The sequence below is a fragment of the Acidobacteriota bacterium genome (assembly GCA_038040445.1).
Classification (GTDB): domain Bacteria; phylum Acidobacteriota; class Blastocatellia; order UBA7656; family UBA7656; genus Onstottus_A; species Onstottus_A frigus.
Genome location: JBBPIG010000013.1, coordinates 128,093 through 178,248, shown reverse-complemented (window position 1 = coordinate 178,248; position 50,156 = coordinate 128,093). Strand labels below are relative to the sequence as shown.

The 50,156-nt window shown below is 57.2% G+C and carries 40 protein-coding genes and 1 pseudogene; 25 read left to right on the top strand and 16 right to left on the bottom strand.

Annotated elements, in window-relative coordinates:
* Window positions 1-197 precede the first annotated feature (197 nt).
* The 4 genes from AABO57_15805 to AABO57_15790 all read left to right on the top strand — a co-directional run bounded on the left by AABO57_15805 (window position 198) and on the right by AABO57_15790 (window position 7,728).
* A complete protein-coding gene (locus tag AABO57_15805) occupies window positions 198-2,210 on the top strand; it encodes an aconitase family protein (protein MEK6287205.1) in 2,013 nt (670 codons plus the stop codon).
* A 94-nt stretch (window positions 2,211-2,304) separates the two neighbouring features.
* Window positions 2,305-4,446: a dehydrogenase E1 component subunit alpha/beta gene (locus tag AABO57_15800; protein ID MEK6287204.1), complete on the top strand. Its 2,142-nt coding sequence runs from the start codon at window positions 2,305-2,307 to the stop codon at window positions 4,444-4,446.
* A gap of 97 nt (window positions 4,447-4,543) precedes the next feature.
* Window positions 4,544-7,528, top strand: coding sequence for a hypothetical protein (locus tag AABO57_15795; protein MEK6287203.1), 2,985 nt, complete (start codon window positions 4,544-4,546; stop codon window positions 7,526-7,528).
* Window positions 7,525-7,728, top strand: coding sequence for an element excision factor XisH family protein (locus AABO57_15790; GenBank protein MEK6287202.1), 204 nt, complete (start codon window positions 7,525-7,527; stop codon window positions 7,726-7,728). The genes AABO57_15795 and AABO57_15790 overlap by 4 nt, the downstream gene beginning before the upstream one ends.
* On the opposite strand, the gene AABO57_15785 is transcribed toward AABO57_15790, so the two are convergent.
* A complete protein-coding gene (locus tag AABO57_15785; protein ID MEK6287201.1) occupies window positions 7,725-8,231 on the bottom strand; it encodes a CarD family transcriptional regulator in 507 nt (168 codons plus the stop codon). The two genes, AABO57_15790 and AABO57_15785, sit on opposite strands and share 4 nt — an antisense overlap.
* Window positions 8,232-8,488: 257 nt before the next feature.
* On the bottom strand, window positions 8,489-8,740 hold the full coding sequence (locus tag AABO57_15780; GenBank protein ID MEK6287200.1) for an RNA-binding protein: 252 nt from the start codon (window positions 8,738-8,740) through the stop codon (window positions 8,489-8,491).
* A 283-nt stretch (window positions 8,741-9,023) separates the two neighbouring features.
* Between AABO57_15780 and AABO57_15775 the strand changes: the two genes are divergently transcribed.
* From AABO57_15775 to AABO57_15765, 3 genes are all read left to right on the top strand, one after another.
* The gene (locus AABO57_15775) at window positions 9,024-9,614 is read left to right on the top strand and encodes a nucleotidyl transferase AbiEii/AbiGii toxin family protein (GenBank protein ID MEK6287199.1); all 591 of its coding nucleotides are present in this window, start codon (window positions 9,024-9,026) and stop codon (window positions 9,612-9,614) included.
* Window positions 9,615-9,680: 66 nt separating this feature from the next.
* Window positions 9,681-10,190 carry a DinB family protein gene (locus tag AABO57_15770; GenBank protein ID MEK6287198.1) on the top strand — a complete coding sequence of 170 codons (510 nt, stop codon included), beginning with the start codon at window positions 9,681-9,683 and terminating at the stop codon, window positions 10,188-10,190.
* A 101-nt stretch (window positions 10,191-10,291) separates the two neighbouring features.
* Window positions 10,292-11,302, top strand: a complete 1,011-nt coding sequence (locus tag AABO57_15765; GenBank protein ID MEK6287197.1) for a 2-oxoglutarate and iron-dependent oxygenase domain-containing protein — start codon at window positions 10,292-10,294, stop codon at window positions 11,300-11,302.
* Window positions 11,303-11,328: 26 nt separating this feature from the next.
* Here AABO57_15765 and AABO57_15760 read toward each other — a convergent pair.
* Window positions 11,329-11,641: pseudogene (locus AABO57_15760) on the bottom strand (carboxymuconolactone decarboxylase family protein).
* 307 nt (window positions 11,642-11,948) lie between these two features.
* Between AABO57_15760 and AABO57_15755 the strand changes: the two are divergent.
* Both AABO57_15755 and AABO57_15750 read left to right on the top strand, forming a co-directional pair.
* Entirely contained in the window at window positions 11,949-13,079 is a 1,131-nt protein-coding gene (locus AABO57_15755; protein ID MEK6287196.1) for a hypothetical protein, read from the top strand.
* Window positions 13,080-13,173: 94 nt separating this feature from the next.
* A complete protein-coding gene (locus AABO57_15750; GenBank protein MEK6287195.1) occupies window positions 13,174-13,548 on the top strand; it encodes a hypothetical protein in 375 nt (124 codons plus the stop codon).
* 101 nt (window positions 13,549-13,649) lie between these two features.
* Here the strand turns inward: AABO57_15750 and ald are convergent, their stop codons facing one another.
* Together ald and AABO57_15740 are read right to left on the bottom strand one after the other, a co-directional pair.
* Window positions 13,650-14,762 (bottom strand): alanine dehydrogenase, encoded by a 1,113-nt coding sequence (ald, locus tag AABO57_15745; protein MEK6287194.1) that lies wholly within the window; start codon window positions 14,760-14,762, stop codon window positions 13,650-13,652.
* A 188-nt stretch (window positions 14,763-14,950) separates the two neighbouring features.
* Window positions 14,951-16,456 carry an aldehyde dehydrogenase family protein gene (locus tag AABO57_15740; protein MEK6287193.1) on the bottom strand — a complete coding sequence of 502 codons (1,506 nt, stop codon included), beginning with the start codon at window positions 16,454-16,456 and terminating at the stop codon, window positions 14,951-14,953.
* Between the two features lie 528 nt (window positions 16,457-16,984).
* Between AABO57_15740 and AABO57_15735 the strand changes: the two genes are divergently transcribed.
* Entirely contained in the window at window positions 16,985-17,482 is a 498-nt protein-coding gene (locus tag AABO57_15735) for a nuclear transport factor 2 family protein (protein ID MEK6287192.1), read from the top strand.
* Window positions 17,483-17,559: 77 nt separating this feature from the next.
* Here AABO57_15735 and AABO57_15730 read toward each other — a convergent pair whose 3' ends face one another.
* From AABO57_15730 to gltB, 5 genes are all read right to left on the bottom strand, one after another.
* On the bottom strand, window positions 17,560-19,194 hold the full coding sequence (locus AABO57_15730; GenBank protein MEK6287191.1) for a nitrite/sulfite reductase: 1,635 nt from the start codon (window positions 19,192-19,194) through the stop codon (window positions 17,560-17,562).
* Window positions 19,195-19,248: 54 nt separating this feature from the next.
* The gene (gene cysC / locus AABO57_15725) at window positions 19,249-19,788 is read right to left on the bottom strand and encodes an adenylyl-sulfate kinase (protein ID MEK6287190.1); all 540 of its coding nucleotides are present in this window, start codon (window positions 19,786-19,788) and stop codon (window positions 19,249-19,251) included.
* A gap of 56 nt (window positions 19,789-19,844) precedes the next feature.
* Window positions 19,845-20,630, bottom strand: a complete 786-nt coding sequence (locus AABO57_15720) for a phosphoadenylyl-sulfate reductase (GenBank protein MEK6287189.1) — start codon at window positions 20,628-20,630, stop codon at window positions 19,845-19,847.
* Window positions 20,631-20,642: 12 nt separating this feature from the next.
* Window positions 20,643-21,485: a uroporphyrinogen-III C-methyltransferase gene (gene cobA, locus AABO57_15715; protein ID MEK6287188.1), complete on the bottom strand. Its 843-nt coding sequence runs from the start codon at window positions 21,483-21,485 to the stop codon at window positions 20,643-20,645.
* 354 nt (window positions 21,486-21,839) lie between these two features.
* Entirely contained in the window at window positions 21,840-26,342 is a 4,503-nt protein-coding gene (gene gltB / locus AABO57_15710; protein MEK6287187.1) for a glutamate synthase large subunit, read from the bottom strand.
* 390 nt (window positions 26,343-26,732) lie between these two features.
* On the opposite strand from gltB, the gene AABO57_15705 reads away from it, so the two are divergent.
* The 4 genes from AABO57_15705 to lysC all read left to right on the top strand — a co-directional run bounded on the left by AABO57_15705 (window position 26,733) and on the right by lysC (window position 32,138).
* Window positions 26,733-28,274 carry a sigma 54-interacting transcriptional regulator gene (locus AABO57_15705; GenBank protein MEK6287186.1) on the top strand — a complete coding sequence of 514 codons (1,542 nt, stop codon included), beginning with the start codon at window positions 26,733-26,735 and terminating at the stop codon, window positions 28,272-28,274.
* Window positions 28,275-28,482: 208 nt separating this feature from the next.
* Window positions 28,483-29,991, top strand: coding sequence for an ammonium transporter (locus tag AABO57_15700; protein ID MEK6287185.1), 1,509 nt, complete (start codon window positions 28,483-28,485; stop codon window positions 29,989-29,991).
* A gap of 27 nt (window positions 29,992-30,018) precedes the next feature.
* Window positions 30,019-30,246: a hypothetical protein gene (locus AABO57_15695; GenBank protein MEK6287184.1), complete on the top strand. Its 228-nt coding sequence runs from the start codon at window positions 30,019-30,021 to the stop codon at window positions 30,244-30,246.
* Between the two features lie 509 nt (window positions 30,247-30,755).
* On the top strand, window positions 30,756-32,138 hold the full coding sequence (gene lysC / locus AABO57_15690) for a lysine-sensitive aspartokinase 3 (GenBank protein MEK6287183.1): 1,383 nt from the start codon (window positions 30,756-30,758) through the stop codon (window positions 32,136-32,138).
* A 29-nt stretch (window positions 32,139-32,167) separates the two neighbouring features.
* On the opposite strand, the gene AABO57_15685 is transcribed toward lysC, so the two are convergent.
* The 4 genes from AABO57_15685 to AABO57_15670 all read right to left on the bottom strand — a co-directional run bounded on the left by AABO57_15685 (window position 32,168) and on the right by AABO57_15670 (window position 33,760).
* On the bottom strand, window positions 32,168-32,641 hold the full coding sequence (locus AABO57_15685) for a hypothetical protein (GenBank protein MEK6287182.1): 474 nt from the start codon (window positions 32,639-32,641) through the stop codon (window positions 32,168-32,170).
* Window positions 32,628-32,897 carry a hypothetical protein gene (locus AABO57_15680; protein ID MEK6287181.1) on the bottom strand — a complete coding sequence of 90 codons (270 nt, stop codon included), beginning with the start codon at window positions 32,895-32,897 and terminating at the stop codon, window positions 32,628-32,630. Before AABO57_15680 ends, AABO57_15685 begins: the two co-directional genes overlap by 14 nt.
* A gap of 73 nt (window positions 32,898-32,970) precedes the next feature.
* Complete coding sequence (locus tag AABO57_15675; GenBank protein MEK6287180.1) at window positions 32,971-33,387, bottom strand: transcriptional regulator; 417 nt, start codon at window positions 33,385-33,387, stop codon at window positions 32,971-32,973.
* Window positions 33,371-33,760, bottom strand: a complete 390-nt coding sequence (locus AABO57_15670; protein ID MEK6287179.1) for a type II toxin-antitoxin system HigB family toxin — start codon at window positions 33,758-33,760, stop codon at window positions 33,371-33,373. The genes AABO57_15675 and AABO57_15670 overlap by 17 nt, the downstream gene beginning before the upstream one ends.
* A 275-nt stretch (window positions 33,761-34,035) precedes the next feature.
* On the opposite strand from AABO57_15670, the gene AABO57_15665 reads away from it, so the two are divergent.
* The 5 genes from AABO57_15665 to metH all read left to right on the top strand — a co-directional run bounded on the left by AABO57_15665 (window position 34,036) and on the right by metH (window position 41,304).
* The gene (locus tag AABO57_15665) at window positions 34,036-35,865 is read left to right on the top strand and encodes a bifunctional homocysteine S-methyltransferase/methylenetetrahydrofolate reductase (GenBank protein MEK6287178.1); all 1,830 of its coding nucleotides are present in this window, start codon (window positions 34,036-34,038) and stop codon (window positions 35,863-35,865) included.
* A gap of 237 nt (window positions 35,866-36,102) precedes the next feature.
* Window positions 36,103-36,606 (top strand): YbjN domain-containing protein, encoded by a 504-nt coding sequence (locus AABO57_15660; protein ID MEK6287177.1) that lies wholly within the window; start codon window positions 36,103-36,105, stop codon window positions 36,604-36,606.
* A 93-nt stretch (window positions 36,607-36,699) separates the two neighbouring features.
* Complete coding sequence (locus AABO57_15655) at window positions 36,700-37,296, top strand: hypothetical protein (GenBank protein MEK6287176.1); 597 nt, start codon at window positions 36,700-36,702, stop codon at window positions 37,294-37,296.
* Between the two features lie 13 nt (window positions 37,297-37,309).
* Window positions 37,310-37,675, top strand: a complete 366-nt coding sequence (locus AABO57_15650) for a hypothetical protein (protein MEK6287175.1) — start codon at window positions 37,310-37,312, stop codon at window positions 37,673-37,675.
* Window positions 37,676-37,707: 32 nt separating this feature from the next.
* On the top strand, window positions 37,708-41,304 hold the full coding sequence (metH, locus tag AABO57_15645) for a methionine synthase (protein ID MEK6287174.1): 3,597 nt from the start codon (window positions 37,708-37,710) through the stop codon (window positions 41,302-41,304).
* A gap of 213 nt (window positions 41,305-41,517) precedes the next feature.
* On the opposite strand, the gene AABO57_15640 is transcribed toward metH, so the two are convergent.
* Both AABO57_15640 and AABO57_15635 read right to left on the bottom strand, forming a co-directional pair.
* A complete protein-coding gene (locus AABO57_15640) occupies window positions 41,518-42,606 on the bottom strand; it encodes a hypothetical protein (GenBank protein ID MEK6287173.1) in 1,089 nt (362 codons plus the stop codon).
* A gap of 270 nt (window positions 42,607-42,876) precedes the next feature.
* On the bottom strand, window positions 42,877-43,293 hold the full coding sequence (locus tag AABO57_15635; protein ID MEK6287172.1) for a PEGA domain-containing protein: 417 nt from the start codon (window positions 43,291-43,293) through the stop codon (window positions 42,877-42,879).
* A 197-nt stretch (window positions 43,294-43,490) separates the two neighbouring features.
* On the opposite strand from AABO57_15635, the gene AABO57_15630 reads away from it, so the two are divergent.
* The 6 genes from AABO57_15630 to AABO57_15605 form a co-directional block, all read left to right on the top strand.
* Window positions 43,491-44,198: a DUF2071 domain-containing protein gene (locus tag AABO57_15630; GenBank protein MEK6287171.1), complete on the top strand. Its 708-nt coding sequence runs from the start codon at window positions 43,491-43,493 to the stop codon at window positions 44,196-44,198.
* Window positions 44,199-44,344: 146 nt separating this feature from the next.
* Window positions 44,345-45,298: a D-alanyl-D-alanine carboxypeptidase family protein gene (locus AABO57_15625; protein ID MEK6287170.1), complete on the top strand. Its 954-nt coding sequence runs from the start codon at window positions 44,345-44,347 to the stop codon at window positions 45,296-45,298.
* A gap of 189 nt (window positions 45,299-45,487) precedes the next feature.
* Window positions 45,488-47,170 carry a tRNA lysidine(34) synthetase TilS gene (gene tilS, locus AABO57_15620; protein MEK6287169.1) on the top strand — a complete coding sequence of 561 codons (1,683 nt, stop codon included), beginning with the start codon at window positions 45,488-45,490 and terminating at the stop codon, window positions 47,168-47,170.
* 34 nt (window positions 47,171-47,204) lie between these two features.
* The gene (locus AABO57_15615; protein MEK6287168.1) at window positions 47,205-47,714 is read left to right on the top strand and encodes a phosphoribosyltransferase family protein; all 510 of its coding nucleotides are present in this window, start codon (window positions 47,205-47,207) and stop codon (window positions 47,712-47,714) included.
* Between the two features lie 193 nt (window positions 47,715-47,907).
* The gene (ftsH, locus tag AABO57_15610) at window positions 47,908-49,821 is read left to right on the top strand and encodes an ATP-dependent zinc metalloprotease FtsH (protein ID MEK6287167.1); all 1,914 of its coding nucleotides are present in this window, start codon (window positions 47,908-47,910) and stop codon (window positions 49,819-49,821) included.
* Window positions 49,822-49,935: 114 nt separating this feature from the next.
* Window positions 49,936-50,156, top strand: a 221-nt coding sequence (locus AABO57_15605; GenBank protein MEK6287166.1) for a Synaptonemal complex 1, incomplete at its 3' end; no start/stop codon positions are given.

Here is a 50,156-nt window from a genome sequence, read left to right as displayed (position 1 = left end):
CTTCCGAACGCATAGACCACGGATGACACTGATTCGACGGATTTGCACGGATTCCTTGTCGATTTGATTCCTCGCGAAATGCCCGGTACAAGTCACTAGTTGAAGGCAGGCGGGGACGCCTGCGCTCCCAGGATTGGCGGTTGGCTCACTCACGGGTTAAGATGACATTTACAATCTTGCTTAAAGGGAAATCCTGAATGATCGAAAGCCTTCTCAATCGCAATGTCGAAAAGCGCCCATCAAAAGTTCAACTCAAAGGCCGCATCCTTTTTCTAGCCGAAGATCCCGCACTCGTAAGATCGCAACTCGAAGGAGCCGACCTGGACCCGGAAAACATCCCGGCCCTGCGCAGTGACATCTCGACTGACGAGATGACCCCGGCTTACATCTGTTACTACTTCGACGAAACCCTGGGCGAGTTCATCTATCTTGGACTGAAGTGCGGCGACCAGTTCCCGGTAAAGCGTAACGACGTCAAGAACGGCGGCTTCATAGCATCCGTCTCCGGCAAGCGGCGCGGAAAAGGATCGAGCCGCGAAGCCTCGCCTTATGCGGAGATCGCCGCCGGCATCCGGTTGGTAATCGCCGAAAACCACGAGCGAATCTACCAGCAGAACTGCCAGAACCTCGGCTTGCTGACCTCGACCAACTTCGATTTGATCCGGCGAGTCGCCGCCGGCGACGAGATCCCGCTCGAAGAATTCACTGCGGGCGAAGATGAAATCACCCGGCAGATCATCGAGTACGGCGGCCTGTTCCCCTTCAACGTCGCCAGGCTTCAAGGCAAGACCTCGATTCCGCCGATCACTACCGAGCGCCGGCCGATGACGTTGGCCGAGAAGATTTTTGCGCGTCACTTCGTCGTCGATCTTTCGAAGGGCAAGGTCGGCGTCGAAGCGGTCAAACCCGGCGATGCCGGATTCGTAGGGACAGACATCCGATTCAGCCACGAGTACGTCACTCCGATGGCCGCGATCTTCTATGAAAGCCTGGTCGGCGACGAACCGATCAACGATCCGTCATCGGTTTACCTTTTCCAGGACCACCTGACCTTCCTCGACGACGTCATGCCGCCCGAGCGCAAGGCGGCGGGCTTGCTCGATCTGGCGCACGAGCTTGTCCGCAAACAGGAGGCTTTTGCAGAGAAGCAAGGCATTCGCTTGCACGGCGCGCAACTCGATCGGCAGGGCTCCGAGGGCATTTGTCACAGCGTGATACTGCAAAGCTACGCGCTGCCGGGCCAGATCATTATCGGTTCGGACTCGCATACGCCACACTCGGGAGCGGTCGGCGCGATCGCGTTCGGAGTCGGTACCACTGACATTTTCAACTCGTGGATCACCAAAGATGTTCGCGTGCGCGTGCCCGAGCAGGTACGCGTTCGCGTATCGGGACGCAAGCCTGACAACATCACCGCGAAGGACTTCATGCTTGCGATTCTTCGCACCGACTTTGTGCGAAACGGCGACGCGATCGGCCAGATAGTTGAATACACCGGCGAAGCGGTTGCCGATCTCAACATCGACGAACGAGCTACGATGACCAACATGGCCGCCGAGGTCGGAGCCTTCACGGGCATCGTCGGCGCCGATCAGAAGACCGTCGAGTTCCTCGTCGAGCGCGGCATCCCTCGCGCCGAAGCCGAACGTATGTGCGAAGGAATGACAAGCGATCCCGACGCCGAGTACTCGCTGACTATCGACATCAACGCAAACGAGCTTCGTCCGATGATCGCGACGCCCGGCGATCCCGGCAACGGAATTTTCGTCGACGAGCTCGCGGAGCCGGTTAAGATTGACATCGCTTATGGAGGCTCGTGCACTGCCGGTAAGAAGGAAGATCTGGACATGTACGTGCGGGTGTTCCGCGAAGCGCTTGCCCGCGGGCAGCGAGTTCATCCTGACGTTCAGTGCTTCATTCAGTTCGGGTCGGTTGAAGTACGACAGCATTGCGAGGAGCGCGGCTACATTGATGTGCTGCGCGAGGCCGGAGCCAACATGATCGAGCCGAGCTGTGGGGCTTGCATCAACGCGGGTCCGGGCGTGACCACCTTAAAGCAGCAGGTGGTGATCAGCGCGCAGAATCGAAACTTTCCCGGCCGCAGCGGACCGGGGCAGATGTATTTGGCTTCGCCTTACACGGTGGCCGCCTCCGCCATAGCGGGTCACATTGTTGAGTATCGCCCCGCTTCGGCAGCAACAGTGAAGTAATTTCCGATTTCCGATTGCCGATTTCGGATTCAAGAAGACTCCCGGAATCCGCATTTGGCAATTGGCAATTGGCAATCGGCAATTTGGAGGGTCCATGGCTGCACAAGCGGAAGTCGAAAAACACCACGGGCTGGATCGGGAGACGCTGCTCAAGATTTATCGGTTGATGTGCATGTCTCGGCGGATCGACGACAAAGAGCTACAGCTCAAAGCCCAGAACAGAATCTACTTTCAAATATCCGGCGCGGGCCACGAAGCTGTTTTGGTCGCCGCAGCGCTTGCGATGAAGCCGGGTTACGATTGGTTTTATCCATACTATCGTGATCGCGCGCTGTGCCTCGCGCTCGGTATGAGCGCCACCGATATGCTGCTTCAAGCAACCGGAGCGGCCAGCGACCCAAGCTCCGGCGGACGCCAGATGCCAAGCCACTGGGGCAGCAAGGCGCTCAACATCGTCTCGCAATCGTCGCCGACTGGCACTCAATTCCTGCAAGCAGTCGGTTGCGCGGAAGCGGCTTATCGAGCCGAGTTGATCGGCGATCCGGCGAAGCTGATTGACGGCTATCAACCGGACGCGATCGTCTACGTGTCGGCCGGCGAGGGGACGACAAGCGAGGGCGAGTTCTTCGAATCGCTTAACACTGCGTGCAACTTGAAGCTGCCGGTGCTCTACCTGATCGAAGACAACGGCTACGCGATCTCGGTCCCGGTTGAGGTGCAAACGGCCGGGGGCAGCATATCGAAACTCGTCACTGGATTCCCGAACCTGTTCATCGAAGAAGTGGATGGCTGCGACCCGATGGCAAGCTACGAGACGATGCAGCGAGCTGTCGCGTATTGCCGCGAGCAGAACGGGCCCGCTCTGGTTCACGCTCACGTGATCCGTCCATACTCGCACTCTCAATCGGACGACGAGAAGCAGTACCGTTGTGTCGAAGAGTTGGAAGATGAAACGCGACACGACCCGACGAAAACGTTTCCGGCGTTTCTGATCGGCGAAGGCCTGGCCAGCGAAGATGAGATCAAACGCATCGCCGAGGAAGTGGACGACGAAGTAACCCGCGCGGCCGATGAAGCCATCGCCGCTCCCAAGCCGGCGAAAGAAACCGCGTTGCTGTATGTCTATTCGCCCGATGTCGATCCGGCGTCTAAAGACTTCGACACCCCTGGGAGCGCAGGCGTCCCGCCTGCCACCGAGCAAGATACTCGCGCCCCCAAAACCATGCTCGATCTGATCAACGCCTGCCTTCACGACGAGATGGCTCGCGACGAGCGCATAATCGTTTTCGGCGAAGACATCGCAGATTGCAGCCGCGAAGAATACATCGAACAAGTGAAAGGGAAGGGCGGCGTCTTCAAAGTCACTTACAATCTCCAGCGCCGATTCGGGAGCGCGCGCGTGTTCAACACGCCGCTGGCCGAAGCCAACATCATCGGGCGGTCTGTTGGGCTTGCGACGCGCGGCTTGAAGCCGGTGCCCGAGATTCAGTTCTTCGATTACATCTGGCCGGCTTATCATCAACTCCGAAACGAAGTGCCGCTGCTACGTTGGCGCTCGAACAACGTGTTCAAATGCCCAATGGTGATTCGGGTGGCGATCGGCGGCTATCTGAAGGGCGGTGCGATTTATCATAGCCAGTGCAGCGAGGTCCTGTTCACTCACACGCCGGGCCTGCGAGTAGTGATGCCCTCGAACGCGCTCGATGCGAACGGCCTGTTGCGTACGGCGATTCGCTCGGACGATCCGGTGATGTTTTTCGAACACAAACATCTCTATCGTCAGACTCACAACAAGGGCGCTTATCCCGGCCCCGACTACATGATCCCGTTCGGAAAAGCTAACGTGGTGCGCGAGGGTTCAGACGTTTCGATCATCACCTACGGCGCGACGGTGTACCGTTCGCTGGTTGCGGCTAAGAAGGTCCAAGAAGAGCAGGGGATCAGCGCGGAGGTGATCGACCTGCGCAGCTTGAGCCCTTACGATTGGGAGACGATCAGCGAGTCGGTTCAGAAGACGAGCAAAGCGCTGGTCGTTTACGAAGACACAGAAGCGTGGGGCTACGGCGCAGAGATCGCGGCGCGGATAGCCGATGAGTTGTTCGATCATCTCGACGCGCCGGTTCGAAGGGTGGCGGCGCTTGATACATTTGTGGCTTACGCGCCGGAGCTGGAGGATGAGATTCTCCCGCAGGTTGATGATGTTGTTGACGGCATCCTAGGCCTATCACGTTACTGAAGTCGCGTTTGTTCTCTTTGTGCCTTCAGAAGAAATCTAAGGCGGGCTTAGTGCCTGGACGCCAGTTGTACTTGAATGAGTTACGCTTCGGAGGTTCATGATTAAGGAGCCGCCACTCGCCCCACTGACATCCTATCTCAAGAAGAAGGATGTAGCCTACTACGGTAAGGTCTGTGAACTCCGTGAGGTTCTGGAGAACTGGCTCAATTACATTCCGCAGACTTTTCCTAACTATACAAGGCACACGATTCAGCACAGCGATGAGATAGTGCTACAGATTTCGAGATTGTTATTTAGAGACGATGAGTTGTTGGAGCCAGAGGTAAGCCTCTCAGGAGTTGAAGCGTACATTTTGGTTGCATCAGCGTATCTCCATGACTCCGGGATGGTAACTTCGGACCAGGAAAAACTGGAGATATTGAACTCTGATAGGTGGAGGAGTTGGATCTCAAGCGAAGAATGGAGACGGGAACAGTGGACCCTCGTCCAATCAATTCGCTATAGTCGAGACATCCCCGATGACACTGCTCGCAATTTTCTCGCGGACCTCCAAACACGCTTTCTTGTCGCAGAGTTTATTCGCAGAGAACATCATATTCGCGCATCAAAGGTGATCCAGCAATTCCCGTCGCTATTGGGTCGTTTCGCCTTTGACCACCCGATGCTACAAGAAACCATTGAGCGCGTTTGCGTTGGTCATGGACTTAGCACCGACGAGCTTGAAGACCGCGAGGAATACCCTGAGCTAAGGGACATCCGGGGCGAGAAGGTCAACGTCCGATTCATGGCAATCCTTCTCAGACTTGGTGACCTGCTCGATATGTCAAGCGATAGGGCGTGCCCGCTGCTCCTAAATCCTGCGTCTCCAGTTCCGGCCGACAGCTATGCCCACTGGACTCAGTATCAGAGGATCAGTCAATTTGCGGTCACTCCAGATCAAATCGAGATACGGGCGAAATGCCAAAATCAGGAAGAGCATAGATTGTTACAGGACTGGTGCTCTTGGATAGTCAACGAGATCGAAAAGGCGGCGACTCTAATGGCTCACGCGCCTAGACACAGCAGTTGGAAACCCCCGAGGGCGAAGCTTGGAGACGATAGCGAATCGACAATCAAGATCGTCTCGGCAAACGATGCGAACTACATTTTTCGTAGATGGACTTTCGAGCTAGATCAAAAAGCGATCTTTCAGCGATTGATTTATGATCTTTACGACTTACCCGAAGCCTTTGTGCGTGAGTTAATCCAAAATGGCTTAGATGCTAACCGTAGCCAGATGTACCTTGATTTGGACAAGATTGGAGTTGAACGACCCGAATACCCCACCCAAGTTGAAGAGGGCATCAGAATCAACTATCCCGTAAGTGTTACATTGAGTCTGAAAGATGTCGTCAATCCCTCATCTGAGAAGTTGGAGAAAGTCTATTCTCTCAGCGTCGAAGACTGTGGGATAGGAATGGACCTTGAGGTGATAGAGCGGTATTTTCTGCAAGTCGGGCGTTCTTTCTATACGACTGATGAGTTCAGACGCAAATTTCGTTTTGTTCCGACCAGCCGCTTTGGACTGGGTTTTCTTTCAGTCTTCGCAGTTAGTGACCACGTTATTGTCGAAACCTATAAGCCGACATCGCGAAGCAACGACGGTCCCCTACGCCTCACTCTGAAAGGTCCGAAGAACTATTTGCTGATCGAAAAGGGCGCGCGCACGACTAACGGAACTCGAATAGAAGTACAGCTTCGGATGCCTATGGCGCTCAACCAACTCACCAGCTTGGCTTCAATGTGGTGTAGACGTGTTGAGTTTCCGATAGCCATAGACGCCTTGGGCAAAGTTACGACTCTTAGAGCGGAGGGAGCTGATGATTTCGTGCGCGAGGTGCCTGATGTCACCAAAGAGGGAGCAAGCTTCGCTATAAGGGCCTTCCCAATAAATCGAACGGGTATAGAAGGCGAAATCTACGTTTTGACGTATACAGATGAAAAGGGAGAGTCTTGGGCTGAGGCGCAGAGAGCATCTTGGGGATCGTCCAAGCATCCGCTGTCGGAACCCATACGAGTACCCAACAATTCTGTGTGCATGCACGGAATCGCCGTGACAGGCGATGCGGGCGGCCCAGCCCAAATGAGCGCGCGAGTTGACTATAGAGGAAGAATCGGACCGACTCTTTCACGGAAATCTCTGCAACAGCAACACGACACAAGTCAGCTAGCTGAGATCGTGTCTCGCCGTGAGGAGTTGCTTACAGAGCACCTCAAGACTTCCAATCTAGCAAAATCAAATGAGGGCTGGAAATACAAGAATCGACTAGCAGACGCCGTTTACTTCCTTCATAAATCAGACATCGATTCGCCCGGTTCGCTATGGAGCTCTGTAAATGAGTTGATCCCGGTCTATGTTGAAGGTCGGCGCGTCTTGTTATCATTCGAGCAGTTCAAAGCACTGCCCACGTTCAGATCGTACTTCCATCGCAATCAACTGTGGGAATTGAGCGTGCGTAATGAGGTAGAGAACATGTCGTTGGAAGCGTCAGCTTCGGCCAGTACTGGCAATGTCATCACAAGTGCCGATTTCGATTTTGTTGCGCGGAAATTTTGTGCACCTCTCTTTCATAACCGTCATATTGATGGCATGCTCTGGCTTAGCGAAGAGGTTTTCGCTCTAGACTGGTCTCGGGGCTTAGGTCGCCAGCTACCTATTGGCATTCCAGACTATCCTTACAACTTGGTGGCTTTGCAGGATACCGACGCAGTGGGCTTTGCCATTTTTCGGACAAACGTGGGCGGTCAGCATAGCTCAGCGTGGCGATTGTACCTAGTTCTGCTGAATCATTTGAATCCATTTACCAAGTGGTTTGAAGCGATGATGCACGGTGCTCAACGGGGAATCGTCACTGAGACACAGCGTAACAACCTGTTTAAGATGCTGCCATTCGGAGGCCCGATAGGAAGGATTGATGAACTCAAATCCTTTGTCGCTGAGTGGCGAAAGATTCCGGATATGCCTTCGGAACTCATTCCACCAGATATCGAGCTGAAATCTTCGATGTTCGAGATTGCCGCTCCAAACACTAAGGCCCGCTGAGTTGGCTCGATGTCTCTCAGTTTGAAAAGACCTTTAGTGGCGCTTCCAAGCTGCAGGAATTGAAAGAAGCCCTTGGCCAATACGACATCTATCTTTACTTGCTTGAGGCAACTGAGCCCGACCTAAAGCTCTATGTCGCTGTGAGTGAAAAGGCGTATAGAGAATTCTTCGCCCAGGAAATACGGCGGTCTCGCCGTTAAGCAGCGTAAGCTTTAGTTCTTGTTCGCGCGACGAGAGCCTGGTCAATCCGTAGCTCGGCCTCTTGCTTTGTCTCTCCCATCACTTCCGATACCTCGCACACCAGTAGCCGTTTCGCCCGCTCGAGCGTACCGCGCTCGCCAAATGATAACGGCTTCGTTTCAATCATCTCGGTCAGTGACTCGACAATCTCGGCCAGATCAAATGCTGATCCTGATAAGAGCAGTTTAGAGTTGTCCCGGACGCGCTGCCTGCGATCCGTGGATGCCGTGGAAGGTTTCTTTAGCTGATCCAGAAGCTGTGAAATCTCGGGCCTGTTCAACAGCGGCCGGATGCCCACAGCCTGGGCCTTGTCTACTGGAACGAGCAACGTTCCTCGAGAATCATCAAGAACGACGAGTTGATAAAATGTCATCGGGCTCTCACCAACGACCTTGTTGATGATCGAGCTGACAAGACATGGGCCGTGACACGGATAGATGACCTTGTTTCCAATAACCAGCACTGGGGATGTCCTCCTCGCATGTCAAACTCGGGTTAAGCCAGAGGCGGCGATCACTTTTCCCGAGAGATTCCCTTGATTGTCCAGCAACAGAGGCCTCGACGGACGGCGATTACGGCGACTACCCTTTGTGACTCATAGCGAGAGTTTTCAAAAGGGGGCAGAGGCGACCAAATCAGATGCTTGCGTTCGTATCCGATTGGCTGTGACTTCAAAACAAGACCTTCGTTGGATCGCCGTAGCAATGCCTAGTTCCGGACCTAGTTTCTGGGCTTGGCGTCGTTCACTTTGAGCGGCTTCCCGTGAAGGTCCTGGCCGTTCAGTTTTTCTTTGGCTGTGTTAGCGTTGTCCTGGGAATTCATCTCGATGAAAGCAAATCCCTTCGAACGTCCCGAGTCGCGGTCTGTTATCAACTGACAAGACTCCACCTCGCCCACTGTGCTGAAGAGGGTTTTAAGTTCATCACCCGTAGTGTCCGGAGAGAGATTTCCAACAAAAAGCTTAGCTGACATGTTCGTGTCCTTTTCGATGAGCTGTTAGTTCAGATAGTCTGGGTGATTCCAGAAAGGCTGAGAAGAGAGCGAGCTGGACTCAGTTCACATGAACCCTAGCAGCTTGGTGGGCGAGCTGTCAAACGAACGGCCTTTTCAAGTTTCCCGAAGTGCCCGGTTTCCCTGTGATAGAATGCTCCTGCGCAGTCGCGAGTTTTCTTATTGCGACTCCCAAAATGGTTCGCTTAGGTTGGAGGAACCGACGATGTTCGATGCGGGCACTTTGACGTTCAGGGAGTTTGCGATGAATGAACCCCTGCCGCTCGCTAATATCCAAAATGCGGTGCTGGAGTTTCTTCGTGGGCGTGATGATGGCGTTGTGTTCGGCGCTCAGGCAGTCAACGCATACGTGTCTGAACCGCGGATGACGCAGGACATCGACCTTCTTTCGACGCGCGCAAAAGAATTGGCCGGCGAGTTGCGCGAGCATCTGAGTCAACGATTTCACATTGCGGTACGCGTGAGAGAGATTGGTGAAGGCCGCGGCTATCGCCTATTTCAGATTCAAAAATCTGGCAATCGCCATCTCATCGATGTCAGGCCCGTTGAGTCTCTACCACCGGCACAGCGAGTGGCCGGAGTGCTGGTGATGGCGCCGGCTGAATTGATCGCCAGCAAAGTCGTCTCTTTTTATCGCCGCCGGGCTCAGCCGAAGTCATTTACAGACAGGCGAGACATCGCGATGTTGCTTTTGCAGTTCCCGGAACTCAAACAGTCGAGCGGGCCTGTCGCTGACGCACTCCGCGCCGCCGGAGTAGAGCCAGAGATACTGACAGCCTGGCAGCAGTTGGCCGCTCAGGATATTCAACCGCCGGATGATGACGATGAATTCTGAGGCGGGATTATCTCTAAGACCACCAATAGATCGGTGAAGTCGAATCTCTACTTTAGAGGAAACCTAATGCCATTAAATCAAGCACTGCTTCCGGAGTTCGATCACGAGATGGCGAACACTCGAAAGACCCTCGAACGCGTTCCCGAAGACAAGTTCGATTGGAAGCCTCACCAGAAGTCGTTCTCGATGGTAGGTCTGGCGACGCACCTTGCCACGCTACCGAGCTGGGCGGCCCTGACGATTAACAGGGAATCAATCGATATAGCGCCGGTAGGCGAACCCCCGCTAAGGAATGAGCCGGCTAAGTCGGTGGAGGATCTTCTCGCAAAGTTCGACAGCAATGTCGCCGCTGCGCGGGCCGCCCTTTCTGAAGCGAGCGACGAGGAATTGCTCAAGACCTGGACGCTCTTTGCAGGCGGGAAGACGATCTTCGCGCTGCCCCGAATTGCCGCGCTGCGAAGCTTCGTCATGAATCACAACATCCATCACCGCGCGCAGCTTGGCGTCTACTTGCGGCTCAACGATATTCCGGTGCCATCGATCTACGGTCCCTCGGCTGACGAGGGTAGCTTCTAGTCAACCCGCTTCACGCGGCTTTTATGCGCAAGGAATCGGTGCGCGCTCCTGGCGTCGCGGGCGTGACAAAGGCGGACTGCGGCCTGTACGTTTGAACAGCGATGGCTGGCGACTTCTCTAGACTTCCCATCATAGATATTGGCGATATTGGCGCGTCGATGAGCGGCGCCGCTGGGCGCACCAGGGTTGCCGATCAGATTGGCTGGGCTTGCCGCGAGTCTGGTTTCTTCTACATCATTGGGCACAACGTTGATGAACGCCTTCAGCAGCGGTTGGAGAATTTGAGCCGGACGTTTTTCGCTCGGAGTCCCGCCGAGAAACTCGACATCTGCATGGAGAAAGGGGGCAAAGCATGGCGGGGATATTTCCCCGTCGGCGGCGAGCTCACTTCGGGTAAGCCTGACCTGAAGGAAGGTCTGTACTTCGGCGCCGAGATGGATGAGAATAATCCTCTAGTGAAGTCAGGCATGCCGATGCACGGGCCCAATCTCTTTCCAAAGAGCATTCCGCTCCTGCGCGAAACAGTTCTCGAGTATATGGCCGCGATGACCGGGCTCGGACACACGCTCATGGAGGTCATTGCGCTGAGCCTCGGGTTGGACGAGGGTTATTTCGCCAAGCGCTACACGAGCGATCCGCTGATTCTATTCCGCATCTTCAACTACCCGCCTGACCCGGCGCCGATCTCCGAAGAGCAGAGCTGGGGAGTTGGCGCGCACACCGACTATGGGCTGCTGACGATTCTCAAGCAGGACCAAACCGGGGGCTTGCAGGTTAAGTCGAGGTCAGGTTGGGTTGATGCGAAGCCGGTCCCGGGCTCGTTCGTTTGCAATATCGGGGACATGCTCGACCGAATGACTGGAGGGGTCTACCGGTCAACGCCTCATCGCGTCCGGAGCCCGTCCCGGCACGACCGGCTGTCTTTCCCGTTTTTCTTTGATCCGAACTTCAATGCTGAGGTGAAGCCGATCGCGATTAACGTGCCGGTCGATGATGACAGCGACGAACGTTGGGACCACGCGAGCGTTCACGACTTCAGCGGGACGTATGGTGACTACTTGCTTGGCAAGGTGTCCAGGGTGTTCCCGCAACTCCGCCGCGAGTTGCTGTAGAGGCTGATGTTTGCTCGCGGCTCGTTTTAGGACTGCGCTTCTTCAAGCGCCTCATCCATTCTTTCAAATGCGCGGCGCAAGTGGGGAATCGTAATCGAGCCGCCGACCACCAGCGCAACATTAGAATGTGTCCAGAAATTCTTCCCGTTTGACCCCCTGCTCGACGTATTGAAGCACGTGATAGGTAATGCAGTCGTCGCGCCTGAGCGCCAACGACGCGACAAGCCCGAGTAGCTCCTTGGTCTTTGAGTCGAGCGCGCCTTCCTCGCAGGCTTGATGATCGAGCGCAAAGAATCGCTTGATGCCCAGATGATCGCTGCTCAGGATTCGCTCATTCATTTCCTCGCGAGACTGATTGAATTCGTCGATGCCCTTTGACACGGTACCTCCAGGTTCCTCGATTTGAGTTCGACATTGCCGCTTATTCGCTTCGACTGCCGGTGTAGCATAGCGCGAAGGAATGGGCTTTGGCGATAGCACGCGGCTTTGGTAAACTAGGCGCGGCTTTGGGGTTGAAACAACTCGGATTCTCATTCGGATGCGAGTTATTGAGCGGGATGACGCGGATCACCCACCCTGGTTGAAACCATACTGCGCGCTCGCGTTGCTGGGACTTCGCAATGCGGAAAGCAAAGGAGAGGAAGATATGGCTTCGGCGGCTGTTGCTGTTGACGAAGGCAGACGGAACCTGATCAGCCTGGGCTGGATCATCAACAAGAAGGATGATCTCATATGGTTCATTGGTAGCGTCATCACAAGCTACGCGTTTCTTGCAGCCAATCTCATCCTGGTGAAGTTCGGCCTGTCGGTTATGATCATGACCTGGATCTGGGCTCTGGGTTTTGACGGACCGCACGTCTTCGGGACTATCTCAAGAACGTATGCCGACAGCGAGGAACGCCGAAAACGGGCGAAGCTTTATTACGGAACTCTTTTGCTGTTTCTGGTAGGGCCGGCGATGGTGCTCGCCGGACAAGCCAGGGTTTTCGGCACCGAAGCGTGGGGGCCGGTGTTTTTCTTCCTCGCATCAATGTGGGCTTACTACCATCTGGTAAAGCAGCACTATGGTTTCATGATTTTATACAAGAAGAAGAACGGCGACCTCGCCGAGATCGACAATCTCATCGACCGCGCTTTCATTTTGCTGGGCATGACCTATCCCTTCGTTCGGTTCTTGACTCACAGCTATGCGGCAAAGGAGCGACTGGACGAGATGGGGCTTTCAACGCAGTCGGAATCGGTCTGGTGGTTCGAGACGCTGATCTTTTCGGCGTTCGTGGTGTCATTGATATTGTTCGTTGGACGGCAAGCTCAGCGCCTCTATTCGAAGCAGCCGGTAAACCTTCCGAAGCTTTTTCTACTGGCGGCGGCGGTGCCTATGCACTGGATAGTGCTCAGGCTGCTTGAACCGGTGCAACCGCCTTCCGCGGCGGCGCTGGCTGCGGTTGCGACCCTGACGATCTATCACAACATCCAGTACCACCGGATCATCTGGTTTCACAATCAGAACAAGTACGGCCGGGCCGGCTCGAAGAATTACGGCGCCGCATCGATCATAAGCAAGAACGTGTGGAGCTACATCGCCTTTGCACTGGTGTTTGGCGCGCTGTACCACATCCCTCATTACACGATCGTGAAGCCGGACACCTTCTGGATGGCATTCATCTGGGGCGGAGCGTTTACGCACTACTATCTCGACAGCAAGATTTGGCGAGTCCGCCGCGATGCCGAGCTGAACGAGACGTTGCGAATGGCAGGAGCCCGAGCAAACGCGTAGCAGCGTGGCGTGGACTTTAGTCTGCGCTCTGTTCTCGAGGCGGAAATCGTTAGTCTGCTGCAGAAGAACACAGACTAAAGTCTGTGCCACGCCTATGAAGTGTTTCAACCACGAAGGCGCCGATGCGGTTGCGATCTGCAAGAGTTGTAATAAGGCTCTTTGCCACGCCTGCGCGGTCGATGTGGGCAACGGGATGGCTTGCGCGGGTGCTTGCGAAGAGGAAGTCAGGGCTCTTAACGAACTCATCAGGCGCAACAGGACATCCGCTCAGAGAACAAGCTATGCTTACCGGAGAAACGCAATCGTCTGCGTGCTACTGGCGTTGATCTTTGTCTACTTGAGCGTCGATGCTTTTCAGACCAACCGGTCGCCGCTGCTGGTGGTGACCGCGGGATCGGCGGTGGTCTTCCTGCTGGCCGCGTTCTTTAACTACTCAGCGGGGCAGAAGTTCATGAAGGGTCGCAGTTGAACAGGCTGCGATAATCAACAAGGTCGTTCTTGCGACACTAATCGCCTGCGCCGGAGAATGATCCGGACGCGCTTGATCATCGAGATCTCAGCCGGTGCGCATTACAACAATTTATCAATCGGTGTGTACTCAAGCCCCTGATCCAGGGCCACGGCTTTATAGGTGACTTTTCCTTTGTAGGTGTTCACCCCATTCTTCAAGTGCGCGTCTCTCTTGATTGCTTCGACCACTCCATACCTGGCGAGCTTCAACGCTAAAGGCAACGTCGCATTCGTCAGGGCAAATGTAGAAGTGCGCGGCACGGCGCCCGGCATGTTCGTCACCCCATAATGAAGAACGTTCTCCACGTAATAAGTCGGCTGGCTGTGCGTAGTCGGCTTGGTTGTCTCGATGCAGCCGCCTTGATCAACCGCGACGTCGACGATTACCGAGCCGCGAGGCATATCGCGCAGCATCTCGCGCGTCACCAGCTTCGGCGCAGCCGCCCCGGGCACCAGCACGGCGCCTACGACCAGATCTGAATCCGCGACTGATTCCGCGATCGTGTAAGGGTTCGAAGCGAGCGTGCGAATGCGGCTGCCGAAGATATCGTCCAAAAACCGCAAGCGTTCCAGGTCTCTATCAATGATGATCACCGAAGCTCCAAAACCAACGGCAATCTTCGCGGCGTTGATTCCTACGACTCCGCCGCCGATTATCGTCACGCGGCCAGGCGCGACTCCGGGCACGCCCCCCAGCAAGACTCCCCGTCCGCCGTTGATCTTTTCCAAATAAGTTGCGCCAACCTGTATCGACATTCTACCGGCGACCTCGCTCATTGGGGTGAGCAGCGGCAGGTGACCTTGATCGTTGGTGATCGTCTCGTAAGCGACGCCGGTGACGCCGCGCTCCAACAGCGCCCGAGTCAGCTCGCGAGCGGGAGCCAGATGCAGATAAGTGAAGAGTATGAGTCCTTCGCGCAGGAATCCATACTCGGACGCGATGGGTTCTTTGACCTTGATAACCATGTCGGCGCGGGACCAGACCTCCTCGGCCGAGTCCACGATCTCGGCGCCGGCATTCACATATTCTTGATCCGTGATACCCAACCCGTCACCGGCCTTGATCTCGACCAGCACGCTGTGTCCGGCGCTGGTCAGCGCCTTCACTCCCGCGGGCACGAGCCCCACGCGGTACTCGTTGTCTTTCACTTCCTTTGGTAGCCCAACAATCATAATGCTCCTGCTTGGTGGTCCGTAGTCCGTGGTCCGTAGTCCGTGGTCCGTAGTCCGTGGTCCGTGGTCCGTAGTCCGTGGTCCGTAGTCCGTGGTCCGTGGTCCGTGGTCCGTAGTTTTTCGATGGAAGAGTCGCGCGCGCTCAACAACTCTGCTACTGACTACGGACTACTGACTACGGACGTCTTCTAGTCTATCTGCGCGCGTTGAAGCTTGCCTGAGTAATCGATGTACACGGCTTTCCACTCAGAGAAGATGTCCAGCACCTGGGTGCCGCCTTCGCGATGTCCGTTGCCTGTTGACTTGGTGCCCCCGAACGGCAGATGTACCTCAGCGCCGATCGTCGAAGCGTTCACGTAGAAGATTCCCGTCTGCACGTCTTCCATCGCGTGGAAAGCGCGGTTGGTGTCGCGCGTGTAGATCGATGCCGATAGGCCAAACTTGACGCCGTTAGCTATCTCGATCGCATGATCCACATCGCGGCACTCGATCACCGAGAGGACCGGACCGAAAATCTCTTCCTGCGCGATTCGCATCTGCGGTTGTACGTCCGAAAAAACCGTGGGCTCGATAAAGAACCCGTATTTCAGATCGCCCTTCTCGGCCCGCCGGCCCCCGCAAAGCAGCTTCGCTTTGTCTTCCCGCCGTCCGATCTCGATGTATTCGAGAATCTTTTCAAGCGCGTCTTGATTGATCACCGGGCCGACGTCGGTCTTTTCGTTGAGTCCCGGCCCAAGCCGCAAGCGTTCTGCCCTGTCAGCAAGCATGTTCGTGAATTTCCTGGCGACCTTTCGGTGAACGACAACCCGCGACGTCGCCGTGCAACGCTGACCAGTAGTTCCAAACGCGCCCCACAGCACGCCTTCAAGCGCGAGGTCGAGATCGGCGTCTTCCATTATCATGATCACGTTCTTGCCGCCCATTTCGAGCGAGCATATCTTGTCGGTAGCCGCGCAGGCCTGGCCGACGATTCGGCCGACTTCCGTTGACCCGGTGAATGAAACCAGCCGAGGGGTGGGATGTTCGAGCAACGCTTTGCCTACATCGACTCCCCGCCCGGCCACAATGTTGACCACGCCCGGAGGTATGCCGGCTTCAGACAGCGCCGATACGAAGTTATAGGTCGAGAGAGGCGTGGCTTCGGCCGGTTTGATGACTACAGCGTTGCCGCACACGAGGGCGGGAAGAATCTTCCACGACGGGATCGCCATCGGGAAGTTCCAGGGAGTGATGAGTCCGCAGACCCCTATCGGTTCCCGCGAGCACATCGCGTATTTGTTCGGGAGCTCGGCCTTCGTCGTGTAGCCGTGAAGCCGCCGCCCTTCGCCCGCGATGAAGTAGGTCATATCGATGGCTTCCTGCACGTCGCCTCGCGTCTCTTTCAGGACCTTGCCCATCTCTCGCGTCATATCGCGCGCGAAGTCTTCTTTGTGCTGGATGAGTATTTCGCCTGCTTTGAACAGTATTTCGGCGCGGCGCGGGGCGGGGACCTTACGCCACTTCTGAAAGGCTTCGGCTGCGACGCTGACCGCGCGTTCGACGTCTACGGAGGTCGAAGCCGGAAAGCGGCCAACGAGTTCGCGGGTGTCAGCCGGGTTGCGATTCTCGATGTAGCTGCCGGACGCCGGAGCCACCCATTCTCCGTCAATGTAGTTGTGATACTCGGGTCTTACCTTGGCTGCTGGCTTTGCCATTTAATTCCACCTCCCTCTTATTCGACGTATGAAACGAAGCGCGCGCGACCTGCGGTTCAGGCAGTTTGTGACAAGCCGAGCAAGGCGTAGTCTTGTCCCGATCAGTCGGTTTGCCCTTGTTTGGATGATGCTGCCAGACCTTGGAATCGGGGGTGTGACAACTCCAACAAGTCTCGCGCGGAGTAGTGCGAGTTAGCCCGGCGTGTTCGGCTCGCGGGGTCATCGCGGGTGGCTTACGGCTGATAATCCAGAGGACGGTGAACAGGGCGATAATGCCAACAGCGATAGCGAGAAAATACAGGTCTTTCCTATTCATAAAAGCCGATCGAGCATTGTAGTGTACAGGTGAGTCTCCTTAAGAGCCGAATCTAACAAAGCGGGTATAGCGTAGTCAAGAAACCACGATATACGATCGACGGTAGCTTCAATATGGTTCGATAGGAAAGCTTGAAGTTCCCGGCACATCTCAAATCCGGCGGCGTGATTCATCTCGTAAACTCGAATCTTACAAACACGGAGGAACAACTGATGAAGAGAACGAAGCTGTTCAAGCTGATGTTGACTACCTTTGCGGCCCTGCTTATGGCTGTTGGCGTGTCGGCTCAGGCGAGGAAGGCGGACGCTGGTAAGGCTCTGGAAGCCGAATTCAAGGCGCTCATAAATCAGTATTACACGGCGTGGAGCACGCTTGACCCCGACAAAGCGGCGAAGTACTACGCGAAGGACGCCGACCTTGTCTTCTACGACGTGGCTCCACTCAAATACAACGCCTGGTCGGAATACAGAGCAGGCGTGATCAAGGCGTTCACCGAGGTGATGTCCAGCGGCAAGCTGACTCCTAACGACGATCTCAAGGTAAATCAGCGTGGAAACGTCGTCTGGACGACCGTGACCTTTCATCTTTCAGCGAAGCCCAAGGCTGGAGGCGCGATGGATCTCGACTGCCGGCACACGGCGATCTGGGAAAAGCGCGGCGGCAAATGGTTGATCGTTCACGAGCACATATCCGCGCCGCTTCCGGGTTAGCGAAAAAAAAGGGCGCGGATTGCGCAACCCGCGCCCTTACCAGGCACGAAGGAGAGGGACCGTGACTGGGTTTCTCTTCAATCGGAAGCGCTGCCCCAGTTGAAGAGCTGCAGCGGATCTGTCTTAGCTTCTACTCGCGCGGAATGCGGCGACGCGAGGAGATATTGTGTAAGCTCTTCATTGCTGTGGCGAAGGCAGAACTCCTGGAACGTCTCACCGTCGATTCGAATTTCTTTGTAGCGGGTGAACAATCGCGCCATGGATTCGGCAAGCTCTTCGGACGGAAGGCGCACGCCGATCCTTCGGCCGAATGTCTCGTGCGCACCTACGCCGCCGCCCAGAAAGACTTGAAACGTCTCTTTCTTCACCCCGTCAATCGTCGTCAGCGAACCCTCCAAGCCAACATCGCATATGTGATGTTGCCCGCAAGCGTTCGGGCAGCCGGTCACGCTTATGCGAGGCGCATCCTCAAGATCAACCGCGCTTTCGAGATAATCGTTCAACTCGACGGCTCGATTCTTCGTTTCCGCCAGCGCTAGCTTGCAGAACTGAATCCCAGTGCAGGCTATGATTGCCTTGCGCGACCACGAAGGCTGATACTCGAACCCAAACCCGTCGAGGTCCCGCGTCAGCGCTTCAAGCTTACGTTCGGGAATGTCGAGCAAGATAGCGTTCTGCGTGTTGGTGGTTCGTATGCGGCCGCTGCCATGGTTTTCCGCCAAATCCGCCAGCCGTCTCAAGTCATCTCCCGATGTTCGACCTCCAAGAATGGAAAGACCAACGTAGTAGAGACCTTGCTGATGCTGGCCGTGAATGCCCAGATGCGACCGATCGCGCTCAGTTATGGGCGCGGCTTCGGGGGCTGGCGCGCGACGCAGCTTGCGCCCGAGCCGCGCTTCTACCTCATCGCGGAAGCGTGGGATCTCCCACTGCTCGACCAGGAACTTCAAACGAGCGCGCTTGCGATTCTCGCGATTGCCTTCCTCCCTGAAGACCGAGGCTATTGCCCCGCAAAGCTCGGCGGCTTCTTCCGGCTCGATCAGAACGCCGAGGTCTTTCGAGAACCGTGGTGTTGTCGAAAGCCCGCCGCCAACGCGGGTGCGAAATGCTACACCGCCGCGCTCCGGGTCGTGAACGGCAAACATGCCGACATCGTTGATCTCGGGATAGACGCAACGCACTGCGCATCCGGTGATCGCGATCTTGAACTTGCGCGGCAGATTCGAGAAGTCGCGATTCCCGACGAAGAAATCGTTCGTTTGCTTGATAAGAGGAGTCGTGTCGTACAACTCGTCGTGATCGACTCCCGACACGGGACAGTTGATGATGTTGCGTACGCAGTCGCCGCACGCCTCCGTGGTTGACAATCCAACTGTCTGGAGGCGGTCAAGAACATCGGGCAGGTTCTCGACTCTCACCCAGTGAAGCTGAATGTTCTGCCGCACAGTGATGTCCGCCAGCCCTCGCCCGTGCTCGCTGGAAAGATCGGCTATCGTGCGCAACTGATCTGGAGTTAGATCCCCGCCGGGTATGCGTATGCGCACCATGAAGAACCCGTCCGACGCAGGCCGCTGCGTGTATATGCCGTACCATCGAAACAATGCCTCATCGTCCGGCGAGATCGACTCGAAACCTAGTTTCGCGTAGCGGTAGATGTCGGCTAGGACGTCGAGCCCGTCTTTGTGTTTCTTGATCTCTTCAATCTGGTTCATAAATCTTTCCTCATCACGACACCGCACACAGTTGAGGCTGCATTACGGCATTGTCTACCGTTCGAAGGCCGAGAACGCGCGAGAGGATTTCTCTTCGATCGACTCTACGGAGCTATCAACGGTAATGTCGGGCGCGAGCGGCTCCTCGTAGGGATCGCTGATCCCGGTGAAGTATTTGATCTCGCCGGCAAGCGCTCTTGCGTAGAGACCCTTCACATCGCGCTCGACCAGAGTCTCGAGCGGACAGCGAACGAACACCTCGATGAAACGGACGTCATCAGTTTCGATCCAGCGGCGAACATCGTCGCGCGACTGCCGGTACGGGGAGATAGCGGCGCCGAGTACCACTACCCCATTGCGCGCCAGCAGTCGCGCGACGAAACCGATGCGGCGGATATTCGTGTTGCGGTCCTCTTCTGAAAAGCCCAGCCCGCGGCTCAGGTTCTCACGCACTTCGTCGCCGTCGAGCGTCTCAACTCGAAACTCCGCAGCCTTGAGCTGCTCAGAGAGCGCTCGTGCAAGCGTAGTCTTGCCCGCGCTCGACAACCCCGTGAGCCATATGACCAACCCGTTGCTTGGTGGCTTTCCGTTCATAGTGTCGTTTCTCTCTTGCACGATGGTTTTCTCGCTTTGCTAAGAATATCCCTGGATCACGCCGCGTCGTTCGGAGGCAGCATATTGCTTTGAACAATAAGAGTGGTCGGTGTAACCGGGCCATGCATCCCGCATTCGCGTTTCTCGCGGCCCGGCCACCGGCCTGCGCGCTCGTGTTCGCCCAGGAGAACCGGTTGCGTGCAGTGTGTGCAGCCGATGCTTGGATAGCCTTTGTCGTGCAGCGGATTGTACGGGACGTCGTGTTTCGCGACGTAGTCCCTCACCTGCTGCTTGCTCCAAAGCACCAGCGGGTTGACCTTGATGAGTTGCCATTGATCGTCCCACTCAACCGCGCGGGCGTTCGAGCGCTCGATGGTCTGGTCTCGCCGGATCGCCGTTATCCAGGCGGTTCGTCCTCGCAACGCGTCTCTCAGCGGCTCGAGTTTTCTAAGCCGGCAACACAGGTCCGGGTCTCTCGACCAGAGCGCCGCGCCGAATCTCAGTTCCTGGCCTTCCGGTGTGATATCGGTTTGCCAGGCTCGTATTTGAATTTTGTAGCGATCCTCGAGCCGGCGCCGAAGCTCGTACGTCTCCTGGAAGAGGAACGACGTATCGAGAAAAAATATGTCGGCGCGCGGGTTGATTCTTATAGCCATGTCGATCAACGCGACGCCCTCCACGCCAAAGCCGGTCGCTAGCGTCACCTTTTCTTGAAACTCGTCGAATGCCCATCGAAGGGTTTCCTCGGGCGAGGCGTTTTCGAGCAGATAAGCCGCCGCTTCTACACGATCAAAGTCGCGCGGCAGCGCCGGCTTAACTATGTCAGTCACAAATTGCGTCATAGTCTTCTCCAGTCAATCGTTGAATGCCGCAGCGGCGAGCCCCTGTAAAGCGCGCAGCGAGTATCTGAGCTCGCTGCTGCCAAACCACGACAGTTTCGTCGCGAGCGCGGCGACTTCTCCGATGATTGCTATTGCCGGGGGTCTGATCGCGAAGCCGTCCTCGCCGTCCTCGCCGTCCTCGTCAATCGTGGTCAGATCTTCAAGCGCGCCCAAGTACACTTCCTGATGCTGGTAAGTTGCCGATCGAATGATGGCGACCGGCGTTGAAGGAGCGCGCCCGTTTGCGATGAGTTCGCGCGCGATTCTCGATATGGTTTCAGCGCACATGAAGATCACAAGCGTGTCAGCGGCCTGCGAGGCAACGGACCAATCGACGGCTCGTTTTCCGCCGTGTGCATCGTGACCCGTAATAAATGCAACGCTCGAGGCGTAGTCTCGATGGGTGAGCGGTATGCCGGCATAAGCTGCGGCTGCGATGCCCGATGAAACGCCGGGAATCACCTCCCACTGGATGCCGGCTTCGACGAGCGCTTCGGCTTCTTCGCCGCCTCTTCCGAATATGAAAGGATCACCGCCTTTGAGCCTCGCGACGATCAGGCCCCGGCGCGCGCGTTCGATGAGAAGGCGATTGATGTGAGTTTGGGAGATCGACGGCTCGCCCGCGCGTTTGCCCGCGTAGAACAACTCGGCGCCTCGACGCGAATGGGCGAGCACTTCCGGGTTGACCAGGTAGTCGTAGACGACCACATCGCTCGCGGCGATCGCTTCCGCGGCTTTGATCGTCAGCAGTTTTGGATCGCCCGGACCCGCGCCGATCAGATAAACCCTTCCAGTTGGTTTCGCCGCTTCGTTCATGGCTTACTCAGCTTCGGACAAAAGAAAAACCCACCACCGGCAGAGCCGATAGTGGGTCTTTGGAAACCTATTTGAGTTTAAAGCTCTTCTTTGAGCTTATGTCTCAAGTTCGATCAGGATGACCTCCACTAAAGGCTCTACGCGTGCGCGCCCCTGGCGCGCTACAACAGATGCAATAGAAATTGCGTATCGAGCTTTTCATAAGCCTTTAGTAGTCCAGCGCGAACTACCTTACTCCGAGTGTCCTTCAAACGTCAAGAACTTTTTGTGCTAGCCGCGCGAGCAACCGACGAAGAGTTGATTGTTCCGCTAGTCCTGCCATGCCAGTGTTACGATTTCCCACCTGGTATTCCGTCAATCGGCGACGGCTAAAGAAGTGGACCTTTCGAGAGCTGCCGGAACGCTAACGAGTGGAAGTTCCGCCTCCCGGTGACGCGCCGCTTCTGCCTGTGTAACAACTTTCCAAAAGAGATGACGTGAACGTTCCCAGGCTGATAACAGATAGCGCGCTCGCGGGCTGCCAGTCGTCTCGTAATGCTGTTCAACGAGCGAGCGAACCATTGGCGACTCGTGTTCACCCAGCGCACTGAGTTCTACAAGTTCCTGGTTGCAGCGTTTTTGAAAATTGTTCTGATCGTCGAACACATATGCGACGCCCCCGGTCATGCCCGCTGCAAAGTTTCGACCCACCTCTCCAAGAACGACCACCGCGCCGGCGGTCATGTATTCACACCCGTGGTCGCCGGCGCCTTCGACCACGGCGACTCCTCCGCTGTTTCGGACGCAGAATCGCTCGCCTGCCCGGCCGGCGGCAAACAGCTTCCCGCCCGTCGCGCCGTACATCACGGTGTTGCCGATGATCACATTCCGCGACCAGTCGAAGTAGCAATCATCCGGCGGGCGGATAACGATCTCTCCTCCCGACATCCCCTTGCCGACATAGTCGTTAGCCTCGCCGATCAGAGTCAGCCTCAACCCGGCGATGTTGAACGCGCCAAAGCTCTGGCCAGCCGAGCCCGCGAAGCTCAGGTTGATAGTTCCGTCAGTGAGTCCCGCGTCGCCGTAACGGCGAGCGATAGTCCCTGCGATCCTCGCGCCGATCGCTCGATCCGTGTTTTTGATTTCAAACGCCGCTGCGATTGCTGAGCCGTCGCGTATCGCCTCTGAACATGCTTCCTCGATAGCGTTCGAAAGCGAGCCAACACACTTGTGAGCGAGTGCATCGGTGAAGCGCGCAGGCGCGAAAGCGGTTTCATCGGCGCGTCGAAGGAGCGGACCCAGATCGATCCGCGCGCTCCGTGGCAGTTTCAGATCGGTCTTCTGAAATAACAGATTGCTACGGCCGACAATCTGATCGAGCGACTGGACTCCGATCCCGGCGAGCAATTGACGTATGTCTTCGGCCAGGGCTCGAAAGAAGCTCACAACCATCTCGGGAGTTCCGGTGAACTTGCGTCGCAGCGCCGGATCTTGAGTCGCAATACCGATCGGGCAAGTGTTCAGGTGGCATTGCCTGGCCATCACACAACCGAGCGCCACCACGGCGGTCGTGGCAAACCCAAACTCATCGGCCCCGAGCATCGCGGCGATGATCACGTCGCGGCCGGTCTTCAGTCCGCCATCGACTCGAAGCCGCACGCGCACCCGCAGGCCGTTCATCACCAGAGCTTGCTGAGTTTCAGCAAGCCCCAGCTCCCACGGCGTCCCGGCGTTCTTTATCGACCCCAGCGGCGAAGCGCCGGTGCCGCCATCGTGACCGGCTATATGAATCACGTCCGCGCCGGCTTTTGCCACGCCTGCCGCGATCGTGCCGATTCCGGCTTCGGACACCAGCTTGACTGCTATTCGAGCCTCGGGATTGATCTGCTTCAAGTCAAAGATCAGTTGCGCCAGGTCCTCGATCGAGTAGATGTCGTGATGCGGGGGCGGCGAGATCAATGTCACGCCGGGCACTGAATGCCGAATGGCGGCGATCTCCGCGCTGACCTTGTGGCCTGGCAGTTGGCCGCCTTCACCGGGCTTCGAGCCCTGGGCGATTTTGATCTCGAGCTCGTCGGCTGAAACAAGATACTCAGGAGTGACGCCGAACCGGGCCGATGCGACTTGCTTGATCCTGCTGTTTGCGAGATCGCCGCCCGGTCTGCGCTTGAATCGGCGGCTGTCTTCGCCGCCTTCGCCGCTGTTACTCTTAGCGCCAAGCCGATTCATCGCGATGGCCAACGTCTCGTGAGCCTTTTTCGAGAGCGCACCGAGCGACATTCCAGAAGTCGAGAAACGTGCCAGCACCCGTTCAGCGGATTCGACCTCATCGAGCGCTATCGGAGAGCCGGGCCGGAACTCGATCAGATCGCGCAGGGTTGCGGGCGGGCGCCCGAGCACCTCGCCGGCGTATCGCGCATATTCGTTCGGGTCACTGCCCTTGGCAGCGCGGTGCAGGGCTCGAAACACCGCTGGATTGAAGCTGTGATATTCACCGCCATATCTGTAGCGGAAGAAGCCGGCGTCTTCGAGTGCCGGCTCGATCTGCGCGGTAGCTGCCTCGTGAAAACGCATTGCGTCACCGGCGATGTCATCAAGGCCAATGCCGTTCAAACGCAAGGGCGCGCCGCTGAAATACTCTTCGACGAGATGCTTGTCCAGACCGACGATCTCGAAGGTCTGGCTTCCACAGTAACCGGCCAGCGTCGAAATACCCATCTTGGCCATTATCTTGAGCAGTCCGTCTTCGAGGGCCCTCCTGTAGTTCCTCACCGCATCGGACACGGTTAGTCCTCGCCTCGGTCCTTCGTGCGCGATCACATCAAAGCCGAGTGACGGACACACGGCATTCGCGCCGAAACCGATAAGGCAGGCGATGTGGTGATCGTCTCGCGCTTCGCCGGTGTGGGCGATAAGGCTCGCGCGCATTCGCTGACCTTCACGGATCAAGTGATTGTGAAGCGCACCTACGGCGAGCAGCATCGGTATGGGCGCTTCAGATTCGCCTGTCTCCAGATCGCTGATGATAAGGATCGAGCAGCCTGCTTCAACGGCTTCGGTTGCGCGCCGGCATAGCTCGCCGATTGCGCGCTTCAAACCGTCGCCGCCCTTCGCGATGTCAAAAACCGCAGGCAAGCTCGAACATCGAAGGCTCGCTTCGCTCCGCCTGGTCAACCATTCCAGCATAGCGTCAGAGAGAATTGGACTGGACAGATTGATCAACTTCGCGTGAGCGGGCGGCTCGGCGGCGAGGTCGGGGCGCGATCCGAGAAGAGCGGTCAGGGACATCACCAGGCGCTCACGGATTGGATCTATAGCCGGGTTGGTGACCTGCGCGAATCGCTGCTTGAAGTACGAGTACAACAATCGTGGTTTTGACGATAGGAATGCGAGCGGCGTGTCGTCACCCATTGAGCCGACCGGTTCTTTGCCCTCGGCCAGCATCGGCCCCAATATTCTCTCGACATCCTCGACCGTATAACCAAAGCTCTTCATTCGCCTGATCAACGCGCGTTCGTCGCCGTTTGACGCAGCGTGAACATCGCTGAGATCCGGGCACTGGACCGAAGAACGCCGTGCCCAGGCTGCGTAAGTGCTCCGCGTTGCTACCCTGCGCTTAATCTCATCGTTTGCGAGCAGAATGCCCAGCTCGGTATCAACCGCGATCATTTGTCCGGGACCAAGGCGCCCTTTTTGAACGATCAAGTCGGGCGCTAGCTTTATGACGCCCGCCTCCGAAGCCACTACCACACGGCCGTCGGTTGTGACCGCGTACCTCGCGGGGCGCAGTCCGTTGCGATCGAGAGCCGCCCCAACGATTCGCCCGTCAGTGAACGCGACGGCTGCGGGCCCGTCCCACGGTTCTGTAAGACTCGCCGCGTAATCGTAGAAGCCTCGCAGCTCTGGGGACATCTCATCCGACTTCTCGTAAGCTTCCGGGATCAGCATCATCACAGCCTGCGTCACGTCGCGGCCCGACCTAACCGAGAGTTCGAGCGTGTTGTCGAGGCTTGCAGAATCCGATCCTTTGCTCCAGATGACTGATCGGAACTCAGTAGAGTCTTCGGGCGATCGCGTGCGCCTGGTTGCAAGCTGGCGAGCCCGCATCCAGCTCCGGTTTCCAGAGATGGTATTGATCTCACCGTTATGCGCCAACAGGCGAAAAGGCTGAGCGAGCGCCCAGTTGGGAAACGTGTTGGTGGAGTAGCGCTGATGAAACACGGCCAGTGCCGCTTCGAAGTCTGGCTCGCTGAGATCCGGATAAAACGGTCCAAGCTGACTGCCGGTGAGCAGCCCCTTGTAAACGATCGTGCGAGTCGAAAAGGAGGGTATGTAGAAGTCTTCGATCTCCGACGTCTGCTGCTCAACCTCACGCCTTGCGCGATACAGTGTGTTCTCGAATTGGCTCTTTGATACGCGGCCGCGGGCGACGATCAACTGCTCGATTCTCGGGGCTGTTGCGAGCGCCTTGGCTCCCAATACGCTTTCATCGACGGGCACCTGTCTCCAACCGAGCGGAACGAGCCCGTGGTTCTTGCTGAGCCGGGTTGTGATCTGGCGGCAGCGCGCGGCCGGGGTTTCATCACGGGGAAGAAAGAACACGCCAATGGCGAGGTCGTCCTCCGGCCTTTTTCCCAATCGCTCGGCTTCTCGCCGGAAGAACCTCAGCGGCAACTGAGTGAGCAGGCCCGCTCCGTCTCCGGTTCGACCGTCAGCATCGACAGCTCCCCGATGGGTCAGATTGCAAAGAGCCTCAAGCGCGCTCTGTATGATGTCGTGGGTTGCACGTCCGGAAACATCGGCGACGAATCCCACCCCGCACGCATCGTGCTCGTCGAGCGGGTTGTACAGCAATTCGTCGCGGACTCGGTTTCGCATTCGTCTCCTGCGCGGCCATGCGTCATCGGGGCGTCCATCGGGCAGAGCACGGCCAGCCGCCTCGGTTCGAGAAAGAGTGTGGAGCAATAACGCATGCGACGCTACGGGGCTCTTGCCTAGAGCAATGCCAGTACCATAGTTGGCCGATTCGCGGATCAGAGTTCGTTATTCGGTTATGCAGAGTGAGAAGATCAGCGATCAGAGCATAGGAATGAACCTTGCTCTCTAAAACTATTTGCCTGTTGCCGCAGAAGCGCGTGTGAGGGCCATTGATTGAGCGACTAGCTCACTGCGCGCTTCGATCTATGCATTGACTGACCCGTCACCCAGCGACAATAATGTCGGGACCTTGGGAGGAGATGACAATACTGTAGGATTCGATGTCGAGCGATGGCTACGAGACCTGATCAGACTGGTGAGATAAGAAAACTGACGACGCTTGTCGAAATCAGCCAGGCGTTGTCGGGGACGCTCGATCAGAGGGCCGCCCTTCATCGTGTTCTGGAGATTCTCGAGAATGACCACGGTTTTGTCAGCAGCGCCGTGACGCTGCTTCGCCCTGACTCGCGTGAAATCTACATTGAAGCGGCGTGCGGTCTTACCCCGGAAGGCCGCCGGGCGCGCTATCAGTTAGGCGAGGGAATTACCGGACGGGTCGTCGAAAGCGGCAAACCAGTTGTCGTCCCGCAGGCCAGTAACGAGCCGCTGTTCCTGGGGCGCGCAGCCCAAACAAAGAAGCTGAGCCGGCAAGAGATCACCTTCATCTGCGTGCCGATAACCCTGAACCGCAAATCGGTCGGGGCGTTGGCGGGTGTGCTGCGGTACAAGAAGGATCGCGACTATGATCGGGCGGTCAAGTTCCTGCGAGTAGTCGCTTCGATAATCGCTCAGGGGCTCAAGGTCCATCAGATGGTTGAGCTCGAGAAGCAGCGCTTGCTCGACGAGAACATACACCTTCGTCAGGAGCTTAAGCAGCGTTACGACTTCTCGAATATCATCGGCAACAGCGGCCCGATGCGGCAGGTCTACGAGCAGATCTCGCAGGTTGCTCCCACGAACACGACGGTCTTGATTCGCGGTGACTCCGGCACCGGAAAAGAAATGATCGCGCATGCGATTCACTACAATTCGCCGCGTGCGAGCAAGCCTTTCATAAAGGTAGCTTGTGCGGCCCTACCGGAGAGTTTGATCGAGTCGGAGTTGTTCGGCTACGAGAAGGGCGCGTTCACCGGAGCCAGCAGCCGCAAGAAGGGCCGCTTCGAAATGGCCGAAGGCGGAACGCTCTTTCTGGATGAGATTGGCGAGCTGAGCCAGGCTACTCAGATCAAGCTGCTTCGCGTGCTTCAAGAGCGCGAATACGAACGCCTCGGCGGTACCGAAACAATCAAGTCGAATGTGCGCCTCATCGCGGCAACGAACAAAGATCTCGAGCGGGCGATACGCGAAGGCGTGTTTCGCGAAGACCTGTACTACCGGCTCAACGTATTCACGATCTATCTCCCGCCTCTCCGTGAGAGGAGGCCTGACATTCTCGAACTGGCCGAGCATTTCGTTGACAAGTACGCGCGCCAGCATCACAAGCGCATCAAGCGGATTTCAACGCCGGCCATCGATATGCTGACTTCTTATCACTGGCCGGGCAACGTGCGCGAGCTCGAGAACTGCATAGAGCGCACGCTGCTGGTATGCGACGGAAACGTAATTCACGGACATCATCTGCCACCCACGCTTCAGACCGCCTCGGCGAGCGACACGGTGACCCGGCTGTCGCTGACATCCGCCATCGAGGCTTACGAGAAAGACCTGATCCAGGACGCGTTGAAGACCGCTCGCGGCAACCGTGCCCGGGCGGCGAAGCTTCTCGATACCACCGAGCGAATACTCGGTTACAAGGTTAAGAAGTACACAATTGACTGTCAGCGCTTCCGCTAGCCGCGCAGCGACCCACAATTTTGTCGGTGGAGATTGCGATGCCGACAATTCTGTAGGTTAGCCTAACTTACACCTCTCCTCCTCCGCTGAGAAACCCCAAGAAAACGTTGCGATCCGAGCGCATTAACCTCGCTTGCACGTGGCATACAGGTTGCCGACGACTATTGGGCCATTGGCCTGCGGGGTTCGACTCTTGTCGGAGGTGCTAATGAGGCTCACGAGGAGATTTAGTGTTCTGGTTTTTGCAGTGCTGGCGATCGGCTTCCCGGTAGCAGCCTATGCTCAGAACAAGAGCGGGGACGATCAGATCAAGAAGCTTCAAGACGCCGTGTCCGCGGCCCAGGGATCGGCCGACAACGCATGGATGCTGGTGTGTTGCGCCCTGGTTCTTCTGATGACCGGGCCCGGCTTGGCTCTGTTCTACGGTGGGCTTGTGAACCGCAAAAACGTGCTCGCCACGATGATGCAGAGCTTCGTGTTGATGGCCGTGGTGACGGTGTTGTGGTTCGTTTGCGGATACAGTCTGGCGTTTGGCGAAGGCGACGCTGTCATTGGCGGTCTTGGGCACGTTTTGCTCAGAGGCGTGGGAATCGCGCCCAACGCTGACTATGCCCCGACGATCCCGCACCAGACCTACATGATGTTTCAGTTGATGTTTGCGATCATCACGCCTGCGCTGATAACCGGCGCATTCGCCGAGCGCATGAAGTTCAGCGCGATGCTGGCGTTCACAGTGCTATGGTCGCTCTTCGTCTACGCCCCACTTGCGCATATGGTATGGGGCAAGGGCGGGCTGCTGAATGCGACCTTAGGCGGAAGATTTCCTGCTTTGGACTTCGCCGGCGGAACCGTAGTTCATATTAGCTCGGGAGTCTCTGCGCTGGTTTGCGCGATCTACATTGGTAAGAGGATTGGCTACCCATCTCTCCAATCTCCGCCGCACAATCTGATCCTCAGTTTCATAGGAGCGTGCTTGCTTTGGGTCGGCTGGTTTGGCTTTAACGCCGGCAGCGCGGTTTCAGCGGGGGGCCTTGCGACGACCGCTTTTGTCGCGACGCACTTCGCTGCGGCGAGCGGCGCGCTCGGATGGATGGCCGCCGAATGGGCGCGGACCAACAAGCCTTCGGTGCTCGGCGCGATTACGGGGGCAGTCGCCGGGCTTGTAGCCGTCACGCCGGCGTCCGGGTTCGTTAGCCCGGCTTCGGCGCTGCTGCTTGGCCTGATCGCCGGTGCTGTTTGTTACGTGATGACCGCGGTGGTGAAGAGGAGATTCGGATACGATGATTCGTTGGATGTGTTCGGAGTGCACGGAGCCGCCGGCACGATAGGCGCGTTGCTGACCGGCGTATTTGCCACGGCTGCAATCAACCCGATCTTCAAAGACGCGAGCGGCAACGCGCTTCCGGTCGGCGCTGTAGACGGGAACCCCCATCAAGTAATCAACCAGTTGATAGCAGTTGGTTTCGCATGGCTGATCGCGGCGGCGGGCACAACCGCCATACTAAAGCTTGTGGATTTGACCATCGGCCTGCGGGTCTCCGAAGAAGAAGAGGCGATAGGGCTGGATCTTACACAGCACGGTGAACTGGCGTACGCTCACGAAGCCGCGGCTGACTTCGCACTGGAGCTTTCGGCCGGTCTCGAAGGTCCGAGTGACGCAATGGGTCATTCATCTGTGGCATCTGTGGCGCCAGTGCTGAGCGAGGCGGGTGACTGAAGCCCGAGCTGGAATAAGGAGCAACTCATGACGATTGATGATGAAAAAATGTACGGAGAATTGATGTCCTTCTTGCTTCAGAGGAGGAGACATCACGGCACGGAAGATAGGTTCAGGGCCTATATTGCCGAGTCGGTACAGGTGCTGGCCAGGGACTTGCGAGACTTCGGCTTGGAGGTGGCCATTGAAAATCGCCTCGCGCGTCCGGTAGCGAGACGCCATGAGTTGAATTCCTTGAGCGTCGGCTGTGAATGATCGTGCCGAAATTGCGTAGCTGGCAAAACGAGGAGGCTTCATAAGCCAGCGGTCGAGAGGGCGTAGCCTCGCGCTCGATTCGATCGCGGCAATCTAAGCACTTCTTCCTGTTGAGCATGTCCTTTCGAGCATGGGCCGCCCGCGTTCATTGACGCGGGCATTTTTTCGTTTGAGTTCACAACCGAGCTTTGAGTCAGTCACGAGAAGGTGATGAACCTGTGTGGTCGCCGCTCCGCTCGGTGTTCAATCAAAACAAACATGACTGACTACCGGGTCCGCGTGGTATAAACGTGAGCTGTCTGCAATCGGCTGGACGGACTGGGGAATAGAAACGAGTGGCGTGTAACGGACATTTCGCCAGTGAAGATGTGGTATCCGCGCGAATCCGTCGGATCAGCGTCATCCGTGGTCTATGCGCGGCTAGCAAAGCGATTCTTCCGAACGCATAGACCACGGATGACGCTGATTCGACGGATTTGCACGGATCTTAAACGAGAACCCAAATTCCCATGATCGTCATGAAATTCGGCGGCACGTCCGTTCAGGACGCGGCCGCTATTATTCGCGCGGCTGAGATCGTTTCGGGGCGTGTGAATCGCGCGCCTGTTGTCGTCGTGTCGGCGATGGCAGGCGTGACTGAGGCGCTCCTTCGCATAGCTCGAGCCGCAAAAGAGCGCCGGCTCGATGAATCGTTGGTGGGCATCAACGAGCTTCGCGAGCGGCACCTGACGACAGCGCGAGAGCTGCTCGCCCGATCGAATGAACCCTCGCTCGAGTCGGTCGAGCGCGAAGTTCAAAGTCAGTTCGCGGAGCTTGAGAACCTCGCTCGTTCGGTCGGTACCCTTGGCGAGCTCACCCCGCGCAGCCAGGACGCGATCGTCTCGTTTGGCGAGCGGCTATCGTCGGTGATCGTGGCGGAAGCGTTTCGCTCGCGTGGAATACCGGCCGAGCTTGCCGATTCGCGGGGCTTCATCATCACGGATGATCGCTTCACGAGGGCGGCGCCGGATATGCAAGAGACAGCTCGCCGGACTCGCGATGTTCTCGAGCCGATAATCAAGTCTGGCCGCGTGCCCGTTGCTCAAGGCTTCATCGGCTCAACCGCGGACGGGGTTACCAGTACGATCGGGCGCGGCGGATCGGACTACTCGGCCGCGCTGATTGGCGCGGCGCTGGGGGCGGAAGCGATCGAGATATGGACTGACGTGGATGGCTTAATGACGGCGGACCCGCGAGTCGTTCCCAATGCGAGACGGATTCGGGTCATCTCGTTCGCTGAGGCCTCGGAGCTTTCATACTTCGGCGCGAAGGTCTTGCATCCGAGCACCGTTCTGCCGGCAGTCGAACGAGGAATACCTGTTCATATCTACAACAATCACAACCCCACCTGCGAAGGCACGCTGATAGTCGCGACGCCTCCCCCGTCGCGCAGTCTTATCAAGTCGATTGCGTTCAAGCGCGGCGTGACGATCGTAAACGTCACCTCGACGCGTATGCTGCTGGCTTACGGATTTCTGCGAACGATCTTTGAAGTGTTCGACCGCCATCAGACTTCGGTCGACGTAGTGACGACTTCCGAGGTTTCCGTGTCGATGACTCTGGACAACACCGATCGGCTCGAGGCGATCAAGCGCGACTTGAGCGGAATAGGCGAGGTAGTTGTGGAACGAGATAAAGCGATCGTGTGCGTCGTCGGCGACAACTTAAAGTTCACGCCGGGGGTCGCGGCGCGGCTATTCCAGGCAATCGAGAGCACCAACGTGAACATGATCAGCCAGGGCGCGTCTGAGATAAATCTGACCTTCGTGATTGATGAAAGCGAAGTGGATCGAGTCGTTCGCCGGTTGCACGATGAGTTCTTTGCTGAGGTTGACGCAGAAGTCTTTGCTTGACCCGGCGTGATTGCGGTTCGTGTGCGGCGCTACGGCTTCCTGTTTTTCAACCAGTACTCCCGAAAAGCTCGCAGCCGGGGCAGCGACTCTCGATCGCGTTGGCGGTTTGCAGCCGTCTTGCTGGCGATGATGTCGTCGAGATGGCACACTGGGAAGCCCTCGACATCGATGTGCCGCCGCCAGGCGTCGTCAAATCGTTCGATGCCGTCGGGAGCGAAGATCAAGTCCAGATCGAACGGTCCGTTCTTCAACTGAACAAAGTCCTTCCCGCGCTCGATCTCCGCTGCCTGCTCTCCGGTCAATTCAAACCCCAACTCACGGAGGGCCGTTACCATCGCGCGACCATTCTCAGGCGAGCGCTCCGGGAAAACATTTGCAACCTGCGTGGTGTCTGAAAATCCCAGCAGGATAGCGCCGGACTCTCCGATGAAGAGGTATCGCACGCCGTTACGGAGAAACGCGTCTCGTATTTCTTGTGCCTGTCGATATTCAAACGCGGCCATAGCCTAACCACGACGGAAGGTTCTCTTCGCACCAACGACGATAGTCTTCCATGGTCTCGAAGGAGCGGTACGTTGCGTCATCCATCACGGGTTTGTAGGTGTGAATAAAACTGTAGCGCATTCTGGTTTCGAGCGAACGTTGAGCCGCCGCCTCGAACTCCGCGAGCCAATCCGGAGGGATGGCCGCGCTCTCGTCCTTAACGTCGGTCAAAGACCGGTTCGGCGATTCCTGATCATCTTTGGTCTCCGTACTCATTGGTCAAGGTGAATCTAGCATGCGGGTAGGACCGCTACAACATCGGTGAGTTGTTGGCGCCAGGCAGATTGACTCAAATGAACAACTCGGACGATACAGAGAAAAACTTCGCGAGGGCCTTCGCCTGAGCCTTACTTGGTCTGCGCTTTCCCCTTACGACTTCGGATGTTACCCCTCTCGAACCTAACACCGGCACAAGATCACGCTGGCGCAGCCCTCTTTCTTCCATCAACGTTTGAATGATTGAGTGCGGCGGCGCTTCAGGAATTGGATAGTGTTCTTCCTCGAACCTTTCGATCAGCGCAAACAGAAGTTCGAGCAGGGCATGCTCTTCGGGCGTGAGCTTCTCTTCGGCCTTCGACATGAGCCTGTCAACTTCAGCCAGCATCCGCTCATTCTCTTTCTCGGTCCTGATCGCTTGCGGGAGAGTCTTCGCAAGCAGCCTGCCGTATTTTCGCGGGTCGATTTTGGGGTTAGCAACCGCAGTCATTTTTCCACCTATCCTTGTTGTACTCGCCGTGGGTTAGTACGTTCCTTATGAATACCTTCTTATTCCTGAAGTGAACCTTGGTAACTAACCGATAGTGATTTCCTTTGATGTTGAAGACTGTGCATACGCCAACCAGGTCCGCATGAGGGAAATCACGCCTGGCGTCTGCCAGACTTTCCCACCGGGCTTGCTTTGTTCTGTGGTACCAGGACTGTAACGGAATCTCAGCGTCGGGGTACTTCTCCCAGAATTCTCTCAAAGCCCTTCGGCTGACTATGCGCAAACCGTTTCCCTCGGCTGTATGCTCACAAAATGAGAGCGCACAGTCAAGATATCTCGGTTTAGGACTATCTGAGTGGCTAGCGCCGGGCATTGACAACGATTGACTCTCTCGGGCACCTAGGTGTATTCTAGCCCTCGTTGACAATTTGATCGTGGCGATTTAAGCAAATTGCTCCACGTAAAAAACTGCTAAACAGTCGGATTCAGCCCCGCGCAAGTTTAGCGCGGGGTTTTTGCTTTTTTGGAATAACGTAGCGCAAGCAGCCACCTTGCGATCACCGCGCGAGCCGAGGGTCGCTCTCGGCGGCAAGTAAGAGTTTGGCGGCGAGCGATCGCAAGCTGGCAGCGTGCGCTACCGGGTTTGCTATGAAAGATTTTCGCGATGCGGTCACTGATGACCGGGTTTACGTCTTCGACGGCGCGATGGGCACGATGCTCTACCAGCGCGGCGTGTACATCAATCGCTGCTACGATGAGCTGAATCTTGCGAGCCGCGATCTCGTGCTGGGCATTCAACGCGATTACGTGAAAGCGGGCGCCGATGTTATCGAAACGAACACCTACGGCGCGAACCGCCTCAAGCTTGCCGGCTACGGTCTCGAGGATAAGGCCTACGAGATAAACCACGCCGGCGCGCGCATCGCTCGCGAGGCGGCGGGCAGCCGCGCTTTCGTCGGCGGTGCGATTGGGCCGCTCGGCATTCGCATCGAGCCTTACGGACCGACTTCGGCACAGGAGGCTCAGGACATCTTCCGTCAGCACGCCGAAGCGCTGCTCGAAGGCGGCGTCGATCTGTTTGTGCTCGAGACCTTCTCCGACACCGTCGAGATTCAACAGGCACTTCTGGCTATCCGCTCAATAAGCGGTCTGCCCGTCGTTGCACAGATGACTATCCAGACCGACGGCAACACCAGCTACGGCACCGCGCCTGAGACTTTCACCAAGCAGCTCGACGAATGGGGCGCCGATGTCATCGGGTTGAACTGTTCGGTCGGGCCGCACACGATGCTTGAAGCCATCGAGAAGATGCGCGTGGTCACCAAGCGAAAACTCGCATCTCAACCCAACGGCGGGCTGCCTCGACAGGTCGACGGGCGAATGTTCTACATGGCTTCGCCCGAGTACATGGCCAAGTACGCCAAGCGGCTGATTCAAGCCGGCGCGAAGTTCGTCGGCGGATGCTGCGGCACCACGCCTGAGCACATCAAGCAAATCGCAAACGCGGTGGCCGCGCTTTCGCCCGGCCGGTCGACCGTGCGCGTGTTCGTGCCTGAAGACAAGCCGCCCGACGTCAAAGTCGTTCCGAAGGCCGAGCGCTCAGGTCTCGCCAGGAAGATCTGCGAAGGCGAGTTCGTTACTTCTGTCGAGATCGTGCCTCCCAAAGGATGCGATCCGTCGAAGATGCTCGAAGGCGTGCGCTTGTTGAAAACGTGGGGCGTCGATGCGGTCAATGTTCCCGACGGCCCACGCGCGCAGTCGCGGATGGGCGTGCTTGCAGTCTCGACGCTGATCGAGCAGGGGGTTGGAATCGAGACGGTCGTTCACTACTGCTGCCGCGACCGCAATCTTCTTGGAATGACAAGCGACCTGTTGGGCGCCGCGGGTCTGGGTCTGAGGAATCTTTTGATCATCACCGGCGACCCGCCGAAGATGGGGCCTTATCCGGAAGCGACCGCTGTGTTTGACATCGACTCGATAGGGCTTGTGAACATGGTGAACCGGCTCAACCACGGGCTCGACATCGGCGGCAACCCGATAGGCGGACCGACGTCTTTCTTCATCGGCGTGGGGGTGAACCCGTGCGCGGTCGATATGGACTACGAACTGCGGCGCTTCGAGTGGAAGGTGGAAGCTGGCGCCGAGTTCGCGATAACGCAGCCGACGTTCGACGTGGGGCAGCTCAAGAACTTTTTGAAGCGAATCGAGCATTGCCGCATTCCGGTGATCGCGGGCATCTGGCCGCTTGTGTCTTATCGCAACGCTGAGTTTCTGGCTAATGAAGTACCCGGCGTCGTAGTGCCCGAGTCAGTGCTCAGACGCATGGAGCGAATCACGGAAAAGGATGCGGCTCGCGAAGAGGGACTGGCGATCGCGCGCGAGACGTTGCTCGAAGTGCGCGACATCGTTCAAGGCGTGCAGGTGTCCGCGCCGTTCGGCCGGGTTCAGTACGCGTTGGATGTGTTTAGTGTGTTGTGAATGGGAATCGGTTCAGGGTTCCGGGTTCAGAGTTTGTGGTTCCGGGTTCAGGGTTCGTAGTTCCGGGTTGTGGTTCGAAGTTCCGGGTTTCGCAACCCTGAGCATTGAACGCGGGACCCTGAACGAGCCGACGCTTGAATTGGCTTTGGCGGCGATGATAGGTTGGAGAGCTTGAGCAGAAAGTGATCACGGTGGGTTAGAAGGATCGCGCGACGTTAGCTAGGGGTCGTTTTGTTAATGAAAAGGCGAATCGCCATTTCGGTTCTGGCAGCCGTTGTGCTCGCTGGGGGAGCAAGCGGGGCGCAGCAGCAGGGGATCACCAAGCAGACGTTGCGCGGGTACTTCGACAAGATGGGCCTGCGCTACGTGGCTCATCCGAAGAATCCCGAGGCGTTGGTGGTGCCACGCAGCGACAACCGGCACGCTGAGCGGCTCGACCTTTATGTTGAGACTCGTCCGGACCATTCTCTGGTCCTTACGGTCTATCCGAAACTCCGCGGACGGTACTTCAGCCTCGCGCGGGCGACTGATAGAGAGAAGTTGCTTCAGCGGTTGCTGGAAGCCAATCATCGAGCATTCGCGACGTTCTTCGTCGACGCTCAGGGAGACATCGGAGCGCGCTTCACGTTCACGACTGAGAACGGGCTCGGTTATGAATCGTTCAGAGCGGGCGTAACCGAGTTGCTGCGAACCGCCGACGAATACACGCCGATACTCGATGAGTTCATGCGCAAAGAATGAAGCGTGGGCGTTCAAGCGTCCCGCGGGGTTCGTTAGAAGTCAACGGGTAGAGAGCAGGCGGGACGCCTGCGCTCCAAGGCTAAGGTAGGTGCTATGAGCAAGTTTCGAATCGCAGCCGTACCAATCGTGCTCGCATTGATTGCGGGACAGTTGCTTGCGCAGCAGGTTGATCCAGCCCAGACGCCTCCGCCGAAAGTGCCGCGGCCCAAGCTCACGTTCACCGATCGCATGAAGCAGTACTTACAACGCACCGGGTCCACCGTGGATGTGAGCAAGAGCACTCCGGATATGGTCGTGTCTAACTACCCCGAGGTGAAAGGCGGAAAGGTCACGATCGTGTTGGTGAATGACCGGCGGAGGAATCTGCTCGGCTTCTACATCTACAACTTTGGCAACCTGAAGGGCAGCGCAAACAAAGAAGAAGTCTACAAGTATCTGCTGGCGGCTAACGATGCGATAACGATTGGTAGCTTTTTTGTCGATGGCGAGGATGACATCGGCTACAAGTATCTGGTGAGCAGCGCTCAAGCGATGAACCAGGCCGCTTTCGAGTACGCGTACTTCACCATGGCTGCAGTGGCCCGCGAGCGCAAACCCGAAATCAAGAAGCTGCTGGGGCCTGTCAGCGACCGGGACGAGAGGCCTCCGGATGTGAAAAAGGCAGGGGAAGAGAAGCCACCGGGAGATTGAATCGCTAAGACTCATGAATCCAGTAAGAATATTACTCGGCTATCTGATAGCGCCGTTGGCAGTGCCTTTTGCCTTTATCGCTCTCGACGCGTTAGGTGGTTCATTTCGGCTGCGAGAATTTCCGTCGATTCTCTTGCTCTATGGAGTCTTCCCCTATCTGATAGCGACCCTTTTCTTTGTGCCGTTGATGTTCATTCTTAAAAGAGCAGGGAACCTCGGTTGGGTATATTTTGTCGTGGCTGGCGGCATTGGTGGTGTGGTTGTTGCCCTGATATCAAGCGTGGTTTCCGAGAGCAACGCAAGCCTCTACGTAGCTTTAATGCTTAGCGGCGCGTTGTCGTCCTTAGTGTTTTTCAAGATCGCAATGAGCGATAGCTGAAGCAGTGGTAACTAGACAGCAGGCCTTTGAAGATGACTGAGCGACAGGAACGCACAAAGTTACTCGAAGTATTGCTCGCCGAACGCATCCTCGTACTCGATGGTGCGATGGGCACCGCTATTCAAGCGCGCTATCTCACTGCCGAGGATTTCGGCGGCGCTCAACTCGAAGGCTGCAACGAGAATCTTGTGCTCACCCGTCCCGACGTCGTGCTCGATATTCATCGCGGCTACCTTGAAGCCGGCGCCGACATCATTGAGACCAACACCTTCGGCGGCACCCCGATCGTCCTTGCCGAATACGGGCTGCAGGATCAAGTTCACAAGCTGAACGAGACCGCGGCGCGACTGGCAAAGCAAGCAGCGGCTGAACTCTCGACCACGAACAAGCCGCGATTTGTAGCCGGTTCGATGGGGCCGACAACTAAAGCCATATCCGTCACTGGCGGGGTGACTTTCGATCAACTCATTGAGAACTTTCACGATCAAGCGGCGGGACTGGTCGCCGGCGGCGCCGACATTCTCATAGTCGAAACCCAGCAAGACACTCGCAACGTGAAAGCCGCGCTCGTAGGCATCTGGCGATTGTTCGATGAGATCGGATTCAAGGTTCCTCTGATGGTCTCCGGAACGATCGAAGCGATGGGAACCATGCTCGCCGGTCAAACGGTCGAGGCGTTCGCGACTTCAGTGATGCACGCGGATCTATTGTCAGTCGGGTTGAACTGCGCGACCGGGCCCGAGTTCATGACCGATCGCATACGCAGCCTCGCCGAGCTGGCTGAGACGCGCGTCTCGTGCATACCCAACGCGGGATTGCCCAACGAAGACGGCATCTATCTCGAAACTCCAGAGAGCATGGCCTCGACATTGAAGCGCTTTGTCGATCACGGATGGATCAATCTGGTTGGAGGCTGCTGCGGCACGACTCCGGCGCACATCCGCGCGCTCGCGCAGATGGTCGAGGGCGCGCGCGCGCGCGTTCCCTCGAAACATCAACGAGCTTTGTTCTCGGGAATCGACTTTGTCGAAGCCAGCGACGACCAGCGCCCGTTGATCGTCGGCGAGCGAACAAACGAAGTCGGCTCGCGAAAATTCAAGCGCCTGATCACCGACGAGAAATATGAAGAAGCAGCGGAGATCGCGCGGCAGCAAGTCAAAGGCGGCGCGCAGATTTGCGATGTGAACCTTCAGAACGCCGACCGCGAAGAGCTTTACGACGTGGACCGCTTTTACGAAAAGATGATCCGCGTGGTCAAAGCGCCGACCATGATCGACACCACCGATCCGGTCGCGATCGAGCGCGCGCTCACTTACTGTCAGGGCAAGTCGATTATCAACTCGATCAACCTCGAAGACGGCCTTGATAAGTTCGAACTAGTCACGCCGCTCGCCCGCAAGTACGGCGCGGCGCTTGTCGTCGGGTGCATCGACGAAGATAAAGAACAAGCCCAGGCCATCACGCGCGAGCGGAAGCTCGAAGTCGCGCGGCGCTCAGTTAAGCTGCTCAACGAAGACTACGGCATCCGCACTGAAGATATCATCATCGACCCGCTGGTCTTTCCCTGCGCGACGGGCGATCAGAACTACGCCGGCAGCGCGGTCGAGACTATCGAAGGCGTGCGGCTGATCAAGCAAGAGATCCCTTACGTCAAGACGATCCTTGGCATCAGCAACGTGTCGTTTGGTTTGCCCGAGGCGGGAAGGGAAGTGCTGAATTCGGTTTTTCTGTATCACTGCACCAAGGCCGGGCTCGACCTGGCGATAGTCAATTCAGAGAAGCTCGAACGGTACGCCTCGATCCCCGAGGCGGAGCGGCGTCTCTCCGAAGACCTGTTGTGGAATCGCGGCGATGATCCGATCGCCGCGTTTGCCGCGCACTTCCGCGGCGCGACCTCGAGGCAGAAGAAAAAAGCGAGCGATCTGCCGCTCGACGAGAGGATCGGCAACTACATCATCGAAGGAACGAAAGAAGGCTTGCTCGCCGACCTGGAGTCAAAGCTCAAAGAAGCCGCGCCGATGGACATCATCAACGGGCCGCTGATGGCCGGAATGTCCGAGGTTGGCCGCCTGTTCAACAACAACGAGCTGATCGTCGCCGAAGTGCTTCAAAGCGCCGAAGCGATGAAGGCGGCGGTCTCTTATCTCGAACAGTTCATGGAGAAGAGCGCCGACAGCTCTCGCGGCCGGATCATTCTGGCTACGGTGAAAGGCGACGTTCACGACATCGGCAAAAACCTGGTCGATATCATCCTGTCCAACAACGGCTATCAGGTGGTGAACCTCGGAATTAAAGTTCCGCCCGAAGTCTTGATTCAAGCCGTGCGCGAACACAAGCCGGACGCGATCGGTCTTTCGGGTTTGTTGGTGAAGTCCGCGCAGCAGATGGTGCTGACGGCTGAAGATTTGAAAGACGCGGGAATCGATCAGCCTTTGCTAGTCGGCGGGGCAGCGCTATCGGATCGCTTCACCCGCGGGAAAATCGCGCCGGCCTACGGCGGCACTGTGGTGTATGCGAACGACGCGATGAACGGGCTGGACATTTTGAATCGCTTGATGAACCCCGAGTCGCGCGCGCGGCTCGAGGGCGAGCTGCTCGAACGAGACCTCGGTGCCAAGGCTCCGGTGGCGGTTGTAGTCGTGGACGAGACCGAACAACGCAGCTCGAAGATTTCGCTCGACGTTCCGATTCTTCCTGTGCCTGATCTGGATCGTCACGTGATCGAAGTGGAAGACCTCGACGACGTATGGAGCTACATCAACCCGCAGATGCTCTACGGGCGGCATATGGGTTTGCGTGGCAAGTTCACCGAACTGCTCGCATCCGGTGATCGTCTCGCTCGGGAGCTTGAAGAGACGATCGACCGAGTAAAAGAAGAATGCCGCGCGGGTGCGATGCGACCGCGAGTCGTCTGGCAATTCTTCGAGGCGGAACCCGCAGGCAACTCTATTAACCTGTTCGGCGACGTTCAGAGTTCAGCCTTCAGGCTGCCCGAGGTTCAGAGTTCAGCCTTTAGGCTGCCCGAGGTTCAGAGTTCAGCCTTTAGGCTGCCGGACCCTTCCTCGGCGTCCTCCGCGGTTGAGAATCCCGTCGCAACCTTCCGCTTTCCTCGGCAACGCAAGGAAGACGGCCTCGCGCTGAGCGATCTCGTCTTACCCGCGGGCTTTGACGGCTCGACCCGGCGCCGCGATCACATCGCGCTGTTCGTCACGACTGCCGGCGAAGGCATCCGCGAGATCGCCGAAGAAGCGAAGCAAGCGGGCGAGTACTTGCGATCATACGCGCTTCAAGCGTTAGCGCTCGAAACCGCCGAAGCGGCCGCCGAATGGTTGCACGCTCGTCTCCGCCGAGCGTGGGGGTTTCCGGACTCGCCCGATCTGTCACGCCAGGCGTTGTTTCAAGCGCGCTACCGCGGCAAGCGATATTCATTCGGCTACCCTGCGTGTCCCGACCTGGAATCGCAAGCGGGGTTGTTCAGCTTGTTGCATCCTGAAGAGATTGGCGTTCAATTGACCGAAGGCTTCATGATGGAACCGGAAGCGAGCGTCTCGGCTTTGGTATTTCACCACCCGGATGCGACTTATTTTTCGGTAGGCGCTCAAGAACTCGCCGAAGCCACTGCCGATTGACTGCTAGTGAGGGAGGGATATCCGCGCGAATCGGCCAAATCAGCGTCATCCGTGGTCTATGGGGCGCTGGCAATGGCATTAGTAACTCACAGACCACCGATGAAACGGGTTTTGACGGATTCGCACCGATTAGTACTGCATCAGATCGCAAACGGCAAGGGCCGGCTTTAGGCCGGCCCTTTGTGTTAGCACAGGTGTTTTTTCGTGCAAGGTCTAATAGGCTACGAACGGTTCGGTGAACACCTTTCTAACCCGCACGCCGTTGATTCGCTTTGGCACTTTCGCCGAGATCCCGGTGGTCACGTCGATGTAGACGACTATGGACGCCTCGGTCGAGCCGGTGTCCGATGCTCCGATGCCGACGCCGATAACTCCCGGACGCGACATCAAGTCGTACTCCCGGGCTTGCATGACCTCCATCGCACGATCGACGGACTCACTCGAAAGCTCGGCCTCCTGCGGGTTATCCGACACCACCGGTTCCAGAATCGAAGCTGTGCAGGCGCCGCCTACGAAGCTTACTGGAGTTCCAAGCGCAGTGGTAAGCCTCGAAAGCACCAGTCCAATGGGATTGGCAATCGTCGACGAACTGCTGCCTGCGAACAGTAACGCGACCGGCTGACGGCAGGTGGCGCTGTTGTTAGACACGATCAGCGAGCCCGAGTCGCCGCCGGCGCTGAAGGTCGTGCTGTTGATCACGACCTGGTTGGTGTAAGAAACCACAAACTTCTTACCAGATCCACAATTCTTTTGATATTGAACGTTCACGCTGGTGTTGATGGACCCAATGGTGCCGGTAGTAAAGCCAGTGGTCCGGCCACTCTTTGCCACCGCCAGCCCGACGGTTGGAGTTTTAACCACGCTGCTAATCGTGCCGATGTCTTCTATTGAGCCTGAGGTGTTCATTGCGCCCGAACGTAGCTGGGCAATGGCCGCATCGACGTTTGAGCCGAGCACAGGCGCGGTTGTGAAATCCGCGACAATCGGTGGCAACTGACAGTTGTTGTCTATCCGGCCCGGTTGCGATATGTCCTCTCCGGAGGCCGCCTGATCCCCGCGCGCCAGCACGTGGTTGTTGCTTAGAATGTAGTTAACGCCGCCGGCGGTGACGAGCGCGCCTAGCGTTCCGCTGCAGCAGAACCGTGCAGTGATGTCGTTGACGTTGCCACCCGACACACCGAAATTAGTATTGGCGACCTGATGGTTTGCTCCACCGTCCGCGAACAGCGACGGGGCGATGGTCAGCGCAGAGACGGCAAGCGTCAGAACTGCGAAGCGGCTAAACAAAACGAACCTCTTCATTGTGATAACCTCCATTTTCCGAAGTGAGTAACTCCTCGCGTTCGAGTGTGCTTCAGACCTCGAACGAAAGACGAGCGATCTGTGAGTGGCCCTAGACTACCAACGATCTGGCAGGAGTGTCAATGGTTCGAAGCGGTTTATTTTGTCAGTCAAGGAGCAGGCCGAGTCGCCGGCATGCTGCTTACGGGGAGGCGACCTTCGCTTAGTGGCCGGCCTGTGAACCAAGCGACAATAAGCTCGCCGAGCCGCCCGGGGCGGATGCCGTCTCGATCACTGTTTCTTAAGAGTCGCGCTAATCTTCACAGCGCGGCCTGCCTTTACCTCAACATCTTTTTGGAAAGACTTGTAGCCGGCCTTCTCAAGATCAACCGTGTATTTGCCGGGCTCCAGACCAGTGATGGTCGAAGGAGTCGACCCCTTGGGTCTGGGCTCGGCGTCGGTGGGCACGAGCACGATTCTCGCTCCAGTGGGGACCGAACTGATCTCGATCGTTCCGGTCGTGGTCTGATCCGGTTGCTGAGTCGGCTTGTCTGCGGAGGAATTGGTTTGCGGCGCGTTCGACTGCGCCCGGTTAGCGTTGCCGTTGCCCTGATTGCTGTTGGTTGGGGCCGGGCTGGTGCAGGCTATCGCGAATGCGCAGCTCCCAGCTAGAAAAAACAGAATCCGGATGTGAGACCTTAACTTCATGCTTTTATCTCCACTCTTAGTGAGGGGTTCCTGTTTGCGTGCGACTCGAGCAGTAGGTGATTGCTTGTGTTGGACACCGACGTTTAGCCTACAACACGAGTCCACCGACTGACAAAGCGCGACGCTTGTGAACGGTCGTTCCGGTGTACATACTGAATAGCGGCGTACAACCTGGCGCCCGAGGGAGTCTTGGATCAATGACAACCGGCAAACAAATTCAATTGGTCATGCGCGAAATGCTTTTCATTAACTGGGCCGTGTCGCCCGAGGTCGTGCGCAAGCGAGTCGATGAGCGATTGGAAATCGACACAAAGACCGACTCAACCGGCCAGGCGGTCGCTTTCGTTTCGGCGGTCTGTTTCCGCGTGGCTGAACTGCGTTCGAGCGTGCTCCCGCTGCCCGGCTTGAGCTTTGAACAGGTGAGCTATCGAGCCTATGTGCGAGCGGGCGAAGTCCCCGCAGTCTGTTTCCTGGATATGAAGGTCAACTCGCGGATGATCACAGCGCTGACCAGCTTTATGAGCGTGCCCGTTCACTACGAGGACATCGACATAGGAACCTCGCGGGGCGAAACCGGGCTGCTACGTTACGAAATCAAATCGGCGGGGCTTCGGGCCGAGGCGATAGTTGGAGAACAACCGGCAAGCGCGGGGGTAGATTGGGAGATTGCGCCGGACTTCATAACCGAGAGATTTGTTGGCTACGCAGGCGCCGGCAACGTCGTGTTCAAGATTGAATTCGAGCAACCGGGGCTGGATGCCGTCCGGGCTCACGTTCAGAACGTCGAGGCGGCGAGTCTGCAACGGCTCGGGTTGTTGTCTCCGGATGAATCGGCTCAGCCTCATTCTGCGTTCTACGTTCGTGAGGCTTTGTTCGGAGCCAACACGCCGACTCGCATCGGCTAGCGTCATTCGTGGAGCGCCTGGTGAAATCTCCACCTCGTTGCGTTTCTGTTCTATCGATACTAGATCATTGAGTCAGGGGGAAGGGATCAGTTAGTATTTGTCTACGGCGTCATGAGAGTCGCAGGGGGAGTCACAGGGGAGTAACAATGAGATCGCGTAGAGTTATACTTGCCGGCGTGATTGCTGTATTTGCGATCGGAATCGTAGTTGCCAGCTTCGATGCAATCGCTCAAAGCAGAACTGGGAGTTCGGCGGCCGGCAAAACGGCTTCGGCGCCGGCCCAGGGTGGAATTGTGCGACTGTCGGCGCGATCGAAGCCGGCTCCTGAAGCCTCTTCCAGGGAAGCCGCTCCGGCAGCATTCGAGGGCGCGGCGCTTCTAAATGTTCAGCTTCAAGCCACTCTAGACTGGACGTTCGGCGGCAAGCAGCAACGAGGTTGGTACCTTTACACACCTTTGGTTGCGAATTTGATCGGGGCTGAATCCGGTGGCGCGGCGAGCGAGTTCGCAATGCGGCTCTCGCTGTGGCAAGAACAGAAGGCCTTTGAGCCAACCGGCGTATTGGACAACGGCACGTGGTCGCAAATGATTTCGACGTTCCAGTCACAGAGGCTGAAGAACAAGAGCTATCCGACCGCTGATCAGTTGGTCACGCTGCCGATTTCTGACTGCTATGATTCCTCGAGGCCGGAGGAGCTTCGCAAGGTCGAGCGCGAAACGTTTGCTGCCTACAAGCGTCTGGTGGCGGCTGCGGCCGCGGAGTCATCACTCGGGCTACAAGTTGCCGGCGACGGTCAGCTTGCTTTGAGTGAGAAGTTCCTGAAGATCATTTCGGCGTACCGCTCGCAAGAGTATCAAGATGAACTCAGGCGGCAATCTCCGAACAGCGGACGCGCAGGACTTGCGTTCAACAGTCCGCACTCAACCGGGCGCGCTCTTGACCTCTATGTTGGCGGCGAACCGGTAGACACTAAAGACGAGAACCGCGCGCTTCAAACCCAGACGCGCGTTTACCGGTGGCTTGTGAAGAACGCCGCTCGTTTCGGCTTCCAGCCTTACTTCTACGAGCCGTGGCACTGGGAGTACACCGGTACAAGATAGCGCACGCAACAAAACTAAAAGATAAAAGTAAAAAGCCAAAGGCTGAAGCAGGCCGCGCCCAGGAATCTTTACAGACACCTTGGGCCTTTTGCTTTAGGGCCTGTTTGCACTACCCGCCGCATCGTGTAATGTTTTGAGCACGTGAGCACGACCTTCAACACAGTGCGACGCTTCATGGAGCGACACTCGATGCTTGACGGCGCGGCCGGAGTACTCGTAGCAGTGTCGGGTGGTTCTGATTCGATTGTCCTACTCGATCTGCTAGTGCGGCTTAAGGCAGGGGTTGGGTGTTGGGGGGCGGGGGGTGGCAAGAACCGAGAGGCAGTCTCGGTGGAAACGCGGGTGAATAAGAGTTCCAACCCCCGACCCCCGACCCCCAACCCCCGCATTCACGTTGCCCATCTCGATCACAGGCTGAGGGGCCGCGAGTCAGCCGAAGACGCAGAGTTCGTGCGGGCGCTTGCACATAGTCTCGGGCTTCCGATCACGATTAACTCGGTCGACGTACGCGCGGCTGCGGAGGCTTGCGGCCGAGGCATCGAGGAGATAGCGCGAGAGGTTCGATACGACTTCTTTCTTGCCGCCGCTCGCGAAGCAGGGTGTGATCGCATCGCGGTTGGCCACACAATGACCGATCAAGCCGAGACCTTCTTAATGCGGCTCATCCGCGGGGCCGGCTTGCGTGGTCTCGCCGCTATGCGCCCGGTTTCAGAGCTTCCCGTTTTTCGCCAAGAGAAGGCAGAAGGCAGAAGGCAGAAGGCAGAAAGCGAAACGCAGAAAGCAGAAGGCAGAAGGCAGAAGGCGGACAACGAATCTCTGCCTTCTGCCTTCCGCCTTCTGCCTTCTGTTTTGCCTTCGGCCTTCCGCCTTCTGCCTTCGGTTTTACTTATCCGTCCGCTGCTCTGCATCACGCGCGAGGAAGTCGCCGCGTATTGTAGGGAGCGAGGGTTCGAGTACAGAACCGATAGCACTAACCTGGATCTGAAATACACGCGCAACCAGGTACGTAACGAGGTGCTTCCAGCGCTCAGGGCGATCAATCCGCGAATCGTCGAATCTATTGCCCGAGCGTCAGAGAACATCGCCGGCGATCACGACGTGTTAGACCATCTCGCATCGGCGCTTCTCAAGAAGGCCAGTCTTGCGTCAAACGCGCAAGCTGTTGATAGGGCCACAGCCGCTTACTCGGTCACAGAGCTTCTGAAACAGCCTGCCGGAATGAGGCAGCGGATGATTATCGAAGCAGTCAGACTCACGCGGGCCGGTGCAACCGGTGAGAAGGGCGGGGACGCCGGCGAAATCACTTCGGCGCATTTTACAGCCGTCGAGGCCTTACTGGAACCCAACGCGAGCGGCAAACATGTTACGCTGCCCGGTACTCTCGAAGTATGGCGCGAGTTCGACGCACTCGTTCTTAAACCGCACGCGCCCGACATCGCCGGCGTGCCGTATCAAATAGCGATCAGCCCGGCATGTCCGGATGCTGAAGCGGGCGGCTTTGCCTTAACACTCCGCCGCGGTCAGTCCAGTGACCTGCTTGCGCCGACGGTTGAAGAAACGCAGCGTGAGGCGAAACGGAACGGACGAGACTGGATGATGGTAGCGCTCGACGACGATGCGTTGCCGGAGAGTCTGATCATCAGGTCGCGGCGCGCGGGCGAGCGCGCGCACGTCATCGGACAGCGACGAACAATAAAGTTGAAAAACTTGATGATTGATCATAGAATCCCATCCAGCCGTCGATCCACCTGGCCACTAGTGACGACCCCGGACGGCTGCTACGTCTGGTCACCGGGGCTGCCCCCAGCCGTGAAGTACGCCGCACATGATGAGAGCAACGGCCTTGCCATAATGCGCGCTTCAGCCATCTGATTTCGCCGCGGGGATTCGCGCCCGAGGAGCTACAATGGAAAAGACTCTCCGAGTATTACGCTCAAAAGAAGAAATAAGAGACCGCATAAGCCAGCTTGCCGATGAAATTCGCGCGGTGGCTCCGGCTGGTGAGCTGACAATCGTCGGCATACTCGACGACGCTTTCGTGTTTCTGGCCGACCTGGTTCGGGCGCTCGACATCCCGATCAATTGTTGTTTTATGAAGGTCACTCGTCACCGCCACGGCGGTCAGAGCGAGGTGCTGTTCACCAGTGAATTCGACCCGCGCGGACGCGACATACTTTTGGTCGAGGCAGTGGTAGCGACCGGCGTGACGCTCGACTACATCACCGAACACCTGGCAACGCGCGGGGTGAAATCCTTGCGCACCTGCGTGCTCGTAGATAAACCAGGGGAGCGGCGAGTGCAGGTCAAGCCGGACTTCGCGGCCTTTCAAACCGACGAGGGCTTCATCTTCGGATACGGATTGGGAATTCAGAACCAATACCGCCAGCTTCCGTATCTAGCAGTGATGGACGAATGAAGGAATTGCTGATTGCCGATTTCCGATTGCGGATCGCCGAAGAGGTCAGGTTCACCGCTGTGACTCCAGAATTCCCAGCCGGCAATCGGCAATCGACAATCGGCAATCAGGGGGCGCTCATTGCGCATCATAGGGGTGTAAGTTAGAATTTATTCAAGGCGCCGGCGGCGCTCGTTTTGATTGGAGGTTTCAAGTGAACTCAACGGTCCGGCAGATAGTATTCTGGGTTCTTATAATCGGTGGCGCATTTCTTCTCTACTCGGTGTTCTCGGGCAGGAACAGCCCGAAGGAAATGCCGCTGAGCTACTCTGCACTTCTTGAAAAGGTCCAGAACAAGCCGACTCAGGTCAAGAAGGCTCAGCTCGAAGACGGCCACGGAATTAGAGGCGAGCTGGTGACCGGCGAAACCTTTACCACCGAACTTCCCAACTCGTTCGTCCAGGCGGACATAGCCAAGCAGTTGAAGGAAAGCGGCGTCGATGTTTCGTTTAAGAGCACTTCGTCGAGTCAATGGCTTTTAGGGCTGATCAGCTATGCGCCGCTTCTCGTGTTCATCGGCTTGTGGATTTTCATGATGCGCCAGATGCAGTCGGGCGGCAACAAGGCGCTTTCTTTCGGCAAGTCTCGCGCGAAGCTCTTGAGCAATCAGCAGAAGCGCGTCACTTTTAAAGACGTCGCCGGGGTCGAAGAAGCCAAAGAAGAGTTGCAAGAGATCATCGAGTTCCTGAAGGAGCCTCAGAAATTCCAGAAGCTTGGCGGGCGAATTCCCAAGGGCGTGCTTATGATGGGCCCGCCCGGCACGGGCAAGACGCTGCTTGCTCGCGCAATCGCCGGCGAAGCCAACGTCCCGTTCTTTTCAATCTCCGGGTCCGATTTTGTTGAGATGTTTGTCGGCGTCGGGGCCAGCCGGGTTCGCGATCTGTTTGAGCAAGGCAAGAAGAACGCTCCGTGCATCATCTTCATTGACGAGATCGACGCCGTCGGGCGTCATCGCGGCGCCGGGCTCGGGGGCGGTCACGATGAACGCGAACAGACCTTGAATCAGTTGCTGGTCGAGATGGACGGCTTCGAATCAAACGACGGCGTTATTCTGATAGCGTCCACCAACCGGCCTGACGTGCTCGACCCTGCGCTGCTGCGTCCGGGACGCTTCGACCGCCGGGTCATCGTACAGCGGCCCGATGTTAAAGGCCGCGAAGGCATACTCGCGGTTCACACGCGAAAGATTCCGCTCGGCGACGACGTTGACATAAATGTTGTGGCTCGCAGCACCCCGGGCTTTACCGGGGCCGATCTGGCGAACCTCGTGAACGAAGCTGCGTTGAGCGCCGCGCGCTACAACAAGAAGGCCGTGTCGATGAAGGACTTCGAATGGGCGAAGGACAAAGTGCTGATGGGGGCCGAGCGCCGCTCGATCGTTATGTCGAACGAAGAGAAGCGCAACACCGCTTATCACGAAGGCGGCCACACTCTGGTGGGGATCAAGGTCCCGAACGCTGACCCGATTCATAAAGTCTCGATAATCCCGCGCGGCATGGCGCTGGGCGTCACAATGCAATTGCCTGAGGCAGACCGCTACTCGCATACCCGCGATTACCTCGAAGGCCAGATCGCGATTATGATGGGCGGCCGAATCGCCGAAGAGGTTTTCCTGAATCACATGACCACCGGTGCGGCGAACGACATCGAGAAGGCCACCGAGCTTGCGCGCAAGATGGTGTGTGAGTTTGGAATGTCGAGCCTCGGGCCGATCACCTACGGCAAGAAGGAAGAGCAGATCTTTTTGGGCCGCGAGATCGCTCAGCATCAAGACTACAGCGAAGACACCGCTATCAAGATCGATCAAGAAGTGAATCGCTTGATAATTGATCAGTACAACCGCGCGCATCAGATCATTGTCGAGAACAAGGACGCGCTGGTGCGGCTGGCGGAAGCGCTTTTGGAGCGCGAGTCGCTCGACTCGATTCAGATTCGGCGACTGGTGGCCGGCTTGCCTCTCGATGATGACGAGCCCACACCGGCTCGCGAGGATATGCCCAAGGCCGAGGCGAAGCCCTCGATGCTGAATCCGATCAGCCCGCCGGTACCGGGCGGCGCACAGGCCTAGAGAATCGACGAGCAGCGGAGGGCTATTGCTTCTGCTGCTCGTTTGTGTCAGAGAGAGTAAGGGTCTTTAAACTTCCTGGGTAAATGTGTACAAACCATGAATCCGGAGGTTCCGATGAGCGACGAAAACGATACAAAGCGGTTGACTGAGGACGATGGATTGCTTGCGGGGGATGCTTTGCTCCACGCTGTGCGTCGAGACATGCAAGGCATGTACGGGCTAGTCAAAGCGCTCGATCAAAAGGTTGAGGCTGTTGATCAAAGGGTTGAGGCTCTCGGTACAAAGGTTGAGGCTCTCGATGCAAAGGTTGAGGCTCTCGATGCAAAGGTTGAGGC

Coding starts and splice junctions, on each gene's coding strand:
- cysC (MEK6287190.1), bottom strand. CDS start 19,788: ATGAACGGAAAGCCACCAAGCAACGGGTTGGTCATATGGCTCACGGGG.
- AABO57_15795 (MEK6287203.1), top strand. CDS start 4,544: ATGATTAAGGAGCCGCCACTCGCCCCACTGACATCCTATCTCAAGAAG.
- AABO57_15750 (MEK6287195.1), top strand. CDS start 13,174: ATGAAGTGTTTCAACCACGAAGGCGCCGATGCGGTTGCGATCTGCAAG.
- AABO57_15735 (MEK6287192.1), top strand. CDS start 16,985: ATGAAGAGAACGAAGCTGTTCAAGCTGATGTTGACTACCTTTGCGGCC.
- AABO57_15775 (MEK6287199.1), top strand. CDS start 9,024: ATGAATGAACCCCTGCCGCTCGCTAATATCCAAAATGCGGTGCTGGAG.
- lysC (MEK6287183.1), top strand. CDS start 30,756: ATGATCGTCATGAAATTCGGCGGCACGTCCGTTCAGGACGCGGCCGCT.
- ald (MEK6287194.1), bottom strand. CDS start 14,762: ATGATTGTTGGGCTACCAAAGGAAGTGAAAGACAACGAGTACCGCGTG.
- AABO57_15770 (MEK6287198.1), top strand. CDS start 9,681: ATGCCATTAAATCAAGCACTGCTTCCGGAGTTCGATCACGAGATGGCG.
- AABO57_15670 (MEK6287179.1), bottom strand. CDS start 33,760: ATGCCCGGCGCTAGCCACTCAGATAGTCCTAAACCGAGATATCTTGAC.
- AABO57_15625 (MEK6287170.1), top strand. CDS start 44,345: ATGAGATCGCGTAGAGTTATACTTGCCGGCGTGATTGCTGTATTTGCG.
- AABO57_15705 (MEK6287186.1), top strand. CDS start 26,733: ATGGCTACGAGACCTGATCAGACTGGTGAGATAAGAAAACTGACGACG.
- AABO57_15740 (MEK6287193.1), bottom strand. CDS start 16,456: ATGGCAAAGCCAGCAGCCAAGGTAAGACCCGAGTATCACAACTACATT.
- AABO57_15700 (MEK6287185.1), top strand. CDS start 28,483: ATGAGGCTCACGAGGAGATTTAGTGTTCTGGTTTTTGCAGTGCTGGCG.
- AABO57_15805 (MEK6287205.1), top strand. CDS start 198: ATGATCGAAAGCCTTCTCAATCGCAATGTCGAAAAGCGCCCATCAAAA.
- AABO57_15615 (MEK6287168.1), top strand. CDS start 47,205: ATGGAAAAGACTCTCCGAGTATTACGCTCAAAAGAAGAAATAAGAGAC.
- AABO57_15655 (MEK6287176.1), top strand. CDS start 36,700: ATGAGCAAGTTTCGAATCGCAGCCGTACCAATCGTGCTCGCATTGATT.
- AABO57_15635 (MEK6287172.1), bottom strand. CDS start 43,293: ATGAAGTTAAGGTCTCACATCCGGATTCTGTTTTTTCTAGCTGGGAGC.
- AABO57_15695 (MEK6287184.1), top strand. CDS start 30,019: ATGACGATTGATGATGAAAAAATGTACGGAGAATTGATGTCCTTCTTG.
- AABO57_15630 (MEK6287171.1), top strand. CDS start 43,491: ATGACAACCGGCAAACAAATTCAATTGGTCATGCGCGAAATGCTTTTC.
- AABO57_15765 (MEK6287197.1), top strand. CDS start 10,292: ATGGCTGGCGACTTCTCTAGACTTCCCATCATAGATATTGGCGATATT.
- gltB (MEK6287187.1), bottom strand. CDS start 26,342: ATGCGAAACCGAGTCCGCGACGAATTGCTGTACAACCCGCTCGACGAG.
- AABO57_15720 (MEK6287189.1), bottom strand. CDS start 20,630: ATGACGCAATTTGTGACTGACATAGTTAAGCCGGCGCTGCCGCGCGAC.
- AABO57_15800 (MEK6287204.1), top strand. CDS start 2,305: ATGGCTGCACAAGCGGAAGTCGAAAAACACCACGGGCTGGATCGGGAG.
- cobA (MEK6287188.1), bottom strand. CDS start 21,485: ATGAACGAAGCGGCGAAACCAACTGGAAGGGTTTATCTGATCGGCGCG.
- metH (MEK6287174.1), top strand. CDS start 37,708: ATGACTGAGCGACAGGAACGCACAAAGTTACTCGAAGTATTGCTCGCC.
- AABO57_15755 (MEK6287196.1), top strand. CDS start 11,949: ATGGCTTCGGCGGCTGTTGCTGTTGACGAAGGCAGACGGAACCTGATC.
- AABO57_15665 (MEK6287178.1), top strand. CDS start 34,036: ATGAAAGATTTTCGCGATGCGGTCACTGATGACCGGGTTTACGTCTTC.
- AABO57_15680 (MEK6287181.1), bottom strand. CDS start 32,897: ATGAGTACGGAGACCAAAGATGATCAGGAATCGCCGAACCGGTCTTTG.
- AABO57_15780 (MEK6287200.1), bottom strand. CDS start 8,740: ATGTCAGCTAAGCTTTTTGTTGGAAATCTCTCTCCGGACACTACGGGT.
- AABO57_15675 (MEK6287180.1), bottom strand. CDS start 33,387: ATGACTGCGGTTGCTAACCCCAAAATCGACCCGCGAAAATACGGCAGG.
- AABO57_15730 (MEK6287191.1), bottom strand. CDS start 19,194: ATGAACCAGATTGAAGAGATCAAGAAACACAAAGACGGGCTCGACGTC.
- AABO57_15685 (MEK6287182.1), bottom strand. CDS start 32,641: ATGGCCGCGTTTGAATATCGACAGGCACAAGAAATACGAGACGCGTTT.
- tilS (MEK6287169.1), top strand. CDS start 45,488: ATGCTTGACGGCGCGGCCGGAGTACTCGTAGCAGTGTCGGGTGGTTCT.
- AABO57_15640 (MEK6287173.1), bottom strand. CDS start 42,606: ATGAAGAGGTTCGTTTTGTTTAGCCGCTTCGCAGTTCTGACGCTTGCC.
- AABO57_15660 (MEK6287177.1), top strand. CDS start 36,103: ATGAAAAGGCGAATCGCCATTTCGGTTCTGGCAGCCGTTGTGCTCGCT.
- AABO57_15650 (MEK6287175.1), top strand. CDS start 37,310: ATGAATCCAGTAAGAATATTACTCGGCTATCTGATAGCGCCGTTGGCA.